This is a genomic window from Phocaeicola barnesiae DSM 18169 = JCM 13652, assembly GCF_000374585.1.
GTDB classification, from domain to species: domain Bacteria; phylum Bacteroidota; class Bacteroidia; order Bacteroidales; family Bacteroidaceae; genus Phocaeicola; species Phocaeicola barnesiae.
Genome location: NZ_KB894648.1, coordinates 72,171 through 129,841, shown reverse-complemented (window position 1 = coordinate 129,841; position 57,671 = coordinate 72,171). Strand labels below are relative to the sequence as shown.

The window sequence follows — 57,671 nt, the reverse complement described above, 5'->3', positions numbered from 1 at the left end:
CCACCCCATGCTCCCGGTTCTTTCTTTTCGGAAGTCATGACAATCGGTGCATCAGCAGTACCTTCTGCATTGATTTTTGCTCCCTGTTCAATCAGGATATAGTCTACTACATCATCATGCTTGGCTATCAGTGTCACTCCCGGTTCTATATTCAAGGTAGCTCCAGCCTTTACGGTATATTCACCCGTCAGGTAATAAGTCTGTCCTTGAGACAAAGTCTTCTCTCCTGTCAGTTCACCCTGTAAAGTTTCCGGTTCTACTGCTGCTTCTGTTCCACTGGTCAATGTCCATCCTGCTGTCCAGTCATTATCGGCCGGAACAGCTCCACGGTATTCAGCTGTATCAAAGAAACTATCGTTCACTTTTGTTCCTCCAGCTACTGTACCCACATAATAATTGGTCAGTAAAGGAGTGACATTTGTCTGATTTGTTTCGATTCCGACAAAATCTGCATTCGTATAAATGTTTTCTTTCGAAGAGAGTTCTCCACTGATAGTTACATATTCCAATTTTGAAGTACCATTCTTCAAGGCATTCTCTGTTTCAGCCGTCTCAACAGTCAGCGGTTTGCCTTTTCCTACAATAATGGCATTATACAATTCCACTTCGGTACCCGCACGCAAGCGCATACCTTGACTGTCACTGCCGTTTCCTACCAATGTAATATTTGAAAGAACAGGATGTGCTACCGGCGATGCTGCATAGTTCGTACCGTTATTATCACATTCCATCAGACAATCACAGGCATAACCCAGTTCATTTTCATTGGCCTGATAAGCTACCAGATACTGTCCTTTACCGTTCCAACCTTCTGTCCAGTCGAACGAGTCGTCACTACAGTCAGTAGCCACCAGATATTTCACATTTACCGAACCTCCGAAGAATTCGAAACCATCATCCGATCCCATGTAAGCCTGCAAATGTTCTACTGTCGTACCGTTTCCTACCCCGTAGAATGAAACACCGTTGGCTTCGTGTTCTTCATCGAAAGCATATCCGGTATATTCCAGACGGATATATCTCAAGATACCAGAATTATCGCTGTCATCACTGCCACCGTATGCAGCATTTCCAATCTCAGAGCTTCCTGTTCCGTTGTTGGTATGTGCATAACCACAGATATGCAGACCACCCCATGCTCCCGGTTCTTTCTTCTCTGAAGTCATGATGATAGGCTGAGAAGCTGTACCCTGCGCATCAATCTTTGCTCCCTGTTCTACCAGAATATAATCTACCTTATCGTCATATTTGGCTGTAAGAGTCACTCCCGGCTGAATGGTCAGTGTTACCCCTGGCTTTACATGAATACCTCCATTCAGCGTATAACTCTTTCCTGTTTCCAAAGTCAGATTTTCTGTGATATCCTTATCAAGCACATAGGTTTCTTCGTTACCCCCATTATCACCGCCATTTTCATTAGCCGGTGTATCATCACTACAAGATACAGCAAACAGTGACATTCCGGCAACCAAAGCCATCGTTGCAAATTTCCAGTTCTTTTTCATATACAAAACTTTTAATTAATAGTTAGTTATCTGAATTTATATTACAAAGTATACGTTATTCCCAATTCGAAACTACTACCCCGCTTGAAACGTTCCACCTCTACTTTCTCGCCGGTAGAAGGAACCTCCTGCTTGAAGATAACCGGCTGATTAAGCAAATCATTCACCTGTAGCTTAACTGCTACTCTCTTACTGAAGGTAAAACTTCCTACAAAATTCAATGTATGTACAGGCTGCTGTTTCACATCACCCAAACCTGAAATACCTACTGACTGTATACGGGGTCCTTGCAGATTATATACCAGAGCTGCGTTCAGCTGTTGGTCTTCACCAAAACGCGGACTATAGGTTATATCTGCATTCACCAAATAAGGAGAAGCTCCCTGCAAGGCGCGCTGTGTATTGGTATATGCCCCACCTTCAGGCAGTTTCACATCGGTATACATGAACGAAGCATTTGCGCCCAAACGAAGTTCACGAAGCAACTCTTTACGGAACTCAATTTCCAGTCCGGTTGCCATACCGTTGCTGGCATTTTGGAAAGAATGTACTGTAGCTCCACCTGAAAGTTCCTGTATCTGTTCGATCGGATTCTCCAGATGCTTATAATAAGCTGTTACAGAGAACATGTTTCCGTTTTCCTTAAACAATTCATAACGCAAATCCAGGTTATAGTTATATCCGTTCTGCAAATCGGCATTACCTCGGATTTGAGCTGATCCATAAGATTCCTGATACAGGAACGGAGCCATTTCGATAAACGAAGGACGGGTTACGGTACGTGAGAATGAAAAACGCAGACTGTTTTCCTTATTAAACTGATAACGAAGGTTCATGGCCGGAAACAAATCGTTGCTGTTCAGGTCTCTTCGTTGCAAGGTACCCCCGTCTTCAGCATAATTGACCCACTGTTTACTGCTTTCATAACGGAGTCCGACATTTACCAGCAAGGCTTCCACCGGATAGATGTCAGCCAGAAGATATCCTGCATAAATACGGTTTCCAGCTGAGTACCTGTCCTTAGGCTGCTGTGAACGGGTAATGGAAACTTCGCCGTTTTCGATACTTTCCTGATTCAGAAAATCAGAAGGTGTATAGATGTCTTCTTCGCTACTGATAGTCGGATTCAACTTGTTCAGGTTATAATAGAAACGGGTAGAGAAATAATCGCGAGTCTTGTCTTTGTAAGTAAATCCTCCCTGCAATTTATTCTGTGCACCAAACTTATATTCACCCATCAGATTACCTACCCATTCCTTCTCATCCAATGTACCGAAATAACGCATCGTTTCCTGGCGGTTCAGTTTGAACAGTTCTAATGTATTATCTTTCCGGATAAACATTATCTGCCTACGGTCCGGTTCATCACTGGTAGTTTTGCTATAAGAACCTCCCCAATGTAATCCCCATTTATCGCCGAAGAAATGTTTTCCACTCAGTTGGTGATTCTGCAAACCATAAATATGTGTTACGCTGTTGCTACCCAACAGATTATGGTCTTCATAGTCATAACCTTCACGCCGCATATAATTATCGATGGCATTCCGCGCATAAAAAAAGGTATAACTCAACTGGTCCTGTCCACGGAAACTATATCCCAAACTTCCCAAACCGGCTATTTTCAGTTCATTCGAATAACTGTCATAAGTGAAATCATTCAGAGTAGTACCGGTAGCTTCCAGCGTACGTACACTGGCATCCATCATAGCCTGCTGTTCGTTACTGACACCTAACGATGCAAGGACACTCAACTTACCACTTCCCAAATCAAAATTCTTACCGAAACCGACATTTCCACCAAACTCCGGCAATGCATGTTTTCTGGAAACATCAAAACTGGTATTAAACAACGGATTCGTCTGAGCATAATCCTCAAAATCGGCCAACTCCATATCCCGCAAACGGCTATCCAGCGAAGGAGTCTTAAACAAAGTTCCTTCATGGTCCATCCGATACATTTCTTTTCCTAACGTATTGAACTTTCCACCGGTATTGAACGAAACACTGAAGAAATCCTCACCCGTCTGCTCTTTCGTCCCGATATCGATATGTGCACCTGAATAATCGGCAAAAGCATTTGCCTCGTACACCTTACTTACTGTAATATTCTTTACAGTAGAAGTTGGGAACAAATCCAACGGAATCAACTTGTTGTCCGGATTCGGCGAAGCAATGGGAAGTCCGTTCAGAGTAGTCGTACTGTAGCGGTCGCCCAATCCACGCACAATAATCTGTCCTGCCGAGGCAATGGAAACTCCGGTAATCTTCTTGACACCTTCCTCTACATTCGAGATGCCTTTGGCACTCATTTCCTTGGCACCAATGTTCTCGATAGCTACACTTGATTTCTGACGTTCCATCATCAAGGCACGTTCATTTTCCAGATTCTTCTTAGCCACCACAGTCACCTCATCCAACTGCTGATTATCAGGCGCCAAAGCAATGACCAGTTCCTGCGACTGCCCTTTCTGTACCTGAATCTGTTCGGTCTTATATGAAACATATTGTACAACCAATGTACAAGTTTCACCAGCAATCCGGTCTAGTTCGAAACGTCCGTCCATATCAGTTATAGCCCCAACTGTAGTACCGCTAACCTGGACGGTAGCTCCTATCAGCGGTTCTTTCGTCGAACGGTCAATCACCACTCCTTTTACTGTAAAAGCCTGCGCGCTGAGACTTGTCACCAGCATAGAGGCTGCCAAAATCATCTTATTCGTGCTTATCATGCTCTATATCTTTTACAGCCGCAAAAATATGCCACGAATATTTCTTACAGATTTCATCTTGTTAACAATCCGCTTACGCCACATTTCTTCCATACAGAAAGGGTAACACATCATCTGAATGGAAACTATTTAATATAAAAAAATCCAGGAAAACCATATATAGTCTTCCTGGACTCTAACCTATTTCTATATAAAATAAGTTACAAAATAAAATGCTATCTGGTTACCATCCTGGATTTTGTTCCCATAATCCACCAGTTAGGCTACCTACCATTTCCTGACGGATAGGCAGCAAATAATCACGGTTCACATTAAACTGCCAACCATTCGGATAATTGGTATTGTTAAACGAAACAATATAACCATCCTTCAACCATAAGTTAGAACCTTCTGTCATAATACCTGAAAAGTGTTCACCTAAAGTGCTTCCCGTATACAAAGCGCCTGTTGGAGTCTTACCTACAATCAGTTCGTCAGCAGCAGCCCAACGCAGAATATCTGTCAAACGACAATTTTCCAAGGCTTTTTCTACACGACGTTCACGACGAACAGCCTGAATGTATTTGTCCAAATTATGGAAAGGATAATCAACATCCGTATTATACTCACGGTCAAAATCTACTTCCGGCATTCCAACACGGTCACGCAAAGGTTTCAAGGCAGCCTGTATCTTTGAAGCATTTCCTGCTCCATCCAGTTCTGCCAAAGCCTCAGCATAATTCAACAGAATATCAGCGTAACGAACCTGAATGGCAGGTGCCTGTCCACGACTTTCTGTAGTGTAAGCAGCCGAATTTGCAGCATTGAACTCTTCATATTTCAACATGGAATAACCAGTTGTATTCTGATGATAGTTAGTAGCGTCCAAAGGCGGCCACTCATATAACGTACCATCACTCTGCATCTGTTGGCCCGGCATAAATACAGTCTGCGACAAACGAGGGTCACGCAAATCCGGATTCAGCTCAACTCCATAAGTACGTTTTGCCTCTAGCTTCTCGGTTCCTATAAACGGTCTTCCATCTCTTGTCAGATAATCATCAACTAACGACGCAGATACACCAACCTGTCCCCCTCCCTGACAAGAATAATAGGTAACATTATGACCTATACCAGCAGAAATGTTATACTCTTTCCACCACAAGACCTCTTGATTATCACTCAAGTCAATATCAATGAACATATCCCGATAATCGGTCAGAGGATTGCCTGTAGAATAAATGCTCCATACATTACGTTCTATCACTTCACCAGCTGCCTTTACAGCCTGATTCAACCAATCCTGAATTTTAGCCTCGGCATCCGATAATGTCTTATCATAAAACGGATCATTCTTTGCACGATGGTATTTCTCCCAGGTAGCAGCAAACAATGCAACTTCACTCTTGAATGCCCGTGCTACATCTTTATGAACACGACGGGAAGCATTGTTACTCTGTTCATTCAAATAAGTAATGGCCTGATCCAAATCCTTTAAGATGTAATCCGTTATCTCAGTACGGGTATTTCGTGGAAGTTTCATCTGACCGGCATCCGGATCAAGCAAATCCTCTATCCAGGTGACACCACCATAGTTTACCAACAAATGATAATAATATGCAGCCCGGAAATAATAAGCCTCTCCCAAACATTGTTCATATTCTGAACCTTTGTCCTCACAGTTCCCGATATTCTGAAGCAAGAAATTTACATTACGAATCGACTTGTAGTCATACATGGCGGTAGCACTGCTCAGTGAAGTCTCACCTGCCAAACGCGAATCAATTGCATTAGGATACAAATTATCACTGTTTGCATCTCCGAAAGCAATGCCGTTGGTAGAACCGCTGGACTGGGTTTTGATGGCCGAATTATTCACTGTTCCTCCTCCCATTACAGGAACACTTCCTTGATAAAACATATTCAGGTACATGGTAATTTCACTGGTCGTTGTAAATGCACCTACCGTAGAAATTTCTCCTTGGGGTTCTTGATTGATATCAAAGCAAGAAGTCGTTCCCAAACATAAAGCTGAAACAATCAGCAAATGTATCTTTTTCATAATCTTTTTCTCTGTTTTTTACATATTTAAAATAACTCCGACAGAAAATACTCTGGTCATCGGATAATTCTTACCAGCCTGCTCAAGAGAATTATTATAACTGTTGTTTGTAAATAAGCCTTCCGGATCAAAAATGCTACTCAACTTAGTGAAAGTCAACAGATTTTCACCAGAGAAGAAGACCTGTGCCTTAGTCAGATGAAGTTTACTAATCCATGCTTCTGGCAAATCATAGCTGACAGTCAAGTTCTTCAGACGACAATAAGCCGCACTCTGCATGTAACGGTCAGACTTCTGAGAAGTCTTCGCACGATATCTTCCTACCGCTGCATTACCGGCTGTATATGGGTTTGGATAATAAGCATCAGGATTATCCGGTGTCCAATAGTCAAGATGCTCCTTAAAGACAGTCACCTGTGCATAAGCTCCCGATCCCCAGAAATAAGAAGTATTCATAGCAGGTGACCAATCACGCTTACCAACTCCTTGGAACATCATACTTAAAGTAACCCCCTTCCAAGAAATAGAACCGTTTACAGTATATTGATACCGTGGAGTTGTATTACCGATAACAGTCATATCGCCCATATCACCCAACACATTACTTCCATTATTAATTTTCTTATCTCCATTCAAATCAACATATTTTACATCACCCGGCATCCACGCCTGACCACTAAGATAAGACAAATCATGAGCAGCATTGTATTCATCGGCTTCTTCCTGTGTCTGAATCAATCCGGAGGCACGATATCCCCAGATTTCACCCACTTTCTTTCCCTCATACCAAGTATTGGCAGGATCAGATCCATCTCCTTCATAAGCAGTTACCTCTGAAGTCGCATCTGAAAGTGAACCTCCGATAGAATAATTGATATCCTTACCTATTTTGCCTCTCCATTGCAACGTCAACTCCCAACCTCGGTTACGCATTTCAGCGTTGTTTGTTTCTGGAGCTACAGCACCGAAGAAATCGGCCAATGCAACAGACGGTCCTAGCATATCACGTGTATCACGCTGGAATACATCAAAAGAACCAGTCAATGCATTACCTAAAAATCCGAAATCAATACCGATATTCTTATGATCAACTTTTTCCCAAGTTGTATTTGAATCTACAACGGCACCAGGACTAAGATAACCGTCTCGTCCGTTCTGGAAGAACCAGTTACCAATAGATGTAGGATCCATAGTAGAAGCGAAAGTATAGTAAGCAGCCCCACTTTGGTTACCTAGCAATCCCCACGATACACGTAGTTTTAAATTAGACAATACATCCTGAGTTTTTTCCATGAACGATTCACGCATAATGTTCCATCCTAAAGAAACAGACGGGAAGAAGCCCCAACGGCTTCCCTTCGCAAAACGAGATGAACCATCATAACGTCCATTCACTTCCACCAGATAACGTCCCATATAATCATAATTGATACGGCCGAAATAGCCTCGGGTAGCCCAAGCATAACGAGTATCACGTACAGTACGGTCACCATCGGCCATCTCCAGACTCGGATTACTTGTAGAAAGAATACCTGTTACAGAATCATACAGATATCTGTATTTATAATATTCCTCCTGATACCCCAACATGAATGTAAAATTATGCTTGTCAGCCAATGATAGTGAATAATTAGTATACAAATTGACCGACTGGTATTGATTATTCATATCATAACGGGTATATGAATTGCTTGCCGTACCCACCACTTCAGAACGAGTACCTAGATTATAAGAATCGCCTGACTCATTCGGAATCTGCGGAAGCACTTTCAAAGCCCAATAATCCCGTGTATTGTAACGATAAGTATAATCAAAGAAAATATGCCAGCCTTTCAATGGTTCCAGTTCCAATCCTCCTGTCATGGTCAAATTATTGTTCTCTGTATTTGCCTTTGTACCACTTTGCAGATAAGGAATCATAGAAAGTTCAGTAAAATAACCATTCGGATCTATGACACTTACAGTAGGACGGAATCGAGCCAAAGAATGGTAAAATCCTTCACTCAAAGCACCTGTACCAAATGGAGATTCATTATCTGAATTCATATATTTGGTATTCACTTTCAGTTTCAACCAGTCTGTAACCTTTGAAGTTATATTTGCACTGAAATTAAAACGTTTATATCCGATATCCGCATAACGTAACAGCCCATCTTCCTTATACATTCCTCCCGAAACATAATATTGTGCTTTTTCACCACCTCCACTTACACTGACATTATGATTCTGTTTGAATGCAACATCTTTATAATGCAAATCAAAATAGTTCGTATTCCCCAAACCTTTGGCACTGTTTTCAAAAGCTCCTACCATTGATTGTCCCGGTGTCAATTCTGCCCATGGGTCCAAATCACCGGGATTTTTCATATATTGTTGCAACTGAGCCAATTTTTCATCACTGTACTGCAATGTCATACCTGCATTTTCACACGCCTTATTGAAATATGTAGCAAATTCGTAAGCATTTGCCATATCCGGTAATGACATCGGCGAAGTCCATCCCAATGTAGCCTGATAGCTGACACGGGTTTTACCCTCCTTACCTTTTTTGGTTGTGACCAGAATAACACCGTAAGCTGCACGAGCACCGTATATAGAAGATGCAGCAGCATCTTTCAAGACAGAAATATTCTCAATATCATTGGGATTGACATCAGCCAAATCCATCTCTACACCATCTACCAATACGTATGGAGCTGCATTACCTGATAGATTTCCTTGACCACGCAACTGCAAAGAAGAAGTAGCACCCGGACGACCAGCATTAGTATTATCAATATACAATCCTGGTACCATACCTTGCAGACTTTGTGTAGCATTGGCTAAAGGACGTTGTTCCAAAACATCACCTTCTACAGTAGCTACAGAACCTGTCAGATTTACTTTCTTCTGTACACCATATCCAACGACAACAACTTCATCCAACACTTGATTGTCTTCCTTCAGTGTCACATTCAGTATTTTCCCCGGAGTAACTTTTATCTCCTGTGTTTCACATCCAATGTACGAAATAACAATAATAGCATCTTTCGCTACATTCAATGTAAAATTACCATCCATATCGGTAATGGCACCGTTGGTTGAATTACCTTTTTCTACCACGGAAGCACCGATTACAGGAAAACCTGTAGAATCATATACTACCCCCTTTACCTCCACTGCCTGTTGAACAATACTCACCGCATTGTTTCCTGCCTTCACCTCAGCATTCACAATGTATGGACAGCCTAATATGGAAGCAATTCCCATTAGCGACGCACGCTTAATAAAACTTCTACTTAAAAAGAACAAATCCATAAAAAATTTATGATTATTAGTAATAGATTTAATTTTTTACAAAAATAGCACATCTTTCATAAAAAACAAACAAAAACGAAACTCTTTTTATGCAAAAAGGATATAATTACCCAGAAATACATTCAAGTTATAAACTCGAATAAATTCTTCCGCTTATCGTTTTTCCAATAAAAACAAAATACACCTATAAGATTTATCAAACTCTAAAGTCATAGAAAATGCTACCTGCTGTTAGCAAAATGAAGAATGCTTCTTTTAAAAATAGTGAAATTTTTCCGTAATCAAGTAGAAAGCCTTTTTTTCCATTGATATTTCCTTTCTTAAATGATTGGGTTTTCAAGAAGAACTTTTTATCTTTGTAGCGCAAGAAGAAAAAAGCAAACATTATATACATAACTTAAATAATAAGCATTATGAATTTTGTAACAAACGAAAAACTTACCATTGTTGGTGCTGCCGGTATGATCGGTTCTAACATGGCTCAGACTGCTATCATGATGGGCTTAACTCCTAACATCTGTTTGTACGACCCGTACGCTCCAGGTTTGGAAGGTGTTGCTGAAGAATTGTTCCACTGCGGTTTCGAAGGTGTTAACGTTACCTTCACTTCAGATATCAAAGAAGCGCTGACTGGTGCTAAATATATCGTAAACTCAGGTGGTGCAGCTCGTAAAGCTGGTATGACTCGTGAAGACTTGCTGAAAGGTAATGCTGCTATCGCTGAAGAATTCGGTAAGAACGTTAAACAGTACTGTCCGGATGTTAAACACATCGTTGTTATCTTCAACCCGGCTGACATCACTGGTTTGATTACTCTGCTGTATTCTGGTTTGAAACCTGGTCAGGTTACTACTTTGGCTGCTCTTGATTCTACTCGTCTGCGTAGCGAACTGGCTAAACACTTCGGTGTATCTATGGACGCTGTTGAAAACTGCCGTACTTACGGTGGTCACGGCGAACAGATGGCCGTATTTGCATCAACAGCAAAAGTTAATGGCAAACCTTTGACTGACATTATCGGCACTGACGCTCTGACTAAAGAACAGTGGGCTGAAATCCAGCAGAAAGTTACTAAGGGTGGCGCAAACATCATTGCTTTGCGTGGTCGTTCATCATTCCAGAGTCCGTCATACGTTTCTATCGAAATGATCGGTGCTGCTATGGGTGGTAAAGCATTCCGCTGGCCGGCAGGTACTTATGTTTCTAACGAAAAGTACGATCATATCATGATGGCTTGGGAAACTTCTATTACAGCTGACGGCTGCCACTGTGCTGCACTGAATGGCACTGCAGAAGAACAGGCTGCTTTGGACAAGAGCTACGAACACTTGTGTGCTCTGCGTGACGAAGTTATCGCTATGGGCGTTCTTCCTCCAGTAGCTGAATGGAACAAGCTGAACCCGAACATCAAATAATCATTGAACATCGGTTCTTTTATATAAAGAGAATTCTCCACAAAGAGAATTCTCTTTTTTTATTGTATTGAATAGACCTGCGACAGTAATTGGTAGTTTTTCTACTTTTCACTATTCTTTTTCGGCCTTTTTACTACCTTTGCAGACATATTGGCGAGTATACTATGTATACACTCTGTTTCTATAGCTTAAAAAACACTCGAAAGAATGACTACCGGAAAGAATTACAGATACTTGTTTTTTGATTTAGATGGAACCTTGATGAAATCAGGCGAAGGCATCGAACGCTGTGCCCAACATGCGTTACGCCACTTTGGTATCAACATAGAAGATCTGGAAAACTTACGCCCGTTTGTAGGTCCACCTTTAGAAGATTCCTTTCGGAACTTCTATCATTTCACTTCAGAACAAGTACATGAGGCCACACGCATCTATGGGGAACGGTATGCCAGACTGGGAGCATATGAAGCAGAACCTTATGAAGGCGTTTTCAATTTTCTGCAAAAAATGAAGGATGCCGGAAAAGTGCTAGTCCTTGCTACCTCGAAAAAAATCATCATGGCTCAACGAGTAACTGAACACTTCAAACTGGCTCCTTATTTCGATTACATTGGTGCCAGAGATGAAGCGGGTACCCTGCATACTAAAGCAGACGTTATCCGTAACATCATCCAAACTCTCGGTATTGAAGATACACAAGAAATCGTGATGATAGGCGACCGGAAATTTGATATCATAGGAGCCAACGAAGTAGGACTGGACTCTATCGGAGTACTCTACGGTTACGGCGACGCAGAAGAACTGACAGAAGCCGGAGCTACCTACCTGGCAGCAGACTATCAGGAGTTGGAAACACTGCTGCTAAAGAATTGAATATTCCATTTCTTTTAAATTTCAAATCATGATTGACCAAGCCACCATAGACCGTATTTTGGATGCCGCACAGATTGTTGATGTCGTGTCCGAATTCGTTACACTCCGCCGCAGGGGTGTCAACTACATTGGTCTATGCCCCTTCCACAACGAAAAGACTCCTTCGTTCAGTGTATCACCCAGTAAAGGACTCTGCAAATGTTTCAGTTGCGGCAAAGGCGGTAACGTGGTACATTTCATCATGGAACACGAACAGCTTTCATATTACGAAGCACTGAAATGGCTGGCCAAGAAATACAACATCGAAATCAAGGAACGTGAACTGACGGAAGAAGAGAAGCAGGCACACAGCCTGCGGGAAAGCCTTTTCGTCGTCAATCAGTTTGCGGCCGAATACTTCCAGGACATCCTTTACAACAACATTGACGGACAACGCATCGGTATGACTTACCTGCGCGGCCGTGGCTTCCGGGATGACATCATCAAGAAATTCCAGCTCGGATACAGTACAGACAGTCACGATGCGCTGGCCAAGGAAGCTATCCGCAAGGGATACAAGGAAGACTTCCTGGTCAAAACCGGACTCTGTTACCGCAAGGATGACGGCAGTTTACGGGACCGTTTCTGGGGACGTGTCATCTTCCCCGTACATACCCTGTCGGGCAAAGTGGTGGCCTTCGGAGGGCGTGTGCTGAGCGCACAGACCAAGAATGTGCAGATGAAATACGTCAATTCACCGGAATCGGAAATCTACCACAAGAGCCGGGAACTGTACGGCATCTATTTCGCCAAACAGGCAATTGTCCGCCAGGACCGCTGTTTCCTGGTAGAAGGATACACCGATGTCATTTCCATGCATCAGAGCGGTATCGAGAACGTGGTAGCCTCATCGGGTACAGCCCTGACCTCCGAACAAATCCGGATGATTCATCGCTTTACAAACAACATCACCGTATTATACGACGGCGACGGTGCCGGTATCAAGGCCAGTATCCGAGGTATCGACATGCTGTTGGAAGAAGGTATGAACATCAAGGTCTGTCTGCTACCGGACGGAGATGACCCCGACAGCTTTGCCCGCAAACACAACGCTACCGACTACCAGGCTTACATCAACGAACATGAGGTGGATTTTATCCGCTTCAAAACGAACCTGCTGATGGAAGAGGCCGGGAAAGACCCCATTAAACGGGCATCACTGATCTCCAGTATCGTACGGAGCATTTCGGTCATTCCGGATGCCATCGTACGGTCCGTCTATATCCGCGAATGCAGCCAATTGCTGCAAATGGAAGAAAAGATTCTGGTAGAAGCAACCGCCAAACTGATAGAACAGGCCAGAGAAAACAAGTTCAAGGAACAGCAACGGCAGAAACTCCGCCAACAGCGTACGGACATGAACGCCCAGCGTCAGGAAAGCCCTGCCCTACCCTCCTCTGCCGAAACTTCAACCGCACCGGCTTACACCGAAGGAAATTTCCCTCCTCCCACTGAAGTACCGGTTCTGGACAAATCAGTTATTCCCGCAGAGGCGTACATGCCTCCGACAGACTCCATACTTCCACCTCAGAACGAAGGAAACATACCCGAAGTTCCGGATAGCTACCAATCGTACATCCCGACAGAGGGTAACGAGAAGAAACTCTTCTACGCCAAAGAAGAGGAGCTGGTACGCATGCTGATTCGATACGGGGAGAAAGTAGCCTGTTACGAAGAGACCGAAGACGGAGAAACGGTTCCACGAACGGTCATCGACCTCATAGACAGCGACCTGAAAGCAGACAACATCCGCTTCCATGATGCCTTGCACCGACGGATTCTGGAAGAAGCCATCCGGCATGAACAGGATACCGGTTTCTCGGCTGAACGTTATTTCATAACCCATCCGGAAGCCGAAATCAGTCAATTGGCCGCCAACCTGGTAAGCGACCGCTATCAGTTAAGCAAATATCACTCAAAAGCGCAGAAAATCATCACCGATGAGGAACGGCTCTACGAACTGATACCACGTTTGCTGCTCGACTTCAAACTGTCCATTGTAGAGGAAGAACTGGCACAGATTCTCCGCTCCCTGGCAGACCCCAACATCGCCAATGACCCGCAACGGTGTATGGAAATGATGCAACGATACAAGGAACTGCATGAGACCCAAAGTCTGATGGCACAAAAGGCAGGCGACCGGGTCATCTTGAAATTATGACATAAAAAAAGCTATAGTCCTTTCAACGAAAGGCTATAGCAAAAGATGTTTCTACCGAAAGAAGACTTGTCAATATCCGCTACGAATCAGATTCATGAATTCCTCACGTGTCTTGGCCTGATTGAATGCACCGGTAAAGTCGGAAGTCGTTGTGATGGCATTCTGCTTTTCGACTCCCCGCATCTGCATACACATGTGCTTAGCCTCTACGACTACCATAACCCCCAACGGATTCAGCGTTTCCTGAATACATTCCTTTATCTGAAGTGTCATACGCTCCTGGACCTGTAAACGGTGTGAAAAAATATCCACTACACGGGCTATCTTGCTCAGACCGGTAATGTATCCGTTCGGTATATATGCCACATGGGCTTTCCCATAGAAAGGAAGCATGTGATGTTCACACATCGAGAAGAAATCAATATCCTTTACAATCACCATCTGCTTGTATTCTTCCTGAAATTTGGCAGAATTCAAGACTTCGCGTGGGTCTACCGCATAACCACGTGTCAATGTCAGCATCGCTTTGGCTACACGTTCCGGAGTCTTCAACAGCCCTTCACGTCCGGCATCTTCTCCCAACAAGGTCAGAATATCTTTATAATGCTCCATCAGTTTCTGCACCTTATCTTCCGGCCAGCTCATCAAATTTGTATCAATCATTCTATGGGTAAATTAATTTGTTCACGGACAATAGTCACTTCTTTAAAATCACCTGTTGCTCTCAGTTTACGCATGGCGCTATGCGCTTCCTCCACACTCTTAAAGTCACCTACACGGCATAACCATCTGGGAGGCTGGAAATACGTATATATCGGCATATCCGGAAATTGCTCTTTCACCTTGTTGGCCACACGGTTCGCCTCGCTACGTGCCTGACGGGAATTATTTCCTGCATACACCTGTACACGGTATCCTCGTGTCTTGATGGTACGTGCATCCGAAGCAGAAGCCGAAGAAAGCTGTACAGTACCTACCAGATTCGCTATCTGAGAGTCCTGATGAATCGTAATGACCCCTTCACCCGCCTTCCTTGTCTGCAATTCCGTAATGATATTACGTTGCTGTGCATACAAGACAGAAACTCCGAAGAAAAAGAGAATGGATAACAGATATTTCATGAAAACCATACGTTTAAAAGATGAAATAAAAGGAGCTGTATGCAGCCAATGCTGCATACAGACTCCCAAACTTATAATTCAATTATTTGAAAGCATCGATAATACCCTTGAAGTCAGCAGCCTTCAAAGCAGCACCACCAATCAGACCACCGTCTACATCCGGATTAGCAAACAGTTCTTTTGCATTGGAAGGCTTGCAGCTACCACCGTACAGGATAGAAGTGTTGTCAGCAACTTCCTGACCGTATTTAGCAGCAACCAAAGAACGGATGTGAGCGTGGATTTCCTGAGCCTGTTCCGGAGTAGCAGTCTTTCCTGTACCGATAGCCCAAACCGGTTCGTAAGCCAAGATAACCTTACCGAAGTCTTCAGCAGACAAAGAGAATACAGAAGCCAACTGAGCTTCTACAACTTCGTTCTGCTTGTTAGCTTCACGCTCTTCCAATACTTCACCGATACAGAAGATAGGCTTCAAGTTGTTAGCCAAAGCCAATTTAACTTTTTCTGCCAGGATTTCAACTGTTTCGTGATAGTAAGCACGACGTTCTGAGTGACCCAAGATAACATACTGAGCACCTGTAGAAGCTACCATTTCAGCTGAAACTTCACCAGTATATGCACCTGAAACCTTGTCAGCGCAGTTTTCTGCACCTACACCGATGATAGAACTGTCAACAATCGGAGTAACAGAAGCCAAATGAATGAACGGAGTACAGATAATTACGTCGCAGTTTGGTTTGTCTGCTGTCAATACTTCATTCAATTCTTTAGCCAAAGCAATACCTTCCTGCAGGTTCTTGTTCATTTTCCAGTTACCTGCTACAATGTTTTTTCTCATTTCTATTTTATTTTTAAAGGGTTAATAGATAACTTTTATATTATTCAGCTGTTTTTGTTTCCTCCCGTTCTGTGTCTTCACGCCGTTTCTTACGGACCGCCTTGATCCGCAACCAGATCAAGTCGAGCAAAGTGAAGAACAGCAACGGACATACGAACCATGCCACCAGTTCAACAACTTTATGAGTCACTGTCTTCCGGTTCACTTGCCCGATATCCAACTTATCCAGGGCATCGTGCAACTGATACTCATCAGGAATCTGCGAAGCGCTCCATTTATTGACCACTACACCTTGCTGCAACAGTATCACTCCCGGATTGGAACGTACCATGGTCTTCAGCGTGATTTCATCCATCAAAGCAAACGGATATTCGGCACCTGTATTCTCCTGCCAGAAAGCAATATCCTGATCTCCGGATGCAGTCAGGCACAAAAAGCGGTAACCATGTATCACACTATAGTCATACAATTCGTTAATCAAATCCATCGCGCCCTCATCGGCCTGTCTCAACCAAGGAGCTACCAACAGGAAGGTATAGCTTTCGTCATCCAATATCTCATCCGTCAAATCACTACCATCTTCCTGCGATACGATTGTAAAGTCATGGATGGGCGGTTCGTATCCCTTTTCCTTCAGGATTGTCTTGGAATCGATAAATTTCCACGTAGAATCCGAAGGAAAATTATCGATTGTAAATTCTTTCTGTACTCCATCCTTCTCGTAAATGAAACGGGTTTCATACACCGGTGGTTTCTTTCCTTCCGGTATTTCCATACCTTGACGGATATCTGCTCCGATGTAATACGGACGGAAATCCAATATCGGCAGATGAGTCAGGCAATACAACGAAAAGAACAAAATGGAACCAATGGTGTACAAGCCAATCAGCCAATCCACCTTATCGGTCACGAATTTGACAAGCCGTCTGTTCCATCGGTAAGCACTGACCGCAGCAATCAACAGAATTACATTCTTACCGAAAGTCTCCCAGTTTGTCAAAATCACCGCATCGCCGAAACAGCCGCAATCGGAAATCGGATTATCAAGCGCCAGCCACAATGTCAGCGGGGTCATGAAACACATACACAGAAGGACCAGTATACTGGACACCCTACGCCGGATACCGAACAACAGATAAATACCCATCGTAAATTCAAAAGCTCCCATAGCCATCGAACCGATGTACGGTATCAATGTATCTTTCCACTCCGGTAATCCCCAGGCTTCCAGATAATCCTGCAATTTATAGACTGTTCCCAACGGGTCGTTCGCCTTCACAAAACCAGAAAACAGGAAGACTGCAGCCAACACAAATCGGCATACATTCGCCCATATTCCTATAGCCTTATAAACGAATCTGTTATTCGCCAAATTCCAATTTGATAAGCCCGAAAACTGCATAGTTAATCATATCCATGTAATTGGCATCCACTCCTTCCGAAACCAAAGTTTCTCCACCCAAGGATTCAATCTGTTTCGTCCGGTATATCTTCATCAAAATCAAATCTGTATACGAAGTTATACGCATGCTACGCCAAGCCTCATCGTAATCGTGATTTTTCATCAACATCAGTTCCAACGCCTGGTTGGCATACTTATCGTACAGTTCCACCGCCTTCTTCTCTCCCAAATCATCCTTATCGGCACAGCCCAGTTCCAACTGAATCAAACCGATAATACCATAATTCACAATGGCAATAAATTCAGGACGTATACCTTCATCCACCAACGCAACACCTTTGATTTCAATACTTCGGATACGGTTTGCCTTAATGAAAATCTGGTCGGTTACTGACGAAGGACGCATAATCCGCCACGCAGCCCCATAGTCATGAAGCTTCTTGACGAACAGATCCCGACAAATTGCTATGACATGCTCAAACTGTTGTTTTGTATCTTCCATCTTCTCTCTGAATAGATGGCAAAGTTACTTTTTTTCAGCGAAGTGCCCAATAAAAAAGGCGGAAAAGTAGTACACTTTCCGCCCTTTATGAAGAATCTTTTAAAGAATTATGAACATCTCAACACTTGTCCTATACGCAGAACCGTATTACGCTTGATTCCGTTCATCTTGCACAGACGGTCGATAGGAACGTGATAGATACGGGAAATACGTCCCAACGTATCACCTTTACGAATCTTGTGATATCTGATTGAATTCCCAGCCTGCTTCTGTGAAGTCGCCTTATCCTTCGAAGATACAGACTCTGCCTTAGCCTCCTTCAAGGCTACATCCAGACGCTTACGCTGGTAATCATAACGGTTAGCCCCTCTTACAAAGAGGTAATTGTCGGCTACAATATCTTGTTTCGGGAAATCGAACAGGAATTCCGGATTAATGACCTCGCCCAAGAAGCGAGTCTCAAAATGAAGGTGCGAACCGGTAGAACGGCCTGTATTTCCTCCCAAACCGATGGGGTCGCCGGCCTTAACGTATTCGTCTTCTTTTACAATCTGTTTGGATAGATGCCCGTAGATAGTTTCCAATCCGTTATCGTGACGGATAACAACGTATTTTCCATAACCGCGGCGTTCATATTTCACCATCCGGACTCTTCCGTCGAACGCTGCGCGAATCGTATCTCCGATGTACACCTTGATATCCAGTCCATTGTGCATTCTCCGCCACCGCGGTCCGCATTTGGATGTAATCTGTGTATGAGTGGTCGGCATACAGAATCCCGTCAAATCAATCCGGAAGCTATCTGGTACATTTACCGTATTTCCATAGGCGTGTACCCGTTCGTTGCTCCAGTTCGGATAAAGGGAATAAGCCGGATAGACCGATTTTTCTGCCTTAATCTGACGAATCAAGGCCAATGAATCAACTGCTTTTAATTTTCTGTCGATAGGTGCCTGGCGGGCGAGCAAATCCTGTCCAGAGACATTCACACTTACCAAAGCCAGTGCAGCTAACGCTACGGTTCTAATACATTTTAAAATCATTACGTTTATAATATTTTTCAGCAGGTATAGACACAGACAAGGAAACCTCAGGAAACAGTGTCTGCTATGAGAATACCATCACCGGTTTGAAACAATTCAACTTTAAGGAACCGTTTGCAACGTCTGGTTTGCAAACGTTGAGCCAAAATTACATTTTTCTTTTCAGACAGCCAAAGGGAATTAACCTTTTTTATGCATTTTACAACATTTTTCCTTGCGAGCCTATTTTTCACAAAATCAAGCAGTAAAATGAATGTTCTGTCATAAAAAACGGCACCTTACCTTTCAGAAAATTCATAAGATACCGGCTTCGGTTTCCGAATCATCTTTATTCCGATTCACCGGATCGGATAAAGCGTCCGTTTTCCCACACATACCGCAACGGTTTCCGGATAAGATATGCCTGTAAATTGGCAGAAGTTGCCTTATCCAAATAATCAGGAGTAGTATATCGGAACAAAAGAGTCCGGTTATCGGCTGAAAGACGAGCTTCCTGGAGACTGATATCAGTATGGGTACGCAGATTCTGTAACGAATCAGCCTGGACTTTATTGGCCGGTGTACGGAAGAAAAGGGAATCGGCCGGCAAGTCAATGAAACGGGAGGCCTCCAACGGTTTCCAGTCCGTATCATAGAACCTGACCTTACTATCGGAAACCGGAGCCTGATAAGTCTGAACAACACAGATGACTTTCAAAGAGTCTTTCAACGGCAACAGTTTCATCTCCATCGAACTGACCGATGTCATCTTCAGATACAGATAATCGTCTGTCAGTTCGGTCATTTCGGATGTCTTACCAAAGCGGTTACGTACCTCCGCTTTCATCTTACTGGCCAGAAAATCACCGAAATCCTCCCGATTCACCTTGGTCAACAACGGAACCAACGTATCGGGCATGGCAACAAACAGTTCTTTCATATTCTGTGCCTGCAAAGAAATACTTACAAACAGGCTTATCAATAAAATCAATCGTTTCATTTTATTCTGCTTAATCGGGGCCAAAGATACACAATAAATTTTTCCTGACCAGTTTATTGGGAAGATTTAAGAAATAGACTGCAGCTGCACGACAGACTAATCCCGCCAAGCTTCTCAGGAATTGCTTTTACGCTTCAGGAAATCTGTCGGACTTTCACCGAAATACTCCTTGTAACACTTCGTAAAATAAGAAGGTGATGTAAAACCGACCTCATAAGTCACTTCCGATATACTCTTCTCGGAAGAAGCCAGCAATGAAGCAGCTTTTTTCAGACGGGCAATACGCAAAAGTTCATTGGGAGAATAACCGGTCAACGCTTTGGTTTTCCGATAAAGCTGTACACGTCCTAATCCCAGCCTGGCTCCCAAATCTTCTACACTCACTTCCGAGTTTCCCAGTTCCTCTTCTATCAGCTGGCGCAATTTGCTGATAAACCCTTGGTCCACCTGATTCAGCCCTTCTTTCTGTACGGCAGGTTTGTCTGCAAAGAAATTCTGTACCCTCCGATGGTTCTCCAACAGGTTATGTAAACGTACTTTCAACAAATTGGCCGAGAATGGCTTGGAAATATAGGAATCGGCTCCACATTCATACCCCTTGATTTTCTGTTCCTCCAAGGTATAGGCAGTAAGCATCAGAACGGGTATGTGTGAGGTCTGCAGTTCCGATTTCAGAATCCGGCAACATTCCAAACCGTCCATGACCGGCATCATCACATCACAAACGATGACATCGGGAACATGTTTGGTAGCCTGCTGCACCCCTTCTTGTCCGTTCGCCGCTTCCAGTATATTGTACTCCCCGGATAAAAGCGCCCGGATATATTGACGGACATCCGCATTGTCTTCGATAACCAGTACGGTTTCTTTCTCTTTATCCGGTGTGTGGGCATCCTCTTCGTATGTGATATGAACTTCTGACTGGTCGGCCGCCAAAACCGCCCCTTCCTTCAGGTTATTCAGCAGATTGGCACGTTTCTCCTGAGGATTCAAAACCCCTTCCTGTTCCGACGGTAAGTCAATGATAAAAGTCGTACCCTTATGTTCCTTACTGTCTACCCGTATCTTCCCGTGATGCATCTCCACAAAAGCCTTTACCAAAGCCAGTCCGATACCGGAACCGGAATCATGCACATCCACCTGATAAAAACTTTCGAAGATATGGGCCAACTGTTCTTCAGGCATGCCGATTCCCGTATCGGCAACTTCCAGACGAATCCAGGGTTTCTCATCTTTCCGGAAAGCAGACAAGCGTACGGCTATTTCTCCATTGTCGGCCGTAAACTTGAAGGCATTCGACAACAGGTTGTAAGTGATGCGTTCCATCATCTCCGGATCGGCTACCACATCATACAGTTTTCCATTCGCCTCTTCCTGTACATCTACTGTAAAATGTATATGCTTACGATATGAAAGCGTACGAAAGGCTTCTGTCCAGTCTTTCAAACCTTGGGCCAGATTAAAGGAACTGAGATGCAGTTCCAGTTTTCCATTTTCGAATTTCCGGAAGTCCAAGGTCTGATTAATCAGTCTCAACAATACCGTCACATTCTTTTCTATCAAGTCCAACAGATAACGGTCATTCTTGCTCAATGAAGCCGACTGCTTCAATTGTTCCACCGGATCGGCAATCAACGTCAGCGGAGTGCGGAAATCATGAGAAACACTGGTAAAGAAAGCCAGCTTGGCATGAGTCACCTCCTCCAGTTTCCGGGAAAGTTCAATCAACTGGTCACGCTGTTCCTCCAACTGTGTTTTCCGGGCTGAAAGTTCAGCATTCATTCGTTTTTTAGTCCAGAAAGCCCGGACAACAAAGACAAGCAGCACACACACCAATATCAGAATCACAACACAGGCCAGCAGGAACATCCGCTGAGAAGAATAGCGCAGTAGAAAATCATCCAGCTGCTTATCCAACAGTTCTATTTTTCCATCCAACGTTTCGATATGCTGAGTTTGCATCAGCATGATACGGGCATTTTCCCGATTAACCAACGCAGTAGACAACAGATTAACCCGTTTATATGGCTTGTGCTGAAGAATCTGCATAGCTACCTGCATAACACAGTCACCACCTGTAGGATAAATGAACGTTGCATCAAAAAGTCCGTCGGAAACCAGCTCTACCCCATGTCCCTTTCCTGGTAAGGCATCTACACCGACAAATAACATATCCTTACTGCGGTTTCTTCTGACAGCCACATTACGTGCTCCAACTCCCATCCGGTCGTTTTGGGCAAAAACAAGGTTAATCTCCGGATAACAAGTCAATACGGAATCAAAGACCTGTTCGGCATCCTGAAGTCTCCATCCGGCATCTACTGTAGCCAACAAATTAACATGTCCTGATTCGGTCAAGGCTTCTTTCAGTCCCCGATGACGCTCCATAGCCGGGCTGGAATCGCTCAACCCTGTCAGTTCCACCACATTTCCTTGACCTCCCAGTCGGTTGACAATGTATTGTCCTATCTCGTACCCCATTTCATAATTGTCTGCTCCTACATAAGCAGTATAAGACTCCGAATCAATTTTCCGGTCTACCAGTACCACCGGTATTCCTTTCTGATATATCTTTTCAATGACCGGAGTAATGGCAGACACCTCATTCGGAGCTACAACCAGCAAATCCACTCCATCATTGACCAACGTTTCAATATCTTTAATCTGTTGTTGACTGTCATCGTGAGCCGATTTGAATTCTAACGACACCCCCGGATAGAACAAGGCTTCCCGTTCTATTTCCCTATTCAATTGAGTCCGCCACGCATCATCACTACATTGAGAGACTCCGATACGCCAAACAGACTGCTCTGATTCACAAGCGGAAAACGACAGGCACAGAAACAAACCCAGAAAAAACAGAATAAAAATTTTATGCTTCATAGGAGAGGTTTAAAGTAACACAAAAGTAATCGATAAGCTTTAATCTAGCAAGCAAGCTCTATTTTTTATTTGTATTTTGACAGGGAGACAAAAAAGAATACTGACAATTACACAGATTTGCGTCGGAGAAGAATATTGATTTTCAATATCCTTTTTAAAATAAGTTCTGATATTTTCAAAGATATCCGAAAGAAAGAGGGTCGGAATTGTATCCTGACAATCCAGACCCTCACCAACAATCTTCTCTCTCTAACTTAAAAACACTTTATTTCATACGTTCCTTCAGATAATCCGGAATGACCGGCATAGCACCATTTTGCGTACAGACGAATGCCGATACTTCTACAGCCAGACGATGTGCCTCTGTAATAGGCATACCTTTCAGCAAGGCAGCAACGAAAGTCGCAGTAAACGAATCACCGGCACCCACCGTATCGGCAACCTCCACCTTCGGAGTTTCCACAAATGATACATTTCCCGGAGTAAACACATAACTGCCGTTCACACCACAAGTCAGAATCAACATCTTCAGATTATACTTGGCCAACAGAATCCAGCACTTGTCTTGTAAGTCAATTCCCGGATAGCCAAACATACGGCTTACCGTAACCAATTCTTCATCGTTAATTTTCAAGACATTACATCTTTTAAACGAATTACACAGAATCTCCTTGGTATAGAATCCCTGACGAAGATTTATATCAAAGACCTTCAAAGTATTTCCTTCCGGCATCGCATCCAGGAATTTATTGATTGTTTCACGAGATACGACACTCCGCTGCGCCAACGATCCGAAACAAACAGCAGAAGTCTGCTTAGCCAATCCTTCCAACGCTGAAGTATAAGGGATATTGTCCCAAGCTACACCTTCTTTAATATCATAACATGGAATGCCTTCTGCATCCAGTTCTACCTGCACGGTACCTGTCGGATAAGGTACCCGTTCAATCATGCTGTAAAGCTTCTTCTCATAAAAATTCTCCAGAATTTCTGTACCCAGCTTATCCTCTCCTACTGCACTGACTGTCCGTCCGTCAAGACCAAATTGAGACACATGATACGCAAAATTAGCCGGAGCTCCACCGATTTTCTTTCCTTCCGGAAGCACATCCCACAGTGCTTCACCAATTCCTACTACGATTGTATTATTCATATTATTAATGTTTGATTTTTAAGGTATAAAAAAGTAAATAAACAACTCCTACAGTCATTACGCCAACAGCGCCGTCCTGCCCCATGGCATCGCTGGCAAATCCCATCAGCAACGGAAATACCGTACCGCCGAAAAGTCCCATAATCATCAGACCGGAAATCTCGTTCTTCTTCTCTGGCAATGAGAGTAATGCCTGCGAGAAGACAATGGAGAAGACATTCGAATTACCGAATCCAATCAGCGCGATGGCTGTATAGATGACATACTGCGCATCTGAGACGAAAAGCAGTACCATGGCAACCAACATACAGATGACACTGATGATGAAGAACAGCTTCGAAGAAATCTTCTGCAGAATAATAGAGCCTGAAAAACAACCGATGGTACGGAAAATAAAATACAGGCTGGTAGCAAAAGAGGCCTCATCCAACGTCATACCCAGACGCTCCATCAGAATCTTGGGAGCAGTGGTGTTAGTACCCACATCGATACCGACATGACACATGATACCCAGGAAACAGAGGATAATGAAAGGATTACCCAACAGCTTCAGACAATCCACAAAACCGGAAGCCTTGTCAGGCTTCTCCTCTTCGATAGGAGTAGCCCCCAACCACAAGATGGCAAGGATGGCAATGACCATGTAAATGGGGAACAGTACACGCCAACCCAGACCGAACTGAGGAATGGCACAAGTAGCTCCCCACATGGCGATATACGGGGCCAGGAAAGAAGCGATGGCTTTCACAAACTGACCGAAAGTCAATGAACTGGCCAGCTTGTCACCGGAAATGATATTACTCAACAACGGATTCAGGGAAGTCTGCATCAGTGCGTTACCTATACCCAATAAAGAGAAGGAACACAACATCAGCCCGTAGCTGTCACCGAAAATGGGCAGAAGCAAAGACACAAAAGTAACTACCAGACTCAGAAGTACCGTTTTCTTACGCCCGATACGGTTCATCAGTATACCGGTAGGTACGGAAAAAATCGGCTTTTTCAAATCCGCCTTCACATAGTTCGAAGCAATTCCCACCAGATCAACAAATCCCATGGCAAAGAAACAGAGCATTACCGGGAAAAGTTTCGCATATTTCAATTGATTGTTTGACATTTAAATTCGTTTTAAAAAACAATAATACACATAAGATTACAGATTCGCATTCTATCACGATGCATACAATAAAGAATTACTGCAGTTTATAAACGGTCAGTGACTTCACCGTAAACTTGCCTGTACCGGAATCAAACACCATCCGATTGTAAGGAGCAGACGGGAAAACCAGATTGGTCATGGCAAATTTGCCATCCTCTCCAAAGGCTTCCACACTGGAGCGGTCAACAAACAGACGTAACCGGATATCACCTTTTGTATCCTCAACGGGAGCAACGGTCAAGGCCGGAAAATCCTTGCTGAAACTTACCTCTCCACTTTCACTACGGTCCATTGCAAACTGTTTACGCAACACATCGTAATACATGGTTACCTTTTCCCCGTTATCATTCAGCAGACTGAAAGTGATTTTAGACGCACCCGCATTATTCAGAGTCATTTCTATTTCATAAGCTCCCTCGTTGGACGGAAGCAAGCTTTTCACTTCGTATGGACCTGAAACACTGAATGAAGGAACACTAATTTTCTCTGTACGTGCTTTTTTGATTTCAGCAGATGGCGTACTCTTCAAATACAGTTCTTCTCCCAGTCTATAAAGAGTCAGATCACGGGCTATTGTATTCGCACTCCGATACTGCCGGGTAGGTACATTGTTAGCGTATTGCCAATTGCTCATCCATCCTAAAGCGATACAACGTCCTTCGGGAGCATTGCTCCAAGTTACCGTAGCGTAATTATCTTTTCCCCAATCCAACCATTTGGTCTGAGTCGGCGATTCATTCACAAATACTTTTCCATCGAACGAACCGACAAAGTACTGCGCTGCACTTCCACCGAAAGGACCACCAGGATTCAAGTTACAAATCAAGACCCATTTCTTTTGCTTGGTACCTTCTATCTGTACTTCTACCAAGTCCGGACATTCCCAAACACCACCGTGAGCCCCTTGCATGGCACCGAATTCACTCTCCTTCTTCCATTCCTTCAAATTGACAGAAGAATAGATTTCCATGTGCTGACCTACAGCCAGCATCATCACCCAATGCTTGCCCGGTGCATACCAGAACACTTTCGGGTCGCGGAAATCACGTTCCGTAGAGGTAAGTATCGGATTATGCTCATATTTGGTAAAGGTCTTTCCGTTGTCCAGGCTATAGGCCATGCTCTGCGACTGCACGTCTCCCCACGGAGATGGTTTGGCAGAAGTATAGAAAGCGATAACGGCATCCTTACCGAAACCGGCTGTGTTCTCCTTATCCACCACACACGAACCGCTGAAAATAGCTCCCCAGGCATCCGGTGCAAGAGCGACACCTTCATAGTTCCAATGCGTCAGGTCTGTACTGGTAGAGTGTCCCCAGTGCATGTTTCCCCACATCGAACCGTACGGATTATACTGGAAATACAAGTGATACACGCCATCCTTGTAGAACATACCGTTCGGGTCGTTCATCCAGCCGTAAGCAGGTGTATGATGATAAACCGGACGGAATTTCTCCTTGTTTGTCATGTCGAACGAATCAGACATTTTAAGTTCTTTCCAGCAAAGTGAAGATTCCGGCAAGCCCTGTATATCAATGGAAATATGCTGCCCCTTATAAGCTGATAAAGACAGTGGGAAATAATAATCCACTCTTTCACGAGCAAGGCGGACATTCATATAAGTTCCTTCCTGCTTATTATTTTTGATAATACCTATTTTACTTTCTGGAGCATTTTCTTGAATCGGAAGGAGCAGATATTGTTCTGAGACATTCAAGGAAACAAGATTTTGTTCGTTCGCCATATGACGAATTGTAAACAAAGAGTCGGCCTGTACTGAAGCAGTCATCCCCAAAAGCATCCCTAAAAATGCTGTTTTTATTGTATAAGTATATTTTTTCATAGCAACCTGTTTTTAATGTTTTTCATTAGTTTGCCTATGCCTTCCCATCAGACAGGAAGGCAGGCAAAACTAGAAAATTATTCATATCCCTTATTTTGTGTATAAAGACCTGGAATATAAAACATCTGGTTATAAGGAATCGGGAAGTACTCGTTCTTACCGGCAGTAAAATGAGCATCCTTATAATATTGTCCATAAGGCTGACCTTCATACACATCATTCTGTTCACTCAAGAAATAAGCATTCAATGTCTCAGAAGCAATACCCCAACGACGCAAATCAAAGAAACGTCCATTTTCCATAGCCAGTTCCAATCGGCGTTCCCAACGCAGGCATTTACGAGCAACTTCCTTTGATGTGAAATATCCTGACGGATAAAGAGCGATTTCACACTGATCTTTAGCGTAACTGATATGTTTGTCAATAGACATTGCAGCACGATTACGAATATCGTTGATAATATCCAATGCTTCCGGTAGTCTGTTCAGTTCAATCAAAGCTTCTGCGCGCATCAACATAACATCTGTATAACGGAATACATAGTCATTCATTGCAAAAGCCTGCCAGGAGCCATTATAAGTTTCACCTTTTGAACGCTGCGGAACTTCCTTCAAAGAAGTATAATATCCGTAAGTGTTCGGATTACGTGAATTGGCTGTAGTCATTGTATACTGAGCTTCATATTTGTAAGGGAAAGTAGGCATACCTACAGTGTGGAACAAACGTGGGTCCCACTTCTGGCTGTCTGGGTTTCCATTGATCGGATAATCAATTTCGTTATTATAATCATCAAACATAGGAAGACCATCGCGTGTCTTGAAGGCATTGACCAGATTCTGTGACGGTTTATGGAAGTCCCAACCGCAAGACCACATCTGCCAGCATCCGTTCAGTGTATTCGACCAGTTGGCACGTCCATAAGTTGTATTATCACTCTGATAATCTGAACACTGTACAGCAAAAACAGATTCCTTGCTGTTCTTGTATTCCGGCAGGAAGATATCTCCATAATCTTCCAAATAGCCATAACCAGAAGCAACAACATCCTCAGTATAATCTACCACTTTCTGCATATACTCGGTATTGATATGTTCTTCGCCTGTAGTAGCTTCATATCCATCACCCCAAGCCAATGTCAGATAACATTTTGCCAGATATGCGGCAGCAGCAATTTTGTTAGCTCTACCATCTTCGCCTGGACCTTTAACAGGCAATGTTTCATAAGCAGCCTGGAAATCGTCGATTACTTTTTGGAACAACTGTTCGTAAGTCAAGGCAGTATTGCTGACCTGCTCATACTCATTGTTTTCTACCACACGTTCGTCAATCCATGGAACCTGACGGAAAACTGTCATAAGTTTGAAATAGAAATGCGCACGCAGGAAACGTACTTCGGCAACACGCTGTGCCTTTACATCTGCACCAAGTGCATCGCCATTACGTTCCAATGAAAGTAATGCACGGTTACAACGTGAAACAGCTACATACAGACGATACCACAATTCGTCCATCTCACCTGGAGTAGTAGAAGTAAGAGTTGTCCAAATATCGAAAGCATGGTAACCTGTATCGGTAGTACCAGAACCACCCTTCAAACAGTCATCTGAACTTACATCACCGTAAGGGAACAGATTGAACGGATAAGTATACCAGCAGTCACCCAACATAGCATACGCAGCATTAACCATTTTTTCAGGTTCAGAAAAAGCTTTATCTTCATCAACCACAGCAGTCGGTGTGTAATCCAAGAAATCTTCACAGCTTGACAATGACAATCCTAATGTACAAGCAGCCAGTAATATATATTTTTTCATCATAATTATTATTTTTATTAGAAACCTATCTGTAAACCAAATGAAACGGAAGTAGCAATCGGATAGTTCCAGTTCGGGTTTTCAGGGTCCGGACAAGTCAATCCTTTACTCTTTATTGTCAGCAGATTCTGTCCTGATACATAAACCCGGGCACTTGACATCTTGAATTTAGACAAGAATGAAGTAGGTACTGTATAACCAAACTGCAGGTTACGTAATTTCAGATAAGAACCATTTTCTACATAATAGCTTGAAGCTCTACCTTCATCAGCTGTATTATTAGTAGTCAAAGCCGGGATAGTAGATTCTGTATTATTGGTATTCCATGCACCCAGCAAACGGTTACCTTTGTTTGAACCAGCATCGGTAATGCTCCAGAAGTCTGTCTGAGCTTTCTGGTTGTTATATACATCCTGGTCGTATACTCCCTGCCAGAACATAGTCATATCGAAGCTCTTGTAAGTCAATGAAACATTAAGGCCATAAGAGAAAGCAGGAACCGGGTTGTAGATCCAATCCTGGTCATCGGCAGTAATGATTCCGTTTCCATCCAAATCTGCATATTTCAATCCACCGACACGTGCATTAGCCTGTCCGGAAGCATCAACTTCAGCCTGGTTCTGGAAAAGACCTTCTACAATATATCCAACAGAAGAACCATAAGGCATACCGGATTCTACCAGATTCTCTTTAGAAGTATGTGCATATGATCCAGTAGTCGTAGAAGGAAGATAAGTCACCTTATTCCGGAAAAAGTCAGCATTTGCCGTTACATCCAGTCCTAATCCACAAGCAAAAGATTTACGATACCCTAAACTGAATTCCATACCCCAGTTGCGCAAAGAAGGACCATTCTGCCAAGAGGCACCACCTTCACCGATTGCGCCCAAGTATGCCGGATTAATCAACATATCATCTACATCCTTCACATAAGCATCGATTGTACCATACAAACTGTTGTTCAGCAAGTTGAAGTCTGTACCAATGTTATACTGAGTAGCTGATTCCCATTTCAGATTAGGATTAGCAAGCTGTGTAGCACGATATCCTGAAGGGAAAGTTCCAGAGCCTTGCAACAACAAGTCGTATGCTGTAGAAGTCACACGGTCCAATCCATAATCTACAACATAAAGTCCGAACTGTGCATTATTATCAATAGCCTGGTTACCAGTCTGTCCCCAAGACAATCTGACCTTCCAGTCATCCATCCATTCTTTTTCGAGCAATTTAGAAATACGGAAACCCAATGTAGCTGCCGGGAAAGTACCCCAACGGTGACCTTTACCGAAACGAGAAGAACCATCACGACGAATAGTAAATGAAGCCAGAATCAAATCATCGTAGTTGTAATCAATTTTACCAAAGAAAGAAGCCAGTCTGTAACCAACCTTCGCACCGGTATTTTTCATAACACCAGTAGCGGCATTCGGCCACATGTAATCTACATCTTCCAATGCATAACCTTCAGAGTATGCAGAAAAATCAACTAAGCTTTGCTTGGAAAGTTCAGCACCCAACAGAACATTAAAGTCGTGCTTGCTAGCAATATTGAAATTATAATTGATAGTGTTTGACCATGTCCAGTTTACTTCATTTCTATGAGACAACGTAGTTTTAGCGATGTCATTGTTCACAATATCTGAATGGTATGTATGGTTCATGGAGTTGATGAACGAGTTATAAACATCCAAACCGAAATTGGAACGGAATACGAATCCTTTGAAAGGTTTGATATCTACATATCCGTTACCGAACAAACGCCAATAGTTCAAATGATTGTCTTTGTTGTGATACAATTCACGCAACGGATTCTGACGGTCACTCATACCTCCAACAGGACCTGAGAAAGTAGTACCGTCTTCTTCGTATACCGGAACAATCGGAGCCATCTTCAAAGCATTCTCCATCGGAGCGCAATCAGCCTGGCTTGTATAAGTCAATGTGAAGTTTTCACCGATAGTGATGTATTTGTTTACATTGTACATTGAGTTCATACGGGCAGAGATATTCTGAAAATCTGTATATTTCAAGATACCGTTATTCTTTTTATAACCCAAAGAGAACATCGTAGAATGCTTGTCATTTGCATGAGACAAAGATAAGTCATAATTCTGAGAGAATCCCACTCTTGAGATTTCGTCCAACCAGTCTGTATCTGAATAACGCATTGTCTTCTTGCTGTTGATAAATCCGTCATACAAACCGTTTACTGTATAATCTACATACTGGTTTGTGCTAGGATTCCATACTGTAATCGGTGTTCCAGAAGCAGCATTCAGATTTAAACCATAATTGTTGGCATAAGCTACAGGATCCAATCCGTCATTCAAAGCAGCCTGAGCCATCGCTGTAGCATATTCAGACGAATTACATACTTTCATCAAAGATTGAGAAGAATAGAACTGAGCAGTCAGGTTTGTAGAAAAATCTACTTTTACTTTATCAGCCTTTTTCCCTTTCTTCGTAGTAATGATAACAACACCATTCGAAGCACGAGAACCATAGATAGATGCTGAAGCGGCATCCTTCAATACTTGCATGCTCTCAATATCATTTGTATTTAAAGAATTAAGAGCCATGTTTGTCGGCACTCCATCGATTACATAAAGCGGATCCTGAGAAGAATTGAAAGAACCGATACCACGGATACGTACTGTAGCTGTTCCACTCGGAGAACCATTTGCAGTAATGGTCATACCTGCTACTTTACCCTATAAAGCTCGCATAGGATCCGGATCTGAATTTGTTTTCAATGATTCTGTGGAAACGACAGCTACCGAACCTGTCAAATCGGCTTTACGCTGAGTGGTATAACCGGTTACTACCACTTCCTGAAGTACCTCAGAATCCTCTTCCAACAAAACCTTCAGAACTCCTTGCGCCTTTAAGGTCTGGGATTTAAAACCCACATAAGAAATAACGATTTCTGAACCTTGATTGACTGACAGAACGAATTTTCCGTCGAAATCGGTAATTGTACCATTCGTTGTACCTTTTTCAAGAACTGTTGCCCCGATAATAGGCTCTCCGTCAGATTTGGAAATCACAGTTCCTTCTACCTGCAAACTCTGCGCTTGCATTACCATACACACCATTGCAAACAGGAGTGTAAAAAAGAATGCTCTTTTTTTGCTTTCCATCGCATTAAGATTTAGTTAAACATTGATTAATCATTTCTCCATACGCCGTTCAAAACGGTACTGCAAAGGTATCATCCGGCAACTCAAAGATATGTAAAAAATGTTTCTTTATCGAGCAATCTTGTTGCATGAAACATTTTTACTAGAGAAAGTAACATTTTTACAAATTTTCCATAAAACGGCAGGATTTAAATATCAATAAATTAATATATCCGCACAGATTCCTCCATTCTTTATAAAACAAAGCCTTAAATGCTGATTAAAAAGATTTTAAATATAAAGCTACTACCCCAAAATGAACAATAAGAAACATGCATTCATCAAAATCAATTCTATAAACCACGTCGGCGTTTATATAAACTACGTCGGCATTTATATAAACCCCGACGTGGTTTATAAAAACGCCGACGGAATCTATAGATTATATCCACATGAATTGAAAATATCACCTATCACACCTATCTTTTTAAAATAATACCGTCAGTTTCCACCTATATATCCGGACAGCGAACTAAAAATATACGGCGTACGACAGAAAAGCCTAAATACAAGAAGGGTCGGAATTGCTTCCAGACAACCCCGACCCTTGCTGATAAATAACGATTCAGCTCATTTCATACGTTCCTTCAGATAATCCGGAATAACCGGCATAGCACCATTCTGCGTACAGACGAATGCCGAAACATCTACCGCCAGACGATGTGCCTCTGTAATAGACATACCTTTCAGCAAGGCAGCAACGAAAGTTGCAGTAAACGAATCACCGGCACCCACCGTATCGGCAACCTCCACCTTCGGAGTCTCTACAAACGATACCTTACCCGGAGTAAATACATAACTGCCGTTCACGCCACAAGTCAGAATCAGCATCTTCAGGTTATACTTGGCCAGCAGAATCCAGCACTTGTCCTGTAGGTCAATACCCGGATAACCGAACATACGGCTTACCGTAACCAGTTCCTCGTCATTAATCTTCAGGATGTTGCACTTCTGGAACGAGTTACACAGAATTTCTTTGGTATAGAAACCCTGACGGAGATTCACATCGAATATCTTCAATGTCTCGTCGGTAACAGGCATGGCATCCAGAAAGCGGTTGATGGTTTCACGGGACACGACGCTACGCTGCGCCAAGGAACCGAAGCAGACCGCCCGGGTACAACGAGCCAGACCTTCCAAAGCATTAGTATAAGGAATATTATCCCAGGCTACCCCCTCTTTGATGTCATAACAAGGGACACCCTCACTATCCAGTTCCACCTGTACCGTACCTGTCGGATAAGGCACCTGTTCAATCATACAGTTCAGTTTCTTTTCGCGGAAATTGTCCAGTATCTCCGACCCCAGTTTGTCTTCACCTACTGCACTGACTACACGGCTCGGAAGTCCAAACTGAGAAACATGATAAGCAAAATTAGCCGGAGCTCCACCGATTTTCTTTCCTTCCGGAAGCACATCCCACAGTGCTTCACCCATTCCTACTACCATTTCATTCATGTGATTCATATGATCAGTGTTTAATTTTCAAGGTATAAAAAAGTAAATAAACAACTCCTACAGTCATTACGCCAACAGCGCCGTCCTGTCCCATGGCATCGCTGGCAAAACCCATCAGCAACGGGAAGACCGTACCGCCGAAAAGTCCCATAATCATCAGGCCGGAAATCTCGTTCTTCTTCTCAGGCAATGAAAGCAATGCCTGTGAGAAAACAATGGAGAAGACATTCGAATTACCGAAACCTATCAGCGCAATAGCCGTATAGATGACATACTGGGCATCGGAAACAAACAGCAAAACCATAGCGGCCAACATACAGATGACACTGATGATGAAGAACAGCCTCGAAGAAACTTTCTGTAGAATAATGGCACCAGAGAAACAACCGATGGTACGGAAAATAAAGTACATGCTGGTAGCGAATGAAGCCTCATCCAACGTCATGCCCAGACGCTCCATCAGAATCTTAGGGGCAGTGGTATTCGTACCTACGTCGATACCGACATGACACATGATACCCAGGAAACAAAGAATGATGAAAGGATTTCCCAACAACTTCAGACAATCCACAAAACCGGAAGCCTTGTCGGGTTTCTCTTCTTCGATCGGAGTCGCACTCAACCACAGGATAGCCAGAATGGCAATGACCATGTAAATAGGGAACAGTACACGCCAGCCCAATCCTAACTGAGGGATGGTACAGGTAGCTCCCCACATGGCAATATAGGGTGCCAGGAAAGAAGCGATGGCTTTCACAAACTGACCGAAAGTCAATGAACTGGCCAGCTTGTCACCGGAAATGATATTACTCAGCAACGGATTCAGGGAAGTCTGCATCAGTGCGTTACCTATACCCAATAAAGAGAAAGAACACAACATCAGCCCGTAGCTGTCACCGAAAATGGGCAGAAGCAAAGACACAAAAGTAACTATCAGACTCAGAAGTACCGTTTTCTTACGCCCGATACGGTTCATCAGTATACCGGTAGGTACGGAAAAAATCAAAAACCAGAAAAATACCAGTGACGGAAAAATATTTGCCTGTGAATCACTCAGGTTCAGATCCGCTTTCACATAGTTCGAAGCAATTCCCACCAGATCAACAAATCCCATGGCAAAAAAGCAGAGCATCACAGGAATCAGCTTCGCATAAAAGGAAGTTGTTTTACTCATAAATAATCTTGGATAAAAAGATAATAAATTAGAAATGGGCCTCACAGAGCGACTTCCGTCCTGCGAAGCCCATACCTGTAAAAGTGACTAAATCAATTATAACCCTAATTTATAGATTTTCATGTTCTCAACCTTGGCTGTGCCACCTTCTGTATAGAAACGAAGACTGTTATATGGCTGAGTAGGGAAAATCAGATTGGTCATGGCAATACGGCCACCGTCTACAAAGATTTCAACCGAACACTTGTCTACAAAGATATCCAGATGATAGGTCTTACCTTCGCAAAGCGAAAGCGGAGCCCATGTACCCAATGCAAAATCATTCTGATAATTGATGGAATTAACTTTTCTTCCGTCATGATTCTCAATGGCATGAGGTTCTGATTTTTCACCGAAAGCAGTCAGACCGCTTTCTGTACGATCCATAACCAATCTCTTGTTCTTCAGATCCAGATAAATCTTGGATCTCTCACCTTTGGCATTATAAAGTTCCAGACCTGCCAGCTGTGAATTACCCGGTACGATATCCATTTCCAATTCGTATGCACCCTCATTGTTCGGAACAATCTCATCGATAACGACTTCATCTTTCACATCCATATTGTCTACAGACCGACTCTCCTTACGCAAAGCCTGTGTTTCTTTCACAGCGTTGGCAGCCATGTAGATTTGTCCGTCTTTGGTGTACAGAGACAATTCGCGAGGCAGAGCGTTCGCACCACGATACTGACGGATAGGAGTAACGTTTGCATACTGCCAGTTACTCATCCAAGGTACAGCGATAATCCGGTCACCGGTATTAGAGAAGCAAACTGTAGCATAATGATCTTTACCGAAATCGAGCCATTTGGTAACTTCAGGTTTAGTATCACATTTGAATTCCTTACCATCGAAATCACCTACAAAATACTCTGTAGCACTTCCACCGAACGGACAACCCGGGTTGATATTCACAATCATCACCCATTTCTTGTTGTTCGGGTCACCGTCTACCGGCAATTGGATGAAATCCGGACATTCGAACTGATTAGGCTGTACACCGTAGCCCTGACCGAACTGACTCAGATATTCCCAATCCTTCAGGTTGGTAGACGAATAGAAACGCATGTTCTTGTCGGCAGAAACAATCATATACCACTTCTGTGCCGGTTCATACCAGAACACTTTCGGATCCCGGAAATCCTTCAATCCGTCAAACGGAGTCAGAATAGGATTCTTTTCATATTTTGTATAAGTACGTCCGTTATCAGTACTATAAGCCATACACTGAATCTGTCCGTGTTCATCGCTAGCCGATGTATAGAAAGCTATCATAGCATCTTTTCCATAACCGGCACTGTTGTTATGGTCTATTACAGTACTTCCAGAGAAGATATGTCCCAGTGTATCTCGGGCAATAGCCGGCTTCAGGTGTTCCCAATGAACCAGATCCTTGCTGACTGAATGTCCCCAATGCATATTTCCCCAACGGGAACCATAAGGATTATATTGGAAATACAAATGATATTCTCCATCCTTGTATACCAAACCGTTAGCATCATTCATCCATCCGTAAGAAGGTGTATGATGATAAACAGGACGATAATAATCAGTATTTTTTGTATCGAATGTATCGGCCAACTGAATATGATCCCAACAAATGGCTTTAGCTCCTACTTTTCCGATCGTAACAGTAGCCTCCTTGGCTCCCTGAGGCAACTCGAACGGCACATAATATTCAATACTGTCTACAGCCAGACGAACATCCATCGCCATGTCTGCAGGACTGCCGGTGTCCAGTTTCACTTTTCCTTCAGTACTTGATTCCTGAATCGGCAGAATCAGATATTTGGTAGGTTTAGTTATGTGTACAATGGTAAGGGTATCACCCTGATGCTCTAAACTAATGGCACTCTTCTGTGGCTGACAAGCGGTAAACCCTGAAACTGCAGCCAAAACCAATGTAAGGTTAACGAATTTCTTTTTCATGGTTATCATATTTTAGACATTTAAATATACTGTTTTTTAAGTATCCATATCCGGACGGCGACAAGTATTTGTCGCCTATCCGTATATTAAAAACAATCTTTTACCTTAATCCTGAAATACCCGATTACTTAAAACTTCAAACTAGCGCTAAATTCTACTGTGAACGGACGTATATAGCTACCGGCCATCACGGTTCCGGCATACTTACTTGCTTCATCTTTGGTTACCAATTCTGCACCTGCAATACTACCCTTTGCACCTGTCTGGTTCAAGAAGTTCACTACAGTACAGCCCAATGAAAGTTGTTTGTTTACCTGCCAATTCAGACCTCCGAAGGTTTCCCAGCGTCCGTTGAAATAATAGGCATCATTGATATTAGCATATGTCTTGCTGAAATAACGGAAACTTGTCCAGATTTTCAAATCCTTGGTAATCATATAACTCGGATCGATTTCTACAATCACCTGCGGGATTTCCGCTACGATATTACCTGTAGCGTTGATTTTGCCTACATAGCCATCAGAGAATTCTACAGAAGTCTCATACTTCTTGTAAGTCGGTTTCTGATAAGTGAAGAGGAAGTGTAAATCAAAACCTTTAAACGGATGTGCTACCACGTCAGTGGTCCATCCCAAAGTCTGTATATCGTATGTCAGCGGAGCAGCCATAATCTCAGTTTGTCCGGCAGCCGTCTTATGCTGCAGATTCAACGTAGAGTTATTGTTTGTCTTCGAAATATAAGAGAAAAGAGAAGTCAAACTCAACCAGCTGTTATTAAAATAGATACCTGCACGTCCCAGAGGTACAGAAATCTTGTCTGTATTCGGTAAAGTTGCCGGTGCAAAATTTTCCAGTTTCGGATGCTGGGTAATGTAAGTAAAGTCTCCGGTAAATCCGAACTCCTTGTTCAGTTTATAAGTAGCCGACGCGGTCAACGCATAATTCAGCCAGTCATAGCTGAAAGGAGTCGGTGCAATCTGGGTACCGTCAGGTGCGGTAGCGCCCAAATAGTAGTTGGAAAAACGTCCTACGTAATTACCGTCAGCATTCAAGACTGCCGCATTATCACCTCGCAATGCCTGATATTCCAAACGTGCCCCATAATAAAGATTGAACTTATCAGTAATATTCCAGTCATGAGTAAAGTAAACTGCCAACTTGTTTTCATGTCCTTTATAATATTCCGAGGCATTCTTGTTAAAATCGTAATAATAGCCGTTTTCTCCGTATGTACGGTCTGCGTAAGTCTGATAATCTGCATTATACAAGCGAACAGGGTAACCACCGTCTGTCGGGACCGACTGGTCATACATGGTGGTAGCCGAACTGTAATCAATATCATAATACCATTCATTCACCCCTAATCTCCAAGTGCTGTTCCCTACAGAACGTGACAATTCTGTTGTAAACATGAACGAATCAATAAATCCCCTGTTCAGACAAGACATACGGCTCTGCACATATTCTCCTGTATATGGCTTCATGCCACCGTCAGCATCTTCATACATATAATTGATACCGGCCTCATTCTTATCGAGCGACATCGGAGTCTGGTAAACACAAGAACCGGTAGAATGGTCGTACTTCATTATAGCCTTCCAATTCAAGCCATTATCCCATGTATAATTATTCATCAAAGTAAATTCACTGCCTTTATTCTGAACTGCATCATACAGACTGGTCTTTTTCAATTCACCTGTACGCATATCCCGATAAATCATTTCATTGTCTACCGGCAAATAAGAAGTAGTACCAAGTGAAAAATCGCCGAACTCCCTTACACTACCATCTCCTACGTATACAAACGGAGCAGACTGAGTAGCATACATATACACCGGATGGCTGTTACTGTAGTGATACATGGCAGTAAGTTCACCCCGATTCTGATTATATCGCTTAGTCAAGGCAAATTTGTAAATCTGAGTACGGTCTTGGAAAGGAGTAGATTTAATCTTGAAAGTACCCGGGTCAAAGTCCTGATAAATGCTTCCGCTATAAAACCAGTCTTTTCCCATACCTCCATTCAGATTCAATGAGAATTCCTGCATTCCAAAATGATTACTCTTATAATTAAGTGTACCGTTAAAACCTTTTTCTCCCAATTGTGTAAAAGAATTTACCGCATAACCGATATTACCGGTAGTAATGGCCGTTTCAGAAATCTTCAACAATCCTACATGGCTCAAGCTTGCATCAGCACGCCACAATGAATTTACACTGTGAGGATTGGTAGCATACGTAACAGGAATACCGTTCTCAAGTACATTCACATCGGCTGAAGGTAGTCCAATCTGGATTTCACGAGGACCATTGGCACTGGCTGCATTCAACATGACATTACGGTTTCCCTCTTCTTTAGAAGGATTGGCTACCTGTGTAGAATCTTGTTGTTGTGCAAAAGCTCCCATACATGCACATGCCAAAAGGAAGACAACAGCACTTATACGCTTTTCCTGTTGATTCAATCTTGCATTCATAGCATTAATATAAATCATTAATAGTTGGTTTTTGAATTTCTCGTGAAGCAAAAATAGAGACTTATTCCATCAGCCTCTTGCATAAATGTTACTTGACCTATCACTTTTGATACCAAGGAGACCGGAAGTAGATGAAAGCAGGACAACAGACAGTTATTTACCATAATCTTCAGGTATAAGATATATACTTTAGTCTACTACACTATATAAATCATCTATCTGATAATCTACAACTTATCCATATAACAAACTGCAAAATATCTACTTTATAAAGATTTTCCATTTATAAATTCCCTCAAAAAGAAAGTAGATATCAGAACTGTAGTTTTACTCTCATTTGAATGGCTGAAAACGCTCAAAAGGGTATAAAAAATTCGTCGGGAAAGTAAAGGGCTTTCCCGACGAATTCATCTTAGACAGAGAACCACTGTTCCACATCTGTATTTCTACCGGATTCATATCAAAAAAATCATTCCGACCTCCGGCTTTCCTCAGCAAAAATCAAGGAAACGGCCTCGATTCCTCACTTGTTTCCTAATGCTTCTTTCCGCTTTCCACTGGTAAAAATCAAATAAATTCCTAACAGGATTAACGGAAGACTAAGCCACTGCCCGATGTTCAATGTCATACCTACTTCCTGAGCTACCTGTGGATTCTTCATAAACTCTAATCCGAAACGGGCACCGAAGAAAATAATCAATGACACACCGGTTATCAAACCAACATGCTTCTGTAATCCATAGAACCGGTACATCACCCACGAAGTGACACCCGCTACCAGACAGTACAACATTTCATAAATCTGGGTAGGATGGCAAGGTAAAGACTCACCGTTAGCATTATATAATTGCTGCCACTCCCGTGAACGGACAAACTCGAATCCCCAAGGTAATGTGGTAGGATAACCGAAGATTTCCGAATTCATCAGATTACCGAAACGAATACACATACAGACTACGGCTACAGCCGGTATCATCCGGTCGAACAGCCACCAGACGCTCTTGCGCGTCACCTTATAAGAATAGATAACCAAAGCCAGAATCAGGGCAAACACACCGCCGTGACTGGCCAGACCACCGTTCCAGATTTTCAGAATCTCCAGCGGATGGGCACCATAATAGCTCCATTCATAGAACAGACAATGCCCCAGGCGGGCACCGATGACACTGCTGACAATGCAATATACAAACAATTTATCCACCCATTTATCGGGATGTCCTTCTTTCTTGAACAGATTGGCTACCATGTTATAAGCCAAAATGAAGCCAATACCCCACATCAAACCGTACCAGCGGATTTCCCGGGGGCCCAAATGAAACAAAACGGGATCGACATCCCAGACAATACTTCCTATCATAGTCTTTTATTTTTTATACGCAAAGAAACAAAAAAAATTGCTACCCTTGAAAAATACTTCTATTTAATCAGGAAAAGGTACTCAATTTATGAATATATACCTTCCTGAAACAATACGGGCCAGATGGAAACGCCCATCCGGCCCGTAGAAATGCTGTTGTTACAGATTATTTTTCGGAAGTCAGTTCTAAAGTAGCCTTCTGTAAACCTTTTGCGGTAGCTTCCAGCGTAATGGAACCTGGCTCTTCACTGGTCTGCACAATGGCAGTCATCATCCCATAGAATACTTTCATTTTCGGTTCCTGGAAAGATTCCAACGATGCCGGATTACCATTGGCGCCCGCACGGTAAATTCCTTTACCTTTCACTTTGAATGAAATTTGGTTATCGGCCATTGGACAGAGATTACCATCCTTATCAACCACACGCACTGTTACAAACGACAAGTCCTTACCGTCGGCCTTCAGTTGGGTGCGGTCCGGTATCAGCTCAATATGATGAGGTTTACCAGCTGTATGGATTTCCTTTTCAGCTACGGCCTTACCATCTTTGTCGTAAGCTACTACTTTTACAGTCCCTGGTTCATACTTGGTATCCATCCACATCAGGCGGTAACGTTTCTGGCGTTTGAAAGTAGCCAATGACAACGAGTCACCGCTGTTTTCTACTGTCACAGACAAATCCTTCGTACGTTTGCCCTGACTTTTTCCATTAATGAACAGTTCGGCAGAAGGATAGTTGGTATAGACGAAAATCGGTGTCACTTCACCTTCACGTCCTTCCCAAGTCCAATGCGGAAGAATATGCAAGGTCTCGGCTTCCTTATTCCAGTGACTGCGATACAAATAGTAACGGTCTTTCGGCAGGCCGGCCAAATCGATGATACCAAACAAAGAAGAATGACTAGGCCAATCGGAATAATATGGTGTCGGTTCACCCAGATAATCGAATCCAGTCCATACAAACTCGCCGATACAATACGGCAAATCTTCATGCTGAATGAAATCATCTTCCGGCAGATTGGACCAGCCACAATGTTCAACATCGTATGATGAAGCCTGATGGTCATCGTATTTCTGCATGGAACGACGTTCTACCGGGAATTTATAAACTCCACGTGAACTGATAGTAGAAGCGGTTTCACTTCCCAAAATGATTTCCTGCGGAAGTTTCGTATAATTCTCTATATATTTATGCGGACGGTAATTGAATCCCGGTACATCCATCACAGCAGCCATGTTGTTGTTGACTACTGCATCCGGAGCATCCATACCTTGAGTGACAGGACGGGTCGGATCCTCACGATGACAGATATCCTGCAACATACGGGTCAGCTTCGGACCTTGTTTACCACTCCACTGATCAGGAACTTCATTACCGATACACCACATTACCACACTCGGGTTATTACGGAAATGATGTAACAGATTCACCAGGTCCTTTTCCACCCAATCATCGAAATTCTTATGGTAACCGTTTTCTACTTTGGCCGTCTTCCATTCATCAAACGATTCAGCCATAACCATCATACCCATTTCGTCACACAGGTTCACCAGTTCCGTAGACGGCATGTTGTGTGAGGTACGGATGGCATTACAACCCATATCCTTCAGAATACGGATCTGACGGCGCAAGGCAGCTTCATTGGTAGCCGCTCCCAACGGACCCAAGTCGTGATGATTACATACACCTTTGAACTGAACACGTTCTCCGTTCAGGAAGAAACCTTTTCCCGGAATCACTTCGATGGAACGGATGCCAAAACGGGTTTCATATTCATCTTTCAGAGTTTCCCCTTCATAGATTTTCGATACGGCTGTATATAAAGAAGGTGTATCGACCGACCATAACTGTGGCTGGTTGATATCAAACTGCTGCTCGAACCTGTTTCCAACTCCTTCATGGAATACTCCCTGCTGAGTCTGAGTAGCCACTACCTTCCCTGACGGATCTTTGATATCAGTCACAATGCGATAATCGGCTATCGATTTTCCAGCAGGCACATCCAACGAAGTCTTCAATACAGCCTGAGCATACTCTTTGTTCACTACCGGAGTTGTCAGTTGAGTGCCCCAAACAGGGACATGGGCATCTTCCGTTACAATCAAACGGATATTCCGATAAAGTCCGGCTCCAGGATACCAACGGGAAGATTCTGTCTCATTTTCCAGACGAACCGCCAATGTATTGGTTCCTTCCGCATGCAGATAAGGAGTTGCGTCTACGGCAAATGCATTATAGCCGTTCGGCCAGTAACATGCTTCTTTACCATTGATATATACACGTGCATGACTCATCGCACCGTCGAAAAGCAATACACACTGTTTACCTTTCGCATAATTAGGTACTGTAAAGTTCAACCGATACCAGCCGACTCCTACAAAAGGTAAACCTCCTGTACGGCCGGCATGCTCCATATCTTCTTTTTGACCGTCTTGAGTGATAGCCGTAAGCTGTTTGTCATTGTTGATACTGAACGGTCCGTAAATAGCCCAGTCGTGAGGTACAGTCACAGACTGCCATTTAGTGTCATTGAGCTGTTCATTACTGAATGTAGCCTGATCCTCGCGAGTAAACTTCCATCCCTTTTCCAACAACTGTTCTACACGCACCTGAGCACCGAGCATCATCGGAAATGCCAATGAGAAAAAGAATAAACTCTTCAGTCTGTAGTTCATCATAGCCTCTCAATTAAGATTAATAATGGTCTTGTTTATAAATAAATTAAATAACTATAGTAAACTTATAAAAAGTTATCAATGCAAGATAGGCATTTAATTAGTAATGCTTAATAACGAAAGCATATTATTAACATATATATTTATCATTTCATATTCATTAGTACTTTAATTCACATAAATAAAATAAGGTCTATAGAAAATGACTTAAGCATTTTTCTACAGACCTTACTGTATATTTTACCAATACGGATACCGATAAATCCCCATTAAACCAGATGGGCAATCAGCTCTTCCCGGTCACCAGCCAATAAATCGATAACTGGAATTTCAATCATGGTATAACATCCCGGTTGCTGTTTCATAGAAGCACGAGCTACACATACCAATACCTGTGCCGTCAATGCCGGATTATTGATTTTCATATCAAATTCAAACAACTGATTGTGAGTTTTTCCAGAAACACCTTTACGTACCAGATTTACGCCATGGCCAACATCATTCAAATCGTCTACACAAGGAACCTGAATAACGTGAGTTTCATCATTTACAAAATAAGCATCAGACTTAATGGCAGCCTCTACAGTCTTGAAATCAGCTCCTTCTTCCAGTTCTACATATACCATACGGCGATGAATACCTGTGCCTACCGGAATAGTCATAGACAAAGCATCCTTCACACCAGCAATGGCACGTACTGCAACAGAATGTCCCATGCTACGGCCTGGACCAAAATTAGTGTATGTAATACCCTTCGGAGCAATAGCCTCCAACAAAGTACGGACTACAGAATCACTTCCCGGATCCCAACCGGCCGAAATGATAGATACAGCCTTATGTTCTTTAGCTGTTTCATCCAACGAACGACGCAAAGATGTAATCTGTGTATGGATGTCGAAGCTGTCTACTGTATTGATACCCAATGCCAGAATTTCTTTAGCATATTTCTCTACGCTACGGGTTGGAGTCGCCAAAATGGCTACATCTACATCCTTCAATTCTTTAATATCCTTTACTACCTGATAATCAGCCAACTCAGCAGGTTTATCGGCATCACCGTTCCGACGAACGATACCTGCTACTTCAAAGTCGGGAGCAGCTTCCAGCGCCTCCAATGTAAATTTACCGATATTTCCGTATCCTACTACGGCAGCTCTAATTTTCTTCATACGTTTTAAGTTATTGTTTGAGTTGAAAATCAAGGAATCTCCTTGACCCGACAAAGTTACAGAATTAGACTCATTCCAAAAAAGAATCATGCAACAAAATAGCAAAAAACAGCATTTGTTGAAGAAGATTAATTATTTTTGCTTACATTTTTCATCTACCCAATAACTATGATAGAATATATAAAAGGTGAACTGACAGAATTGACTCCAGCCATGGCAGTAGTAGAATGCCATGGAATAGGATACGGCATCAACGTATCACTGAACACGTATTCAGCCATCCAAGGCAAAAAAGACATCAAACTCTATATCGTAGAAGCCATCCGCGAAGATGCTCACATCTTGTACGGTTTTTCCACCAAGCAGGAACGGGAACTTTTCCTGCTCCTCATCAGTGTATCCGGAATCGGAGGAAATACCGCCCGGATGATTCTCTCGGCCCTCAGCCCTTCGGAACTTTGTAACGTCATCAGTAGCGGAAACGACAAACTGTTGAAGACCGTCAAAGGTATCGGTCTGAAAACCGCCCAACGCATTATTGTCGATTTGAAAGACAAGATAGGAACAACCGGTATTGAAGCTTCCGATATACTGGTTTCCCCTGCCACTCACGCCCATAGCGAAGTTTACGAAGAAGCTATCGCAGCACTGACTATGCTGGGCTTTGCACAAGTTCCTTCACAAAAAGTAGTTTCTGCTATCTTGAAAGAAGAACCCGAAGCTGCAGTTGAAAAAGTTATTAAATTGGCATTGAAACGGCTCTGAATCTCCTAAACGCCCCCTTTTTAAAATTCTATTGTGTCATTTCTATGATTTTCTTTAGAAAAGTAGAAATCCATATCCACTTTACTCCAAAGTCCGCCTCTCGATTCATACGTCGAAAGACGGACTTTTCCACGCTACAATCTCTATTTTTTCCTTATAGAAATAACTTTCTTCTCGTTCTTTGAAATCTTACAGCTGTTTATCCAATAATCTTTCGAAACTGTACATAATCCTACAAATTTCATTAATAATCCCTATAGCAATAGACATTTTCATTATAAACAGGGTTTAATATAGACAAGTTCACCGTTTAAAAGAGGCATTAGTTTCATATTGATACTTAACGCGGATAAAATATTTCATTTTATAAGAAAACAAACAGGAAACCAAACGAGTTGTAACAACAGAAGAGATGCAACAAAAAAGAATATCATAAAAAGCCGTTCTAAAGAATCATTTTGACCTATTTTCTGTATTTTTGCAAAATCGACAATAGAAATAAAACAATATAACATACAAAAGGTAAGCAAATACAATGAAAGAGAATCTTTTTATCAATCCAACGTCTGTTTATCCTACACAGCACGGCCCGTCAGCCGAAGGTCTTTATAGCCCCGAAAACGAGCACGATGCCTGCGGTGTAGGTATGATTGTAGACATCCACGGAAACAAGTCACACGAATTGGTAGACCAAGCGCTTCGGGTACTGGAAAACATGAAACATCGTGGTGCAGAAGGAGCCGATAACAAGACAGGTGACGGAGCAGGTATCATGCTGCAGATTCCGCATGAATTCATTCTATTACAAGGCATCCCGGTACCCGAGAAGGGAAAATATGGAACCGGACTGATTTTCTTACCCAAAGACGAGGAAGAACAGAAACACATCCTGAGTATCCTCATCGAGGAAGTAGAACGTGAAGGATTGACATTGATGCATCTGCGTAATGTACCGGTCAACTCTTCTATTCTGGGTAAAGACGCTCTGGCCACCGAACCGGATATCAAGCAGGTATTCATCACCGGAGCCAGCGATACAGCCAACCTGGAACGTACGCTATATATCATCCGCAAACGGATAGAAAAACGCATCCAGCACAAAGATTTTTACATTGTTTCGCTTTCCAGCAAGAACATTGTATATAAAGGTATGCTGTCCTCCATGCAGGTACGTGAATATTTTCCGGACCTGACACAACCTTATTTCACCAGCGGACTGGCTGTAGTACACTCGCGTTTCAGTACAAATACCTTCCCTACTTGGAGCTTGGCACAACCGTTTCGTCTGCTGGCTCACAACGGTGAAATCAATACCATCCGTGGTAACCGTGCCTGGATGGAAGCCCGCGAAAGTGTACTTTCCACCCCTGCATTAGGGAACATCAAGGATATCCGACCAATTATCCAGCCCAATATGAGCGACAGCGCTTCGCTTGATAATGTACTGGAATTTTTTGTAATGTCCGGTCTGAGCCTGCCACATGCCATGGCCATGCTGGTACCGGAATCCTTCAACGACAAGAATCCTATCAGTGAAGACCTGAAAGCCTTTTATGAGTACCACTCCATTCTGATGGAACCATGGGATGGGCCGGCAGCCCTGTTGTTCAGTGACGGACGGTATGCCGGTGGTATGCTCGACCGTAACGGACTGCGTCCTGCCCGCTACCTGATTACCAAGAACGACATAATGGTAGTTGCCAGTGAAGCGGGAGTCATCAGCTTCGAACCGGGAGACATTAAAGAAAAAGGGCGTCTGCAACCAGGTAAAATTCTGTTAGTCGATACCCAGGAAGGAAAAATCTATTATGATGGCGAATTGAAGGAACAGTTGGCCACAGCCAAACCGTATCGTCAATGGTTGTCTGCCAACCGTATTGAACTTGATACCTTGCGTAGCGGACGTAAAGTACAGAATAAGGTAGAGAATCACGACCGGATGCTTCGTACATTCGGATTTACCCGCGAGGACATTGAACGGACCATTACTCCGATGTGCAACAACGGTTCCGAACCTACGGCTTCCATGGGTAACGACACCCCGCTGGCCGTTTTGTCTGATAAGCCGCAACTGCTGTTCAATTATTTCCGTCAACAATTCGCCCAAGTAACAAATCCGGCCATTGACCCGATTCGCGAAGAGCTGGTCATGTCACTCACTGAATACATCGGTGCGGTAGGTATGAATATCCTGGTACCGAACGAGAGCCACTGCAAAATGGTTCGTCTGCCTCATCCGGTTTTAAACAATACGCAACTGGATATCCTGTGTAACATCCGGTACAAAGGATTCAACACCGTGAAACTCCCGATGCTGTTTGAGGTCGGCAGAGGAAAAGTCGGTCTACAGGATGCCCTGAACCAATTATGCAAGAAAGCCGAAGAATCGGTGAACGACGGAGTAAACTACATCATCCTGTCCGATAGAGGCATCGATGCCGAACATGCCGCCATCCCTTCATTATTGGCTGTCAGTGCTGTGCATCATCACCTGATTTCCGTACAGAAACGTGTACAGACTGCCTTGATTGTAGAAAGCGGCGAAATCCGTGAAGTGATGCATGCCGCTCTATTGTTAGGCTACGGTGCCAGCGCCATCTGTCCATACATGGTCTTCTCTATTTTGGACGACCTGGTAGCGAAAGGCGACATACAGATGAATTACGAAACAGCCGAGAAAAACTACATCAAAGCTATTCGGAAAGGATTATATAAGATAATGAGTAAAATGGGTATCAGTACCATTCGCTCGTACCGGGGTGCCAAGATTTTCGAAGCAGTCGGTCTGAGCGAGGAGCTGCTGAATGCCTATTTCGGGACCAGCACTTCCTCTATCGGCGGTATCCGTCTGGAAGAAATAGCCAAAGACTACATCGCTTTCCACGATGCCGGTTTCACTCCCAAGGAGATGTCTGATCTGCTGCCTAACATCGGCCAGTTCTCTTATCGGAAAGACGGTGAAAAGCATGCATGGAATCCGGAAACCATCGCTGCCCTACAACTGGCTACCCGTCTGGGCAGTTACAAGAAGTTCAAGGAGTTCACTCATCTGGTAGACGATAAAGAATCGCCTATTTTCCTTCGTGACTTCTTCCGCTTCAAACGAAATCCGATTCCCATCGACCAGGTAGAACCGGTAGAGAACATTGTGAAGCATTTCGTCACCGGTGCCATGTCATTCGGAGCCATCAGCAAGGAAGCACACGAAGCACTGGCACTGGCCATGAATAAACTGGACTCCCGCAGCAACACCGGCGAAGGTGGAGAAGATTCTGATCGCTTCCATGAAACATTCGACGGTATTTCCCTGTCCAGCAAAACCAAACAGATTGCCTCCGGACGATTTGGAGTAACAACCGAATATCTGGTAAATGCGGAAGAAATACAGATTAAGGTAGCACAAGGCGCAAAACCGGGAGAAGGAGGACAATTGCCGGGCTTCAAGGTAAACGAAATCATCGCCAAGACCCGCCACTCCATTCCGGGTATCTCACTGATTTCACCGCCGCCTCACCATGATATCTACTCCATTGAAGATTTGGCGCAATTGATCTTTGACTTAAAGAACGTAAACCCCAAAGCGAAAATCAGCGTGAAACTGGTAGCGGAGAGCGGTGTAGGCACCATTGCTGCCGGTGTAGCCAAAGCGAAAGCCGATCTGATTGTCATATCAGGTGCCGAAGGCGGTACAGGAGCTTCTCCGGCTTCTTCCATGCGATATGCCGGCATCTCTCCGGAAATCGGGCTGAGCGAAACTCAACAGACACTGGTACTAAACGGTCTGCGCGGACAAGTACGCCTACAAACCGACGGACAGATAAAAACCGGTCACGACATTATCAGCATGGCCCTGTTGGGAGCCGAGGAATTCGGTTTCGGAACGACTGTCCTGATTGTACTGGGATGTGTCATGATGCGTAAATGTCATACCAACACATGTCCGGTGGGGGTAGCTACTCAAGACCCGCAATTGCGAGAACATTTCCGCGGACATTACCAATATGTAGTGAACTACTTCCAGTTCCTGGCTCAGGAAGTCCGAGAATACCTGGCCGAAATGGGATTCACCCGTCTGGAAGATATCGTGGGACGCACTGATCTGATTGAGCTGAAACCTCAACAACCAGGGACGAAAGCCTCTCTGCTTGATTTCAGCCGCATGCTGCATAAAGTAGACAGCAAAGCTGCGATCCACAACGTAACAGACCAGATACATGAAATCAGCCAGGTGAAGGATGTAGCCATGATAGCAGCCTGTCAGGAAGCCTTGGAAAACGGTAAGGAAGTATCGTTAGAATATGCCATCGCCAATACAGACCGTTCCGTAGGAGCCATGTTATCCGGAGCTGTTGCCGCCAAGTACGGAAATGCCGGATTACCGGAACAGACCATTAACGTGAAGTTCAAAGGATCTGCCGGACAGAGTTTCGGTGCATTCCTGGCTCATGGTATCAGTTTCAGACTGGAAGGTGAAGCCAATGACTATTTAGGAAAAGGATTGAGTGGTGGACGCATTTCCGTACAACCTCCGGTCCGTTCCAACTTCGAAGCAGAGAAAAATACAATTGCAGGAAACACCTTGTTATACGGTGCTACTAGTGGAGAAGTATATATCAACGGTCGGGTAGGCGAACGATTCTCTGTACGTAACTCAGGCGCTATCGCCGTTGTAGAAGGAGTAGGTGACCATTGTTGTGAATATATGACAGGAGGCCGTGTAGTCGTATTGGGAGAAACCGGACGAAACTTCGCTGCCGGTATGAGTGGCGGTGTAGCTTATGTCTGGGACAAGAACCATAACTTCGATTATTTCTGCAATATGGAAATGGTAGAACTTTCCTTGCTGGAAGACAGTACTGCACGCAAGGAACTGCACGAACTGATTCGTCAACACTATCTCTACACCGGTTCTCAACTGGCCCGTACTATGCTCGACAACTGGAACCGCTACATTGATGAGTTTATCCAGGTAACTCCGATTGAATACAAGCGCGTACTGGCCGAAGAACAGATGCGGAAACTACAACAGAAGATTGCCGAAGTACAGAGAGATTATTAATTATAACCAATAGAAAATAAGCATTATGGGAAATCCCAAAGCATTCCTTACTATACCGCGCCAGGAGGCAGGATACCGCCCGGTGCACGACCGCATCGCCGATTTTGGTGAAGTGGAACAGACGCTGAACGTCAGCGATCGCAGACTACAGGCTTCGCGTTGCATGGACTGTGGCGTACCTTTCTGCCACTGGGCCTGTCCGCTAGGCAACCGTCCGCCAGAGTTTCAGGACGCAGTTTTCCGCGGACGCTGGAAAGAAGCCTACGAGATATTGAGTCAGACCAACGATTTTCCTGAATTTACCGGACGTATCTGCCCTGCCCTCTGTGAAAAATCGTGTGTACTGAAACTAAGTATGGACGCTCCTGTCACTATCCGTGAAGATGAGTGTGCAGTCATCGAAACAGCCTTTCAGGAAGGTTATGTACAACCCCGTCAGTACGAACGAAACGGAAAGAAAGTAGCAGTCATCGGTTCCGGTCCTACCGGGCTGGCTGCTGCTAATCAGCTGAATCAGAAAGGCTACGAAGTTACCGTTTTCGAGAAACAGGAATATGTAGGCGGATTATTGAGATTCGGCATTCCAAATTTCAAGCTGCAAAAAGGCATCATTAATCGTCGTATCCAGGTCATGGAAACTGAAGGTATCGTTTTCCAAACGAACGCTGACATTGACCTGAATCACCTGCCGGAAGGATTTGACGCTTACTGTATCTGCACAGGAACTCCTGAAGCCCGCGACCTGAAGATTCCAGGACGTGACCTGAAAGGAATTCATTTCGCCATGGAAATGCTTGCCCAGCAAAACCGGGTATTGGCCGGACAGACATTCAGCAAAGAAGAACGAATCAGTGCCAAAGGCAAACATGTATTGGTCATTGGGGGTGGAGATACGGGAAGCGACTGCATCGGTACCAGCAACCGTCAGGGAGCTGTCAGTGTCACTCAGATAGAAATCATGCCCAAACCGCCGGTTGGTCAAAATCCGGCAACACCGTGGCCACAATGGCCCGTAGTACTGAAAACCAGTTCCAGTCATGAAGAAGGCTGCGAACGCCGTTGGAGCCTCACTTCCAATCAGTTCATTGGAGAAAACGGACATGTTACCGGTGTAGAAGTGGAAGAGGTAGAATGGGTACCGAATCCTGAAGGCGGACGTCCCATCATGAGACCTACCGGTAAGAAAGAAATTCTGAAAGCGGATCTCGTCCTGCTGGCCATGGGATTTCTGAAACCCGAACATCCTGCCTATGCCGAGAACGTGTTCCTGGCCGGTGATGCAGCTACAGGAGCCAGTCTGGTAGTGAAGTGTATTGCCGGTGGACGTAAAGCCGCCGCAGATATTGATGCCTACCTGACCGGCAAATAATTGCCAACCGGCTGCTCTCATATTGTCCCGACTCCGGCCGGGACAAACTACATACAAATTACAACAACTTTTAAACGATACAACTATGTGTGGAATAGCAGCGATATTCAAGATAAAAGAACAAACTCAGGAATTACGTAAGAAAGCTTTGGAAATGGCCAAGAAAATTCGCCACCGTGGTCCCGACTGGAGCGGTATCTATTGCGGAGGCTCAGCTATCCTGGTCCATGAACGACTCTCGATTGTCGACCCTCAAAGCGGAGGACAACCCCTGTATTCTCCAGACAAGAAACAGATTCTGGCTGTCAACGGGGAAATCTACAACCACCGGGAAATCCGAGAACGCTTTAAAGGACGGTATGAATTCCAGACCGGCAGCGACTGTGAAGTCATTCTGGCTCTTTACCGCGAAAAAGGAACTGATTTTCTGGAAGACCTGAGCGGTATCTTCGCATTTGCCCTCTACGATGAAGAAAAGGATGACTTTTTGATCGCACGAGATCCGATTGGCGTAATTCCTCTCTATATCGGCCGTGATAAGGAAGGCAAAATATACTGTGCCAGCGAACTGAAAGCTTTGGAAGGTTTCTGCGATTCTTATGAACCTTTTCTACCCGGACATTGTTATATAGGCAGCGAAGGTGTGATGAAACGCTGGTATACACGCGACTGGATGAAGTATGACGAATCTCTTCCGGAAACCGTTTCCTCAGAGACATACCAACAAGAGGTTACAGCCGTACACGATGCGCTGGAAGATGCCGTTCGCCGCCAACTGATGAGCGACGTACCTTACGGAGTATTGCTGTCAGGCGGTCTGGACAGTTCGGTCATCTCAGCCATCGCCAAACAGTTCGCTGCCAAACGTATCGAGACAGACGGACAGAAAGAGGCCTGGTGGCCACAACTTCACTCATTTGCCGTCGGCCTGGAAGGCTCACCCGACTTGGCCAAAGCACGTGAAGTAGCCGATTTTATCGGAACCGTCCACCACGAAATCCACTACACCATTCAGGAAGGACTGGATGCTATCCGCGATGTCATCTATTACATCGAAACTTACGATGTCACCACCGTCCGCGCCTCTACCCCTATGTATCTGCTGGCACGTGTTATCAAGAGCATGGGTATCAAGATGGTATTGAGCGGCGAAGGAGCTGATGAAGTATTCGGCGGTTACCTCTACTTCCACAAGGCACCCGATGCACGGGCTTTCCACGAGGAAACTGTACGTAAGCTCTCGAAACTATACCTGTACGACTGTCTCCGCGCCAACAAATCACTTTCCGCCTGGGGAGTAGAAGGACGTGTACCTTTCCTCGATAAGGAATTCCTGGATGTAGCGATGCGTATCCATCCGGCCAGCAAGATGTGTCCGGGCAAGACCATCGAAAAAAAAGTGGTTCGTGAAGCCTTTGCTCACCTGCTTCCAGAGAGCGTCGCCTGGCGACAGAAGGAACAGTTCTCCGACGGTGTAGGATACAGCTGGATTGACACGTTGAAACAGATCACCTCCGAAGCGGTAAGCGATGAACAGATGGCACATGCGGCAGAACGCTTCCCCATCCACACACCGATGAACAAGGAAGAATATTATTACCGCAGCATCTTCGAGGAATATTTCCCGAGCGAAAGCGCTGCGCTGAGTGTACCAAGTGTGCCGAGCGTAGCCTGTTCGACAGCCGAAGCACTGGCCTGGGATGCTTCTTTCCAAGGAAAGAATGAACCGAGCGGCCGTGCTGTAGCCGGCATACACGAAGAAGCTTACGAACAATGAACAACTCAAAAACTAACTTTATATAATGAAAATCCAATTCACCAAAATGCACGGAGCAGGCAACGACTACATTTACGTAAACACGTTGAAGTATCCCGTTGCCAATCCGGAAACACTTTCTATCGCATGGAGCCGCCCACACTTCGGTATCGGCAGCGACGGACTTGTACTGATAGGTCCTTCTGAAAAGGCAGATTTCAGTATGCGCATTTTTAATGCCGACGGTTCGGAAGCTATGATGTGCGGAAACGCCAGCCGTTGCATCGGGAAATACGTATACGAGCACGGACTGAGCCAACACACGGAAATCACGCTGGAAACCCTTTCCGGAATCAAGACACTCCACCTGCATGTAGCTGAAGGGAAAGTCAATACCGTTACCGTAGACATGGAACAGCCGTTGCTGGAAAATAAACAACAGTTGGCAACAGCTTCCGGAAGCATGATGGATGGAGAAATCAAAGCCGACGGACAGACATTCAAAGGAACATTCGTCTGCATGGGAAATCCGCATTTCGTCATCTTCGTGCCCGATGTCATGCAGATTCCTCTCACCGAAATCGGTCCGAAACTGGAACATCATCCCCTCTTTCCGGAACGCTGCAACATTGAGTTCGCTCAAATCCGTGAAGATGGAAGTATCCGTATGCGAGTTTGGGAACGGGGCTCCGGCATCACCCTGGCCTGCGGTACAGGTGCCTGTGCTACTGCCGTAGCCGCTTCGGTTACTGGAAGAACCGGACGCAGCAGTGACATTGAGATGGATGGGGGTACTCTGCATATCGAATGGACGGCAGACAACCGCATTCTCATGACCGGGCCTGCTACCACCGTGTTCGATGGAGAAATAACGATTTAAAAACAACCAAGGAAACAGACTTTTATGGCAATAGTAAACGAAAATTTTTTGAAATTACCAGGTAGTTACCTGTTCTCGGATATCGCAAAGAAAGTGAATGCATTCAAAATTGCTCATCCCGAAGCCAAACTCATCCGTTTGGGTATAGGCGACGTTACCCGTCCGCTTCCCCCTGCTTGCATCGAAGCCATGCATCGTGCGGTAGACGAGATGGCTCACGCTGAGACTTTTCGGGGCTACGGTCCGGAACAGGGGTACGATTTCCTGATTGAAGCCATCATCGCCAACGATTTTGCTCCCCGCGGTGTCCAGTTAAAAGCATCGGAAGTATTCGTCAGTGACGGAGCAAAAAGCGATACCGGTAATATCGGTGATATCTTACAGGGCTGCAACAGCGTAGCCGTAACAGATCCAGTTTATCCGGTTTATATCGACAGCAACGTGATGAGTGGACGTGCCGGCGACTTGCAGGAAGACGGACGCTGGAGCCGTATCACCTACTTGCCGTGTACAGCAGAGAACGGTTTTATTCCGCAGATTCCGGATATACGCATGGATATGGTATACCTGTGCTACCCGAACAATCCGACCGGTACCACTCTGACGAAAGAACAACTGAAGCAATGGGTGGATTACGCCTTGGCCAACGACAGCCTCATCCTTTTCGACGCTGCCTACGAAGCCTTCATCCGTGAAGACAATGTTCCCCACTCCATCTACGAGATAGAAGGCGCCAAGCAATGTGCCATTGAGTTCCGCAGTTTCTCGAAGACTGCCGGATTCACCGGTGTACGTTGTGGGTATACGGTAGTACCGGAAGAAGTCATGGCTCGGACAAGCAACGGCGAACGTGTTTCGCTGAACAGACTGTGGAACCGTCGCCAGTGTACCAAGTTCAACGGGACAAGCTACGTTACCCAGCGAGCTGCCGAAGCCATTTACAGTCCCGAAGGAAAAAAACAGGTAAAGGAGACTATCGATTATTACCTGGAAAACGCACGCATCATGCGCGAAGGTTTCCAGCAAGCCGGCTTTCAGGTATTCGGCGGTGTAAACTCTCCATATCTGTGGCTGAAGACCCCTCAAGACTGCACTTCCTGGCAGTTCTTCGACCGTCTGCTGAACGATGTCCACGTAGTAGGTACACCGGGCGTAGGCTTTGGCCCCAGCGGAGAAGGCTACCTGCGACTCACAGCCTTCGGTAAACGGGAGGATTGCATTGAAGCGATGAAACGTATCGCTAAATGGGCTAAGTAGATTCTTTTTCTATACAATAGTTTTGCGGTAACCTGCCTTCCGAAATGGAGGTGGGTTACCGCTGTTTTCAACGGGACATATTTATCCCTTAGGAATATCATGTCGCAACAAATCACCGCAACGAGATTTTACCTCCTGATAAATATACCGACAATGCTGCTCACTCATCCGAATCTTTATACCCACAGCTATCATATCCATCAAAGTAGGATTTCCTTTGGTGTTGACAAAAGTAGCATGTTCGCCATTATATCCTTCTGTGCATAAAGTCAAATCGTAGGCTGGAGCAAGTTCCCATCTCCATTTTCCCTTTCCAGTCTGTTTACAGATAAAACTGAAATTCTTGCAATGATCACCCTTATTATCTGTCAAGTAATTGAAGATCATCCGACGATACATTTCCTCCACATCAGCAGGATTTTGAGTCAGGAAACCAGTCAATGCCAACAGGTTACTATAATCCAACACCGGATTAGACAATGATATACACAATGTCCGGAGTCAGAGACAGGACACCTACCGGTATACCGTGATAGTTAACAGTCAATTTTTCAATCTTCATCTTGTTTGTACGCTCTTTTCTTGTTACTGTTCTTCCGGATTTGGGTAAGCTCCTCCATCGTATCATATTTCGGTTGCACAAACAGGTTACGGAGTTCTGAAACATATCCCAATGCAATAGCCAGCCCTATCAGATTCTTCAGTGAAATCAATCCCTTCTGTTCAAAACGGACAATATTACTGACAGCTACCCCTGCCTTTGCGGCTACCTCCTCCCGCGTCAGGTTTTTCTCTACTCTCCTACGGCGGAAATCATTGGCAATATCTCGTGAAATATCATCGGGATTATCCAATGTATAGTTATCCAATACCGATAACATATTATCTGTATCTATGGAACTCATAAGAAAACTGTGTATATATTATCAGTTGTAAAGATAAGGATAATTGAGAGATTATCCAAATTATATCCTGCTGATATTACTTTCTTTTAAAAGCTGTTTAAATGACCTTCAAAATCCATTCGACATCACCAGAAACAGGTATATCAAGTTCTTTCTATTCTACAAAAGATTCTCCCGATGATTGGTTTCACGCTTTCACACAAATCCAATAGTTTGAAAAACAAAAGCATACTGTGAAAGATAATATTTCACGGTGAAAGATGATGTTTCCTTTCCATTTTCATTACATGAATTGCGACTGAAGAAGTCAACCTATTTTTGGACAAAACAATATTCCACAACCAATAAGTATCAAAGAGGAATCTCCCTATTCGTTCAAGAAACAGAATGCTTGCATCAGATTCAGGTGCAGGTACCTGCTATTTTTGCAGGAAATCAACAAATTAAACTAAAACGATGAAGAAGATATTGAATTACACAATCGCCATGCTATGTATGTTCATGGCTTTCGGATGCAGTAACGGAGTAAAGGACATGGCTTATTCGTATACAGACCAGATAAGCGGCGATGTAACCGTCATCAGGCTGTTCGAGGAAAAGGGGAAAGTGCTGATAACCAGGTTTTCCGCCTGGGAGATAGAACAGCATCAGGAAGAGCTGTATCTATGTTATGGCAAGATGATGCAGAGGGCTTCATACCAACAGTTGGACGATGTGATAAACATCATGCAACACAATGAAATTACAGACAAGATTATCTTACAGGAAGACGGAGGTTTACGGTATAAAGCCGATGTATACTGGCCGGACAAACGTTTCAAGGATATCAAACCGGTCGGCAAATATGGTGGCAAAGCCTATATCGCCAACTTGTCCGAAGGAAATGGTGCCATCTACCTTGCATTCATCAATGAACGGAAACTGTATTACGTAGTCTTCAATGCCAAAATTAATGAATTTGAGGATGTCAAGTTATGTGATTATGAAATATCCGGAAAGAAGATTCTGGTGAGTGACCTGGATCTGTTTTTCGAAGAAGAAGGCGAAAACTTTCTAATCATGAACACAGGATGGTCTTATGTAACATTCAAGTCCATCGGCGAACTTGACGATTATAAATTGTGGGAAGATGTGCTGTCGGAACTGTAGGATTTACCAACTCCAAGATGGATGTTAGTCTTGCCAACGACACTGAATACTAATTGGGAAGTGAACAGGTATCCACCGGAATATGCAAATATAAGAGCTATGCAAATAATGAAACGTACACAGAACGAAGCTGACACCCGACAGGTCCTCAGCGTAATCGAAGACTACAACACCGCACTTACCTTACTTGACGATTATGACCATCAGTGCATGAAACGTCCGCAAGGCAGCAAAGCTATTTATGTATTGAACTATGAAGAATGCCGCAAGCTGAT

General features: G+C 43.9%; 35 protein-coding genes and 2 pseudogenes (1 of these 37 only partly in view). 10 read left to right on the top strand and 27 right to left on the bottom strand.

Annotated elements, in window-relative coordinates; genetic code table 11:
- From C510_RS17750 to C510_RS0107610, 5 genes and pseudogenes are all read right to left on the bottom strand, one after another.
- A protein-coding gene (locus C510_RS17750) for a hypothetical protein (protein WP_244870465.1) crosses the window boundary here: on the bottom strand, nt 1–284 show its 5' end (the start). 859 nt of this gene lie to the left of the window's left edge; the window shows 284 of its 1,143 coding nt (coding positions 1–284); it begins with the start codon at nt 282–284; the stop codon falls past the left edge of the window.
- A gap of 132 nt (nt 285–416) precedes the next feature.
- A pseudogene (locus C510_RS17745) lies at nt 417–1,505 on the bottom strand (hypothetical protein); the annotation flags it as partial.
- Nucleotides 1,506–1,546: 41 nt separating this feature from the next.
- Nucleotides 1,547–4,234, bottom strand: a complete 2,688-nt coding sequence (locus C510_RS0107620) for a TonB-dependent receptor (RefSeq protein WP_025892329.1) — start codon at nt 4,232–4,234, stop codon at nt 1,547–1,549.
- A 223-nt stretch (nt 4,235–4,457) separates the two neighbouring features.
- Nucleotides 4,458–6,275 (bottom strand): RagB/SusD family nutrient uptake outer membrane protein, encoded by a 1,818-nt coding sequence (locus C510_RS0107615; RefSeq protein WP_018710748.1) that lies wholly within the window; start codon nt 6,273–6,275, stop codon nt 4,458–4,460.
- 18 nt (nt 6,276–6,293) lie between these two features.
- Complete coding sequence (locus tag C510_RS0107610; RefSeq protein WP_244870463.1) at nt 6,294–9,572, bottom strand: SusC/RagA family TonB-linked outer membrane protein; 3,279 nt, start codon at nt 9,570–9,572, stop codon at nt 6,294–6,296.
- Between the two features lie 413 nt (nt 9,573–9,985).
- Between C510_RS0107610 and C510_RS0107600 the strand changes: the two genes are divergently transcribed.
- The 3 genes from C510_RS0107600 (at nt 9,986) to dnaG (ending at nt 14,060) form a co-directional block, all read left to right on the top strand.
- Nucleotides 9,986–10,987 carry a malate dehydrogenase gene (locus C510_RS0107600; protein WP_018710745.1) on the top strand — a complete coding sequence of 334 codons (1,002 nt, stop codon included), beginning with the start codon at nt 9,986–9,988 and terminating at the stop codon, nt 10,985–10,987.
- Nucleotides 10,988–11,194: 207 nt separating this feature from the next.
- Nucleotides 11,195–11,860 (top strand): HAD hydrolase-like protein, encoded by a 666-nt coding sequence (locus tag C510_RS0107595; RefSeq protein ID WP_018710744.1) that lies wholly within the window; start codon nt 11,195–11,197, stop codon nt 11,858–11,860.
- A 28-nt stretch (nt 11,861–11,888) separates the two neighbouring features.
- The gene (gene dnaG / locus C510_RS0107590; RefSeq protein WP_018710743.1) at nt 11,889–14,060 is read left to right on the top strand and encodes a DNA primase; all 2,172 of its coding nucleotides are present in this window, start codon (nt 11,889–11,891) and stop codon (nt 14,058–14,060) included.
- 69 nt (nt 14,061–14,129) lie between these two features.
- Here dnaG and folE read toward each other — a convergent pair whose 3' ends face one another.
- From folE to C510_RS0107480, 20 genes and pseudogenes are all read right to left on the bottom strand, one after another.
- Nucleotides 14,130–14,705 carry a GTP cyclohydrolase I FolE gene (gene folE, locus C510_RS0107585; RefSeq protein WP_081621824.1) on the bottom strand — a complete coding sequence of 192 codons (576 nt, stop codon included), beginning with the start codon at nt 14,703–14,705 and terminating at the stop codon, nt 14,130–14,132.
- A gap of 14 nt (nt 14,706–14,719) precedes the next feature.
- Nucleotides 14,720–15,181, bottom strand: coding sequence for an SPOR domain-containing protein (locus C510_RS0107580; protein WP_025892328.1), 462 nt, complete (start codon nt 15,179–15,181; stop codon nt 14,720–14,722).
- An 82-nt stretch (nt 15,182–15,263) separates the two neighbouring features.
- Nucleotides 15,264–16,019, bottom strand: coding sequence for a triose-phosphate isomerase (gene tpiA / locus C510_RS0107575; protein WP_018710740.1), 756 nt, complete (start codon nt 16,017–16,019; stop codon nt 15,264–15,266).
- A gap of 40 nt (nt 16,020–16,059) precedes the next feature.
- The gene (locus C510_RS0107570) at nt 16,060–17,391 is read right to left on the bottom strand and encodes a BT_3928 family protein (protein WP_262911131.1); all 1,332 of its coding nucleotides are present in this window, start codon (nt 17,389–17,391) and stop codon (nt 16,060–16,062) included.
- Entirely contained in the window at nt 17,381–17,923 is a 543-nt protein-coding gene (locus tag C510_RS0107565) for a DUF1599 domain-containing protein (protein WP_018710738.1), read from the bottom strand. Before C510_RS0107565 ends, C510_RS0107570 begins: the two co-directional genes overlap by 11 nt.
- 107 nt (nt 17,924–18,030) lie before the next feature.
- Nucleotides 18,031–18,966, bottom strand: coding sequence for a M23 family metallopeptidase (locus C510_RS0107560; RefSeq protein ID WP_018710737.1), 936 nt, complete (start codon nt 18,964–18,966; stop codon nt 18,031–18,033).
- A 328-nt stretch (nt 18,967–19,294) separates the two neighbouring features.
- Nucleotides 19,295–19,945, bottom strand: a complete 651-nt coding sequence (locus C510_RS0107550) for a DUF3256 family protein (RefSeq protein WP_025892326.1) — start codon at nt 19,943–19,945, stop codon at nt 19,295–19,297.
- A gap of 114 nt (nt 19,946–20,059) precedes the next feature.
- Complete coding sequence (locus C510_RS0107545; protein ID WP_025892325.1) at nt 20,060–22,828, bottom strand: substrate-binding domain-containing protein; 2,769 nt, start codon at nt 22,826–22,828, stop codon at nt 20,060–20,062.
- Nucleotides 22,829–23,093: 265 nt separating this feature from the next.
- On the bottom strand, nt 23,094–23,981 hold the full coding sequence (locus C510_RS0107540; RefSeq protein ID WP_018710733.1) for a carbohydrate kinase family protein: 888 nt from the start codon (nt 23,979–23,981) through the stop codon (nt 23,094–23,096).
- Nucleotides 23,982–23,985: 4 nt separating this feature from the next.
- Nucleotides 23,986–25,098: an MFS transporter gene (locus C510_RS0107535; RefSeq protein ID WP_018710732.1), complete on the bottom strand. Its 1,113-nt coding sequence runs from the start codon at nt 25,096–25,098 to the stop codon at nt 23,986–23,988.
- A 76-nt stretch (nt 25,099–25,174) separates the two neighbouring features.
- Nucleotides 25,175–26,983, bottom strand: a complete 1,809-nt coding sequence (locus C510_RS0107530) for a glycoside hydrolase family 32 protein (protein WP_025892323.1) — start codon at nt 26,981–26,983, stop codon at nt 25,175–25,177.
- Nucleotides 26,984–27,060: 77 nt separating this feature from the next.
- A complete protein-coding gene (locus C510_RS0107525) occupies nt 27,061–28,800 on the bottom strand; it encodes a RagB/SusD family nutrient uptake outer membrane protein (protein WP_018710730.1) in 1,740 nt (579 codons plus the stop codon).
- 14 nt (nt 28,801–28,814) lie between these two features.
- Nucleotides 28,815–31,883: pseudogene (locus C510_RS16275) on the bottom strand (SusC/RagA family TonB-linked outer membrane protein).
- 663 nt (nt 31,884–32,546) lie between these two features.
- Nucleotides 32,547–33,434 (bottom strand): carbohydrate kinase family protein, encoded by an 888-nt coding sequence (locus tag C510_RS0107515; protein WP_025892322.1) that lies wholly within the window; start codon nt 33,432–33,434, stop codon nt 32,547–32,549.
- 13 nt (nt 33,435–33,447) lie between these two features.
- Entirely contained in the window at nt 33,448–34,608 is a 1,161-nt protein-coding gene (locus C510_RS0107510) for an MFS transporter (protein WP_025892321.1), read from the bottom strand.
- Nucleotides 34,609–34,704: 96 nt separating this feature from the next.
- The gene (locus C510_RS0107505; protein ID WP_025892320.1) at nt 34,705–36,576 is read right to left on the bottom strand and encodes a glycoside hydrolase family 32 protein; all 1,872 of its coding nucleotides are present in this window, start codon (nt 36,574–36,576) and stop codon (nt 34,705–34,707) included.
- A 128-nt stretch (nt 36,577–36,704) separates the two neighbouring features.
- Nucleotides 36,705–39,071, bottom strand: coding sequence for a porin family protein (locus tag C510_RS0107500; RefSeq protein ID WP_018710724.1), 2,367 nt, complete (start codon nt 39,069–39,071; stop codon nt 36,705–36,707).
- 505 nt (nt 39,072–39,576) lie between these two features.
- Complete coding sequence (lgt, locus tag C510_RS0107490; protein ID WP_018710722.1) at nt 39,577–40,410, bottom strand: prolipoprotein diacylglyceryl transferase; 834 nt, start codon at nt 40,408–40,410, stop codon at nt 39,577–39,579.
- Between the two features lie 166 nt (nt 40,411–40,576).
- Entirely contained in the window at nt 40,577–43,039 is a 2,463-nt protein-coding gene (gene galB / locus C510_RS0107485; RefSeq protein WP_425311418.1) for a beta-galactosidase GalB, read from the bottom strand.
- Between the two features lie 317 nt (nt 43,040–43,356).
- Nucleotides 43,357–44,256, bottom strand: coding sequence for a diaminopimelate dehydrogenase (locus C510_RS0107480; protein WP_018710720.1), 900 nt, complete (start codon nt 44,254–44,256; stop codon nt 43,357–43,359).
- Between the two features lie 168 nt (nt 44,257–44,424).
- On the opposite strand from C510_RS0107480, the gene ruvA reads away from it, so the two are divergent.
- The 6 genes from ruvA to C510_RS0107450 all read left to right on the top strand — a co-directional run bounded on the left by ruvA (nt 44,425) and on the right by C510_RS0107450 (nt 55,342).
- Nucleotides 44,425–45,021 carry a Holliday junction branch migration protein RuvA gene (ruvA, locus tag C510_RS0107475; protein ID WP_018710719.1) on the top strand — a complete coding sequence of 199 codons (597 nt, stop codon included), beginning with the start codon at nt 44,425–44,427 and terminating at the stop codon, nt 45,019–45,021.
- A 535-nt stretch (nt 45,022–45,556) separates the two neighbouring features.
- Entirely contained in the window at nt 45,557–50,080 is a 4,524-nt protein-coding gene (gene gltB / locus C510_RS0107470; protein ID WP_018710718.1) for a glutamate synthase large subunit, read from the top strand.
- Between the two features lie 25 nt (nt 50,081–50,105).
- Nucleotides 50,106–51,449 (top strand): glutamate synthase subunit beta, encoded by a 1,344-nt coding sequence (locus tag C510_RS0107465; RefSeq protein ID WP_018710717.1) that lies wholly within the window; start codon nt 50,106–50,108, stop codon nt 51,447–51,449.
- A gap of 85 nt (nt 51,450–51,534) precedes the next feature.
- A complete protein-coding gene (gene asnB, locus C510_RS0107460) occupies nt 51,535–53,226 on the top strand; it encodes an asparagine synthase B (protein ID WP_018710716.1) in 1,692 nt (563 codons plus the stop codon).
- Between the two features lie 25 nt (nt 53,227–53,251).
- Nucleotides 53,252–54,085 (top strand): diaminopimelate epimerase, encoded by an 834-nt coding sequence (dapF, locus tag C510_RS0107455; RefSeq protein ID WP_018710715.1) that lies wholly within the window; start codon nt 53,252–53,254, stop codon nt 54,083–54,085.
- Between the two features lie 24 nt (nt 54,086–54,109).
- Nucleotides 54,110–55,342: an LL-diaminopimelate aminotransferase gene (locus C510_RS0107450; protein ID WP_018710714.1), complete on the top strand. Its 1,233-nt coding sequence runs from the start codon at nt 54,110–54,112 to the stop codon at nt 55,340–55,342.
- Between the two features lie 81 nt (nt 55,343–55,423).
- On the opposite strand, the gene C510_RS0107445 is transcribed toward C510_RS0107450, so the two are convergent.
- Nucleotides 55,424–55,810, bottom strand: a complete 387-nt coding sequence (locus tag C510_RS0107445) for a HipA domain-containing protein (RefSeq protein ID WP_244870462.1) — start codon at nt 55,808–55,810, stop codon at nt 55,424–55,426.
- An 83-nt stretch (nt 55,811–55,893) separates the two neighbouring features.
- Nucleotides 55,894–56,247 (bottom strand): helix-turn-helix domain-containing protein, encoded by a 354-nt coding sequence (locus C510_RS0107435; RefSeq protein ID WP_025892316.1) that lies wholly within the window; start codon nt 56,245–56,247, stop codon nt 55,894–55,896.
- Nucleotides 56,248–56,703: 456 nt separating this feature from the next.
- On the opposite strand from C510_RS0107435, the gene C510_RS0107430 reads away from it, so the two are divergent.
- Complete coding sequence (locus C510_RS0107430) at nt 56,704–57,396, top strand: hypothetical protein (protein WP_025892315.1); 693 nt, start codon at nt 56,704–56,706, stop codon at nt 57,394–57,396.
- Nucleotides 57,397–57,671: the final 275 nt, after the last annotated feature.

What these genes read in the sequence shown, in the direction of transcription:
- ruvA (WP_018710719.1), top strand. Translation starts at nt 44,425, where the DNA reads ATGATAGAATATATAAAAGGTGAACTGACAGAATTGACTCCAGCCATG.
- C510_RS0107450 (WP_018710714.1), top strand. Translation starts at nt 54,110, where the DNA reads ATGGCAATAGTAAACGAAAATTTTTTGAAATTACCAGGTAGTTACCTG.
- asnB (WP_018710716.1), top strand. Translation starts at nt 51,535, where the DNA reads ATGTGTGGAATAGCAGCGATATTCAAGATAAAAGAACAAACTCAGGAA.
- dapF (WP_018710715.1), top strand. Translation starts at nt 53,252, where the DNA reads ATGAAAATCCAATTCACCAAAATGCACGGAGCAGGCAACGACTACATT.
- C510_RS0107505 (WP_025892320.1), bottom strand. Translation starts at nt 36,576, where the DNA reads ATGAAAAAGAAATTCGTTAACCTTACATTGGTTTTGGCTGCAGTTTCA.
- C510_RS0107595 (WP_018710744.1), top strand. Translation starts at nt 11,195, where the DNA reads ATGACTACCGGAAAGAATTACAGATACTTGTTTTTTGATTTAGATGGA.
- C510_RS0107615 (WP_018710748.1), bottom strand. Translation starts at nt 6,275, where the DNA reads ATGAAAAAGATACATTTGCTGATTGTTTCAGCTTTATGTTTGGGAACG.
- gltB (WP_018710718.1), top strand. Translation starts at nt 45,557, where the DNA reads ATGAAAGAGAATCTTTTTATCAATCCAACGTCTGTTTATCCTACACAG.
- C510_RS0107580 (WP_025892328.1), bottom strand. Translation starts at nt 15,181, where the DNA reads ATGAAATATCTGTTATCCATTCTCTTTTTCTTCGGAGTTTCTGTCTTG.
- C510_RS0107430 (WP_025892315.1), top strand. Translation starts at nt 56,704, where the DNA reads ATGAAGAAGATATTGAATTACACAATCGCCATGCTATGTATGTTCATG.
- C510_RS0107550 (WP_025892326.1), bottom strand. Translation starts at nt 19,945, where the DNA reads ATGAAACGATTGATTTTATTGATAAGCCTGTTTGTAAGTATTTCTTTG.
- C510_RS0107620 (WP_025892329.1), bottom strand. Translation starts at nt 4,234, where the DNA reads ATGATAAGCACGAATAAGATGATTTTGGCAGCCTCTATGCTGGTGACA.
- galB (WP_425311418.1), bottom strand. Translation starts at nt 43,039, where the DNA reads ATGATGCTCGGTGCTCAGGTGCGTGTAGAACAGTTGTTGGAAAAGGGA.
- C510_RS0107540 (WP_018710733.1), bottom strand. Translation starts at nt 23,981, where the DNA reads ATGAATAATACAATCGTAGTAGGAATTGGTGAAGCACTGTGGGATGTG.
- C510_RS0107480 (WP_018710720.1), bottom strand. Translation starts at nt 44,256, where the DNA reads ATGAAGAAAATTAGAGCTGCCGTAGTAGGATACGGAAATATCGGTAAA.
- C510_RS0107565 (WP_018710738.1), bottom strand. Translation starts at nt 17,923, where the DNA reads ATGGAAGATACAAAACAACAGTTTGAGCATGTCATAGCAATTTGTCGG.
- C510_RS0107530 (WP_025892323.1), bottom strand. Translation starts at nt 26,983, where the DNA reads ATGAAAAAATATACTTATACAATAAAAACAGCATTTTTAGGGATGCTT.
- C510_RS0107545 (WP_025892325.1), bottom strand. Translation starts at nt 22,828, where the DNA reads ATGAAGCATAAAATTTTTATTCTGTTTTTTCTGGGTTTGTTTCTGTGC.
- dnaG (WP_018710743.1), top strand. Translation starts at nt 11,889, where the DNA reads ATGATTGACCAAGCCACCATAGACCGTATTTTGGATGCCGCACAGATT.
- C510_RS0107610 (WP_244870463.1), bottom strand. Translation starts at nt 9,572, where the DNA reads ATGGATTTGTTCTTTTTAAGTAGAAGTTTTATTAAGCGTGCGTCGCTA.
- C510_RS0107560 (WP_018710737.1), bottom strand. Translation starts at nt 18,966, where the DNA reads ATGATTTTAAAATGTATTAGAACCGTAGCGTTAGCTGCACTGGCTTTG.
- folE (WP_081621824.1), bottom strand. Translation starts at nt 14,705, where the DNA reads ATGAGCTGGCCGGAAGATAAGGTGCAGAAACTGATGGAGCATTATAAA.
- C510_RS0107510 (WP_025892321.1), bottom strand. Translation starts at nt 34,608, where the DNA reads ATGAGTAAAACAACTTCCTTTTATGCGAAGCTGATTCCTGTGATGCTC.
- lgt (WP_018710722.1), bottom strand. Translation starts at nt 40,410, where the DNA reads ATGATAGGAAGTATTGTCTGGGATGTCGATCCCGTTTTGTTTCATTTG.
- C510_RS0107435 (WP_025892316.1), bottom strand. Translation starts at nt 56,247, where the DNA reads ATGAGTTCCATAGATACAGATAATATGTTATCGGTATTGGATAACTAT.
- C510_RS0107465 (WP_018710717.1), top strand. Translation starts at nt 50,106, where the DNA reads ATGGGAAATCCCAAAGCATTCCTTACTATACCGCGCCAGGAGGCAGGA.
- C510_RS0107600 (WP_018710745.1), top strand. Translation starts at nt 9,986, where the DNA reads ATGAATTTTGTAACAAACGAAAAACTTACCATTGTTGGTGCTGCCGGT.
- C510_RS0107515 (WP_025892322.1), bottom strand. Translation starts at nt 33,434, where the DNA reads ATGAATGAAATGGTAGTAGGAATGGGTGAAGCACTGTGGGATGTGCTT.
- C510_RS0107535 (WP_018710732.1), bottom strand. Translation starts at nt 25,098, where the DNA reads ATGTCAAACAATCAATTGAAATATGCGAAACTTTTCCCGGTAATGCTC.
- tpiA (WP_018710740.1), bottom strand. Translation starts at nt 16,019, where the DNA reads ATGAGAAAAAACATTGTAGCAGGTAACTGGAAAATGAACAAGAACCTG.
- C510_RS0107500 (WP_018710724.1), bottom strand. Translation starts at nt 39,071, where the DNA reads ATGATTTATATTAATGCTATGAATGCAAGATTGAATCAACAGGAAAAG.
- C510_RS0107525 (WP_018710730.1), bottom strand. Translation starts at nt 28,800, where the DNA reads ATGATGAAAAAATATATATTACTGGCTGCTTGTACATTAGGATTGTCA.